The sequence below is a fragment of the Streptomyces sp. NPDC001922 genome, from assembly GCF_042891165.1.
In the GTDB taxonomy this organism is placed as follows: Bacteria; Actinomycetota; Actinomycetes; order Streptomycetales; family Streptomycetaceae; genus Streptomyces.
In genome coordinates, this window is sequence record NZ_JBIASV010000004.1 from 281,343 (window position 1) to 337,265 (window position 55,923).

50 protein-coding genes and 2 pseudogenes (2 of these 52 running past the window's edge) are annotated in these 55,923 nt (G+C 73.2%); 23 read left to right on the forward strand and 29 right to left on the reverse strand.

Features of this window, described 5'->3' with window-relative positions; all coding sequences use genetic code 11:
- The 3 genes from ACFYYR_RS09045 to ACFYYR_RS09055 form a co-directional block, all read left to right on the forward strand.
- Positions 1–317 carry the end of an MFS transporter gene (locus ACFYYR_RS09045; protein ID WP_388848802.1) on the forward strand. 1,141 nt of this gene lie to the left of the window's left edge, so only the last 317 of its 1,458 coding nucleotides appear in the window; the start codon falls outside the window, past its left edge; the stop codon is at positions 315–317.
- 471 nt (positions 318–788) lie between these two features.
- Positions 789–1,184, forward strand: a complete 396-nt coding sequence (locus ACFYYR_RS09050) for a hypothetical protein (RefSeq protein WP_388848804.1) — start codon at positions 789–791, stop codon at positions 1,182–1,184.
- 416 nt (positions 1,185–1,600) lie between these two features.
- On the forward strand, positions 1,601–3,049 hold the full coding sequence (locus tag ACFYYR_RS09055; RefSeq protein ID WP_388848807.1) for a SulP family inorganic anion transporter: 1,449 nt from the start codon (positions 1,601–1,603) through the stop codon (positions 3,047–3,049).
- Between the two features lie 107 nt (positions 3,050–3,156).
- Here ACFYYR_RS09055 and ACFYYR_RS09060 read toward each other — a convergent pair whose 3' ends face one another.
- The 5 genes from ACFYYR_RS09060 to ACFYYR_RS09080 all read right to left on the reverse strand — a co-directional run bounded on the left by ACFYYR_RS09060 (position 3,157) and on the right by ACFYYR_RS09080 (position 9,654).
- On the reverse strand, positions 3,157–4,833 hold the full coding sequence (locus ACFYYR_RS09060; protein WP_388848810.1) for an alpha-amylase family glycosyl hydrolase: 1,677 nt from the start codon (positions 4,831–4,833) through the stop codon (positions 3,157–3,159).
- 38 nt (positions 4,834–4,871) lie between these two features.
- Complete coding sequence (locus ACFYYR_RS09065; protein WP_388848813.1) at positions 4,872–5,780, reverse strand: carbohydrate ABC transporter permease; 909 nt, start codon at positions 5,778–5,780, stop codon at positions 4,872–4,874.
- A complete protein-coding gene (locus ACFYYR_RS09070) occupies positions 5,777–6,808 on the reverse strand; it encodes a carbohydrate ABC transporter permease (RefSeq protein ID WP_388848816.1) in 1,032 nt (343 codons plus the stop codon). The genes ACFYYR_RS09065 and ACFYYR_RS09070 overlap by 4 nt, the downstream gene beginning before the upstream one ends.
- A 94-nt stretch (positions 6,809–6,902) precedes the next feature.
- Positions 6,903–8,201 (reverse strand): ABC transporter substrate-binding protein, encoded by a 1,299-nt coding sequence (locus tag ACFYYR_RS09075; RefSeq protein ID WP_388848819.1) that lies wholly within the window; start codon positions 8,199–8,201, stop codon positions 6,903–6,905.
- A 430-nt stretch (positions 8,202–8,631) separates the two neighbouring features.
- The gene (locus tag ACFYYR_RS09080) at positions 8,632–9,654 is read right to left on the reverse strand and encodes a LacI family DNA-binding transcriptional regulator (RefSeq protein WP_388848822.1); all 1,023 of its coding nucleotides are present in this window, start codon (positions 9,652–9,654) and stop codon (positions 8,632–8,634) included.
- 257 nt (positions 9,655–9,911) lie between these two features.
- Here ACFYYR_RS09080 and ACFYYR_RS09085 point away from each other — a divergent pair, with 257 nt between their 5' ends.
- From ACFYYR_RS09085 to ACFYYR_RS09100, 4 genes are all read left to right on the forward strand, one after another.
- A complete protein-coding gene (locus tag ACFYYR_RS09085) occupies positions 9,912–10,475 on the forward strand; it encodes a gluconokinase (protein WP_388848825.1) in 564 nt (187 codons plus the stop codon).
- Positions 10,476–10,645: 170 nt separating this feature from the next.
- Complete coding sequence (locus tag ACFYYR_RS09090; protein WP_388848828.1) at positions 10,646–11,584, forward strand: MBL fold metallo-hydrolase; 939 nt, start codon at positions 10,646–10,648, stop codon at positions 11,582–11,584.
- Positions 11,585–11,802: 218 nt separating this feature from the next.
- The gene (locus tag ACFYYR_RS09095) at positions 11,803–12,822 is read left to right on the forward strand and encodes a phosphotransferase family protein (protein WP_388848831.1); all 1,020 of its coding nucleotides are present in this window, start codon (positions 11,803–11,805) and stop codon (positions 12,820–12,822) included.
- A gap of 6 nt (positions 12,823–12,828) precedes the next feature.
- A complete protein-coding gene (locus ACFYYR_RS09100; protein ID WP_388848834.1) occupies positions 12,829–14,049 on the forward strand; it encodes an acyl-CoA dehydrogenase family protein in 1,221 nt (406 codons plus the stop codon).
- A 130-nt stretch (positions 14,050–14,179) separates the two neighbouring features.
- Here the strand turns inward: ACFYYR_RS09100 and ACFYYR_RS09105 are convergent, their stop codons facing one another.
- On the reverse strand, positions 14,180–14,905 hold the full coding sequence (locus ACFYYR_RS09105; RefSeq protein ID WP_388848837.1) for a transferase: 726 nt from the start codon (positions 14,903–14,905) through the stop codon (positions 14,180–14,182).
- An 80-nt stretch (positions 14,906–14,985) separates the two neighbouring features.
- On the opposite strand from ACFYYR_RS09105, the gene ACFYYR_RS09110 reads away from it, so the two are divergent.
- The gene (locus ACFYYR_RS09110) at positions 14,986–15,861 is read left to right on the forward strand and encodes a glycosyltransferase family 2 protein (protein WP_388848840.1); all 876 of its coding nucleotides are present in this window, start codon (positions 14,986–14,988) and stop codon (positions 15,859–15,861) included.
- On the opposite strand, the gene ACFYYR_RS09115 is transcribed toward ACFYYR_RS09110, so the two are convergent.
- The 3 genes from ACFYYR_RS09115 to ACFYYR_RS09125 all read right to left on the reverse strand — a co-directional run bounded on the left by ACFYYR_RS09115 (position 15,862) and on the right by ACFYYR_RS09125 (position 17,650).
- Entirely contained in the window at positions 15,862–16,965 is a 1,104-nt protein-coding gene (locus tag ACFYYR_RS09115; RefSeq protein WP_388848843.1) for an NAD-dependent epimerase/dehydratase family protein, read from the reverse strand.
- Between the two features lie 32 nt (positions 16,966–16,997).
- Entirely contained in the window at positions 16,998–17,240 is a 243-nt protein-coding gene (locus tag ACFYYR_RS09120; protein ID WP_388848846.1) for a hypothetical protein, read from the reverse strand.
- Between the two features lie 230 nt (positions 17,241–17,470).
- The gene (locus ACFYYR_RS09125; protein WP_388848849.1) at positions 17,471–17,650 is read right to left on the reverse strand and encodes a hypothetical protein; all 180 of its coding nucleotides are present in this window, start codon (positions 17,648–17,650) and stop codon (positions 17,471–17,473) included.
- Here ACFYYR_RS09125 and ACFYYR_RS09130 point away from each other — a divergent pair.
- Positions 17,624–18,814, forward strand: a complete 1,191-nt coding sequence (locus ACFYYR_RS09130; RefSeq protein ID WP_388848852.1) for an XRE family transcriptional regulator — start codon at positions 17,624–17,626, stop codon at positions 18,812–18,814. The genes ACFYYR_RS09125 and ACFYYR_RS09130 overlap by 27 nt on opposite strands.
- Before the next feature lie 198 nt (positions 18,815–19,012).
- Here the strand turns inward: ACFYYR_RS09130 and ACFYYR_RS09135 are convergent, their stop codons facing one another.
- The 3 genes from ACFYYR_RS09135 to ACFYYR_RS09145 are packed head-to-tail and all read right to left on the reverse strand — an operon-like array spanning position 19,013 to position 22,058.
- Entirely contained in the window at positions 19,013–19,606 is a 594-nt protein-coding gene (locus ACFYYR_RS09135; RefSeq protein WP_388848855.1) for a TetR/AcrR family transcriptional regulator, read from the reverse strand.
- Positions 19,607–19,638: 32 nt separating this feature from the next.
- Complete coding sequence (locus ACFYYR_RS09140; RefSeq protein WP_388848858.1) at positions 19,639–21,294, reverse strand: AMP-binding protein; 1,656 nt, start codon at positions 21,292–21,294, stop codon at positions 19,639–19,641.
- Positions 21,291–22,058, reverse strand: a complete 768-nt coding sequence (locus tag ACFYYR_RS09145; protein ID WP_388849287.1) for an SDR family oxidoreductase — start codon at positions 22,056–22,058, stop codon at positions 21,291–21,293. The genes ACFYYR_RS09140 and ACFYYR_RS09145 overlap by 4 nt, the downstream gene beginning before the upstream one ends.
- Positions 22,059–22,206: 148 nt before the next feature.
- Here ACFYYR_RS09145 and ACFYYR_RS09150 point away from each other — a divergent pair, with 148 nt between their 5' ends.
- The 5 genes from ACFYYR_RS09150 (at position 22,207) to ACFYYR_RS09170 (ending at position 28,064) form a co-directional block, all read left to right on the forward strand.
- The gene (locus ACFYYR_RS09150; protein ID WP_388848861.1) at positions 22,207–23,493 is read left to right on the forward strand and encodes an exo-beta-N-acetylmuramidase NamZ domain-containing protein; all 1,287 of its coding nucleotides are present in this window, start codon (positions 22,207–22,209) and stop codon (positions 23,491–23,493) included.
- A 177-nt stretch (positions 23,494–23,670) separates the two neighbouring features.
- Positions 23,671–24,618, forward strand: coding sequence for an ATP-binding cassette domain-containing protein (locus tag ACFYYR_RS09155; RefSeq protein WP_388848864.1), 948 nt, complete (start codon positions 23,671–23,673; stop codon positions 24,616–24,618).
- Complete coding sequence (locus tag ACFYYR_RS09160) at positions 24,615–25,916, forward strand: FtsX-like permease family protein (RefSeq protein ID WP_388848867.1); 1,302 nt, start codon at positions 24,615–24,617, stop codon at positions 25,914–25,916. Before ACFYYR_RS09155 ends, ACFYYR_RS09160 begins: the two co-directional genes overlap by 4 nt.
- On the forward strand, positions 25,913–27,349 hold the full coding sequence (locus ACFYYR_RS09165; RefSeq protein ID WP_388848870.1) for a sensor histidine kinase: 1,437 nt from the start codon (positions 25,913–25,915) through the stop codon (positions 27,347–27,349). The genes ACFYYR_RS09160 and ACFYYR_RS09165 overlap by 4 nt, the downstream gene beginning before the upstream one ends.
- A gap of 55 nt (positions 27,350–27,404) precedes the next feature.
- Positions 27,405–28,064 (forward strand): LuxR C-terminal-related transcriptional regulator, encoded by a 660-nt coding sequence (locus ACFYYR_RS09170; protein ID WP_388848873.1) that lies wholly within the window; start codon positions 27,405–27,407, stop codon positions 28,062–28,064.
- Between the two features lie 107 nt (positions 28,065–28,171).
- On the opposite strand, the gene ACFYYR_RS09175 is transcribed toward ACFYYR_RS09170, so the two are convergent.
- The 3 genes and pseudogenes from ACFYYR_RS09175 to ACFYYR_RS09185 all read right to left on the reverse strand — a co-directional run bounded on the left by ACFYYR_RS09175 (position 28,172) and on the right by ACFYYR_RS09185 (position 30,552).
- Positions 28,172–29,503, reverse strand: coding sequence for a CAP domain-containing protein (locus tag ACFYYR_RS09175; RefSeq protein WP_388848875.1), 1,332 nt, complete (start codon positions 29,501–29,503; stop codon positions 28,172–28,174).
- A gap of 253 nt (positions 29,504–29,756) precedes the next feature.
- Positions 29,757–30,288: pseudogene (locus tag ACFYYR_RS09180) on the reverse strand (penicillin acylase family protein); the annotation flags it as partial.
- A 109-nt stretch (positions 30,289–30,397) separates the two neighbouring features.
- Positions 30,398–30,552 (reverse strand): annotated as a pseudogene (locus ACFYYR_RS09185) (transposase).
- Positions 30,553–30,627: 75 nt separating this feature from the next.
- Between ACFYYR_RS09185 and ACFYYR_RS09190 the strand changes: the two are divergent.
- Both ACFYYR_RS09190 and ACFYYR_RS09195 read left to right on the forward strand, forming a co-directional pair.
- Positions 30,628–31,959, forward strand: coding sequence for an RNA-guided endonuclease InsQ/TnpB family protein (locus tag ACFYYR_RS09190; protein ID WP_388848878.1), 1,332 nt, complete (start codon positions 30,628–30,630; stop codon positions 31,957–31,959).
- 98 nt (positions 31,960–32,057) lie between these two features.
- Positions 32,058–32,669: a hypothetical protein gene (locus tag ACFYYR_RS09195; RefSeq protein WP_388848881.1), complete on the forward strand. Its 612-nt coding sequence runs from the start codon at positions 32,058–32,060 to the stop codon at positions 32,667–32,669.
- 36 nt (positions 32,670–32,705) lie between these two features.
- On the opposite strand, the gene ACFYYR_RS09200 is transcribed toward ACFYYR_RS09195, so the two are convergent.
- Positions 32,706–33,284 carry a hypothetical protein gene (locus ACFYYR_RS09200; protein ID WP_388848884.1) on the reverse strand — a complete coding sequence of 193 codons (579 nt, stop codon included), beginning with the start codon at positions 33,282–33,284 and terminating at the stop codon, positions 32,706–32,708.
- Positions 33,285–33,506: 222 nt separating this feature from the next.
- On the opposite strand from ACFYYR_RS09200, the gene ACFYYR_RS09205 reads away from it, so the two are divergent.
- The gene (locus ACFYYR_RS09205; protein ID WP_388848887.1) at positions 33,507–34,952 is read left to right on the forward strand and encodes an amidase; all 1,446 of its coding nucleotides are present in this window, start codon (positions 33,507–33,509) and stop codon (positions 34,950–34,952) included.
- Positions 34,953–35,149: 197 nt separating this feature from the next.
- Here the strand turns inward: ACFYYR_RS09205 and soxR are convergent, their stop codons facing one another.
- Positions 35,150–35,611, reverse strand: a complete 462-nt coding sequence (soxR, locus tag ACFYYR_RS09210) for a redox-sensitive transcriptional activator SoxR (protein WP_351507543.1) — start codon at positions 35,609–35,611, stop codon at positions 35,150–35,152.
- A 132-nt stretch (positions 35,612–35,743) separates the two neighbouring features.
- Between soxR and ACFYYR_RS09215 the strand changes: the two genes are divergently transcribed.
- A complete protein-coding gene (locus ACFYYR_RS09215; RefSeq protein WP_388848891.1) occupies positions 35,744–36,205 on the forward strand; it encodes a MaoC family dehydratase in 462 nt (153 codons plus the stop codon).
- Positions 36,206–36,353: 148 nt separating this feature from the next.
- Positions 36,354–36,740 carry a VOC family protein gene (locus ACFYYR_RS09220; protein ID WP_388848894.1) on the forward strand — a complete coding sequence of 129 codons (387 nt, stop codon included), beginning with the start codon at positions 36,354–36,356 and terminating at the stop codon, positions 36,738–36,740.
- Positions 36,741–36,959: 219 nt separating this feature from the next.
- Here ACFYYR_RS09220 and ACFYYR_RS09225 read toward each other — a convergent pair whose 3' ends face one another.
- Together ACFYYR_RS09225 and abc-f are read right to left on the reverse strand one after the other, a co-directional pair.
- Positions 36,960–37,664 carry a CatB-related O-acetyltransferase gene (locus tag ACFYYR_RS09225; RefSeq protein ID WP_388848897.1) on the reverse strand — a complete coding sequence of 235 codons (705 nt, stop codon included), beginning with the start codon at positions 37,662–37,664 and terminating at the stop codon, positions 36,960–36,962.
- A 90-nt stretch (positions 37,665–37,754) separates the two neighbouring features.
- Positions 37,755–39,374 (reverse strand): ribosomal protection-like ABC-F family protein, encoded by a 1,620-nt coding sequence (abc-f, locus tag ACFYYR_RS09230; protein WP_388848899.1) that lies wholly within the window; start codon positions 39,372–39,374, stop codon positions 37,755–37,757.
- Between the two features lie 155 nt (positions 39,375–39,529).
- Between abc-f and ACFYYR_RS09235 the strand changes: the two genes are divergently transcribed.
- Positions 39,530–40,177: a TetR/AcrR family transcriptional regulator gene (locus ACFYYR_RS09235; protein WP_388848902.1), complete on the forward strand. Its 648-nt coding sequence runs from the start codon at positions 39,530–39,532 to the stop codon at positions 40,175–40,177.
- 196 nt (positions 40,178–40,373) lie between these two features.
- On the opposite strand, the gene ACFYYR_RS09240 is transcribed toward ACFYYR_RS09235, so the two are convergent.
- Together ACFYYR_RS09240 and ACFYYR_RS09245 are read right to left on the reverse strand one after the other, a co-directional pair.
- Positions 40,374–40,988 carry a TetR/AcrR family transcriptional regulator gene (locus ACFYYR_RS09240; RefSeq protein WP_388849290.1) on the reverse strand — a complete coding sequence of 205 codons (615 nt, stop codon included), beginning with the start codon at positions 40,986–40,988 and terminating at the stop codon, positions 40,374–40,376.
- Between the two features lie 118 nt (positions 40,989–41,106).
- Complete coding sequence (locus ACFYYR_RS09245; RefSeq protein ID WP_388848905.1) at positions 41,107–42,258, reverse strand: acyl-CoA dehydrogenase family protein; 1,152 nt, start codon at positions 42,256–42,258, stop codon at positions 41,107–41,109.
- 63 nt (positions 42,259–42,321) lie between these two features.
- Between ACFYYR_RS09245 and ACFYYR_RS09250 the strand changes: the two genes are divergently transcribed.
- Positions 42,322–42,969 carry a TetR/AcrR family transcriptional regulator gene (locus tag ACFYYR_RS09250; RefSeq protein WP_388849294.1) on the forward strand — a complete coding sequence of 216 codons (648 nt, stop codon included), beginning with the start codon at positions 42,322–42,324 and terminating at the stop codon, positions 42,967–42,969.
- Positions 42,970–43,216: 247 nt separating this feature from the next.
- The gene (locus tag ACFYYR_RS09255) at positions 43,217–44,095 is read left to right on the forward strand and encodes an alpha/beta fold hydrolase (protein ID WP_388848908.1); all 879 of its coding nucleotides are present in this window, start codon (positions 43,217–43,219) and stop codon (positions 44,093–44,095) included.
- A gap of 14 nt (positions 44,096–44,109) precedes the next feature.
- Here the strand turns inward: ACFYYR_RS09255 and ACFYYR_RS09260 are convergent, their stop codons facing one another.
- The 6 genes from ACFYYR_RS09260 to ACFYYR_RS09285 form a co-directional block, all read right to left on the reverse strand.
- A complete protein-coding gene (locus ACFYYR_RS09260; RefSeq protein WP_388848911.1) occupies positions 44,110–44,769 on the reverse strand; it encodes a hypothetical protein in 660 nt (219 codons plus the stop codon).
- A gap of 22 nt (positions 44,770–44,791) precedes the next feature.
- On the reverse strand, positions 44,792–45,871 hold the full coding sequence (locus tag ACFYYR_RS09265; RefSeq protein WP_388848914.1) for a Zn-dependent alcohol dehydrogenase: 1,080 nt from the start codon (positions 45,869–45,871) through the stop codon (positions 44,792–44,794).
- A gap of 264 nt (positions 45,872–46,135) precedes the next feature.
- The gene (locus ACFYYR_RS09270) at positions 46,136–47,554 is read right to left on the reverse strand and encodes an aldehyde dehydrogenase family protein (protein ID WP_388848917.1); all 1,419 of its coding nucleotides are present in this window, start codon (positions 47,552–47,554) and stop codon (positions 46,136–46,138) included.
- An 87-nt stretch (positions 47,555–47,641) separates the two neighbouring features.
- Positions 47,642–48,970, reverse strand: a complete 1,329-nt coding sequence (locus ACFYYR_RS09275) for an MFS transporter (RefSeq protein ID WP_388848920.1) — start codon at positions 48,968–48,970, stop codon at positions 47,642–47,644.
- Entirely contained in the window at positions 48,970–50,445 is a 1,476-nt protein-coding gene (locus ACFYYR_RS09280; protein ID WP_388848924.1) for a CitMHS family transporter, read from the reverse strand. The genes ACFYYR_RS09275 and ACFYYR_RS09280 overlap by 1 nt, the downstream gene beginning before the upstream one ends.
- A gap of 168 nt (positions 50,446–50,613) precedes the next feature.
- Positions 50,614–52,863 carry a molybdopterin-dependent oxidoreductase gene (locus ACFYYR_RS09285; protein ID WP_388848927.1) on the reverse strand — a complete coding sequence of 750 codons (2,250 nt, stop codon included), beginning with the start codon at positions 52,861–52,863 and terminating at the stop codon, positions 50,614–50,616.
- A 267-nt stretch (positions 52,864–53,130) separates the two neighbouring features.
- Between ACFYYR_RS09285 and ACFYYR_RS09290 the strand changes: the two genes are divergently transcribed.
- Positions 53,131–54,792: an alpha/beta hydrolase gene (locus tag ACFYYR_RS09290; RefSeq protein WP_388848930.1), complete on the forward strand. Its 1,662-nt coding sequence runs from the start codon at positions 53,131–53,133 to the stop codon at positions 54,790–54,792.
- Between the two features lie 217 nt (positions 54,793–55,009).
- Here ACFYYR_RS09290 and ACFYYR_RS09295 read toward each other — a convergent pair whose 3' ends face one another.
- Complete coding sequence (locus ACFYYR_RS09295) at positions 55,010–55,645, reverse strand: TetR family transcriptional regulator (protein WP_388849297.1); 636 nt, start codon at positions 55,643–55,645, stop codon at positions 55,010–55,012.
- A gap of 220 nt (positions 55,646–55,865) precedes the next feature.
- Positions 55,866–55,923: the 3' end of a hypothetical protein gene (locus ACFYYR_RS09300; RefSeq protein ID WP_388849300.1), read on the reverse strand. The gene runs 1,226 nt beyond the window's last position; only the last 58 of its 1,284 coding nucleotides appear in the window; its start codon lies beyond the right edge, outside the window — the gene reads right to left on this strand; its stop codon occupies positions 55,866–55,868.

Consider the following 55,923-nt stretch of genomic DNA (forward strand, 5'->3'; position numbering starts at 1 on the left):
CCCTCGTACTGCTGGGGCTCGGCTGGAACTTCGGGCTCGTCAGCGGCACCGCCCTGGTCACCGACGCCCTGCCGCCGGCGCGCCGCGCCTCGGCCCAGGGCCTGGTGGACGTCGGCATCGCTCTGGCGGGGGCCACCGGCGGGCTGTCCTCGGGCATGGTCGTCGCCGGCGGGAGCTACCCGGCCCTGGCCCTCACCGGAGGGCTCCTCGCCCTGGCGATCGCACCGCTCCTGCTGCCGTACCTGCGGTCCGTACGGGGCAATCAGGCCACGGCGGCCGAGGTCCCCGCCGAGGCGGGGACGGCGGGTCACCGCTGAGGGCCGGACCCGGGAAACGGCCCGTCCTTGCCCGGCCCACCGGCCCTCCGGCCCTGCTGGAGGCCGCCTGTCGAGGCAGCACAGCAGGGGCAGGAGTTGCCGCCCGTGCCGTCAGGGAAGGCCGCGTCCGTACACAAGATGGCGTTATGTCGTCCTATCCCGGGGGAAGCCTGGTGTTGGACCGGATCAGCCCTGGTCACTTCTGCATGCGCGGGATGACCCGGTGACCGGAGACGAGCGCGGAGCGGCAGACGGCTCCGTGTTCCGCGGCGCAGGCGGAGGGCGATGATGCGCAAGGGCAGGGACACACGGCGCGCACCGCGCCGAGTGCCGTTGGCCTTCCCACCGCACCGCGCACGCGGACGATCGGCCGCTCCCCTGTGCCGCCCTTCTCCGGCCTTCCCGCTGCGCGCCCTGCTGTGCCGAGTGCCGCTGAGCCCAGTGCCGCGGCGCCGAATGCCGCTGTGCCGAGTGCCGCTGTGTCCAGTGCCGCTGCGCCGGGTGCCCCCGGTGCTGCTCGCCGTCGTTCTCGTGCTGCTGCTCGGTGGCGCGTCGCCCGCCGCCGGCTTGCTGATCCCTCCACCGGTCGCCTCGGCCGCGCAACTGCCGCTCCCTGCCGGTGCCGGTGGGACCGGGGTGTCCGAGGAGACCGCCGACAGCGCGGAGCGCGACGCCGTGCGGAGCCAGGCGCGCCGCGGGGCACGGGCCTCGGTCCCGGCGCACCGGCGTGCGCTGCAGACGCTCCCCCGTCGTGCCTGCGGGCTGCGTGCTCCCGTCGCTGCCCGCTCCGGGTCCCGTGCCGACGGGTGCCCGATCGCCGGCACACCGCCCGAACGGTGCTCCCTGCTCCGCGTCTTCCGCTGCTGACCCTGCGCGGAAACGGCGCGCCCCGGCCGCCCGGCCTCCGACTTCCCGTGGCGGCACCCCTCATGAGCAGGAGACCTCCTCGTGGAGACCTTCGTTCGGCATGCCCGGACCGGCCATGACGTCGCAGTGCCGCGGGCGGGGCTGCGAGCCCACGCTCCCCCGGCCGTCCTCCGTTCCTCTGCCCGGGCCCGGTCCCGGCCCCGTCCCTGCGCCCGGTGGCGGCGTTCCGGGATCGCCTCACGGCCACATCCTCCGCGCAGGCCGTGCCCCCGCCTTCGGCCGGTCCCTGGCGCCGGCCGACGCCCCGACGTGGTCCCGCACCGGCGGTTCCCGGCGCGGGCCGCAGCCGGCCCCCGCACCGGTCACGATCCGACCACCCGACTGTGCCCCACCACAGGAAAGCAGGGCCGGACACCATGAATCGACTCTCCGTTCTCCGGGCGGACTTCACCGCCTCCCTCGTGGTCTTCCTCGTCGCGGTGCCGCTCTGTGTGGGCGTCGCCGTCGCCTCGGGGGTCCCCGCCGAACTGGGCCTGGTCACCGGCGTCGTCGGCGGACTGGTCACCGGTCTGCTGCCCGGCAGCAGTCTGCAGGTCAGCGGCCCGGCCGCCGGCCTGACCGTACTCGTGTACGAAGCGGTCCAGGAGTACGGCACCGCGGCCCTGGGCGTCCTCGTCCTCACCGCGGGCCTGCTGCAACTGGGCATGGGCGCGCTGGGCCTCGGGCGGTGGTTCCGGGCGATCTCGTTCGCCGTGGTGCACGGCATGCTCGCCGGCATCGGCCTCGTCCTGATCACCGGCCAGCTCTACGTCCTCACCGACGCGAAGCCCCGCGGCACGGGCATCGCCAACCTCGCCGGGATCCCCGGTCTGGTCGCCGACACCGTACGGTCCGGCCCGGCCCTGGCGGCGCTCGGCGTCGGCGCGTCCACCATCGTCGTCCTCGTCCTCTGGTCCCGGTGGCGTCGCGCCGCCCGGGTGCTCCCCGCCCCGCTGGCGGCCGTCATCCTCGCCACAGGGGCCGTGGGGGTGTGGGATCTGCCGGTCGCGCGGGTCGAGGTCAGCGGGCTGCTGGACTCCCTCCAGCCGCCGAGCCCCGGTGACTTCGGCCAGCTCCTCGGCATCGGCATGCTCGGCACCGTACTGGCGTTCACGCTCATCGCCTCCGCCGAGTCCCTGTTCAGCGCGGCCGCGGTCGACCGGCTCCACGACGGGCCCCGCACCGAGTACGACAAGGAGCTCATGGCCCAGGGCGCCGGCAACACCGTGTGCGGTGTGCTGGGCGCCCTGCCGATGACCGCGGTCATCGTCCGCAGCGCCACCAACGTCCAGGCCGGGGCGCGGACCAAGGCGTCCCGCGTCCTGCACGGTGTCTGGCTGCTGGTCTTCGCGGCGGCCTTTCCGGCGGCCCTGGGCGTCATCCCGGTCGCGGCGCTGGCGGGTGTGCTGGTGCACGCCGGCTGGCGGCTGATCCCGGTGCGCGAACTGCGTTCCCTGTGGTGTGAGCACCGGGGCGAGGCCGTCGTCCTGTCGGCCACCGCCGTCGTCATCGTGATGATCAACATGTTCGAGGGGGTGCTCATCGGGCTGCTGCTGGCCATCGCCAAGACCGCCTGGGAGACCTCGCACATCCATCTCGACGTGTCGCAGGGCTCCGCCGACGGGCCGCTGCGCGTCCGGGTCCTGGGGAACGCGACGTTCCTGCGGCTGCCGAAGCTCCTGGACCAGTTGGAGGCACTGCCCGCCGACCGCGAGGTCGAGCTCGAACTGAGCGGGCTGCGCCATCTCGATCACACCTGTTCCGCGGCGCTGACGAACTGGGCCGAGCAGCACCGCCGTTCGCGGCAGTCACAGCTCTCCCCCTGAGGCCTGAGGGCTGCCCGGGGCCCACGGCTCTGCCCCGGTTCCGGAAGGAGAGAGGGGCCGGCGCGGTGGCCCGGCATCGGACCACCGCGCCACCCCGTGGCCCCCCGTCAGACGGCCAGCCACACCGCCGTGTCACGGGGCAGCAGGCCGCCCTCGAGCGGGCCACTGGCCAGGATCACCCCGCTGTGCTCCGGCAGCACCACCAGGTCCGGGGAGAGGTTGACCAGGCAGCGCAGTCCGGGGGTGCGGGTGAAGGACAGCACCTCGGAGCCGGTCGCGGAGTCCCAGGTCATCGCGCCGTCGCCGAGGGCCGGGTGCTCGGCACGGATCCGCAGGGCGGCCCGGTAGAGCTCCAGCATCGACCCGTCGGCGCCGCGCTGTGCCTCCTCCGTCAGCTCACACCACGCCGCGGGCTGCGGCAGCCACGGCTGCGCCCGCGCGCCCGAGGGGCTGTAACCGAAGGGGGCGCTGTCACCGGACCAGGGCAGCGGGACCCGGCAGCCGTCCCGGCCGCGGTCGGTGTGCCCGGACCGCTCCCAGGTGGGGTCCTGGAGCACTGCGTCGGGAAGGTCCTCGACCTCCCACAGCCCCAGCTCCTCGCCCTGGTAGACATAGGCGCCGCCGGGCAGCGCGAGGGTGAGCAGGGCGGCGGCCCGGGCCCGGCGGGTCCCCAGCTCCAGGTCGAACGGCACGTCGGTGGCGAGCTCGGCCAGGGAGCGCACCGGACCGTCCGGCTGCGGCCGGCCGTACCGGGAGACGTGCCGGGCGACGTCGTGGTTGGACAGCACCCAGGTCGCCGTGGCGCCCACCGAGCCGAGGGCGGCGAGGGAGGAGTCGATGGCCTCCCGCAGCCGGTCGCCCCGCCACGGCGCGGTCAGGTAGTCGAAGTTGAAGGCGGTGTGCAGCTCGTCGGGGCGGACATAACGGGCCAGCCGCTCCGGGGCACCCGTCCAGGCCTCGGCGACGAACGCCCGCGGCTCCGGGTAGGAGTCGGCGACGGCGCGCCAGCCGCGGAAGATCTCGTGGACGCCCTCGCGGTCCCAGTGCGGGTGCTCGGCGGTGGCCCCCGAGCCGATGACCTCGATGTCGGAGGGGCCGAGGTCGGGCAGGTCCGGGTCCTTGTCGAGCGCGTGGGCCACGTCGATCCGCACACCGTCGACGCCGCGGTCGAACCAGAACCGCAGGATCGACTCGAACTCCGCCCGGACCTCCTCGTTGTCCCAGTTGAGGTCGGGCTGCTCCGGCGCGAAGAGGTGCAGGTACCACTGGCCCGGTGTGCCGTCGGGTTCGGTGACGCGGGTCCAGGCACCGCCGCCGAAGACGCTGCGCCAGTTGTTGGGCGGCAGTTCGCCGTCGGCGCCCTTGCCGTCGCGGAAGTGGTAGCGCGCCCGGGCGGGCGAACCGGGGCCGTCCGCCACCGCCTGCCGGAACCAGGGGTGCCGGTCGGACGTGTGGTTGGGGACGATGTCGATGACGACCCGCAGGCCGAGGGCGTGCGCCTCCTCGATCATGGCCTGGGCGTCGGCGAGGGTGCCGAAGGCCGGGTCGATGTCCCGGTAGTCGACGACGTCGTAGCCGCCGTCGGCCATGGGCGAGGGGTACCAGGGGTTGAGCCAGACGGCGTCGATCCCCAGCCCGGCGAGGTAGGGCAGCCGCTCGCGCAGCCCGGTGAGGTCCCCGATGCCGTCGCCGTCGCCGTCGGCGAAGCTGCGGATGTACACCTGGTAGATGACCGCGCTGCGCCACCAGTCGGTACCGGCGGTGGGGCGCTGGGCATGGGACACGGACGTCTCCTTCGGGGTTGCGGGGAGGCGCGGCGAGGTCACTTGACGGCTCCTGCGGTCAGGCCGGCGATGATCCGGCGTTGGAAAACGAGGACGAGGACGACGAGGGGCACGGTGACGACGACGCCGGCCGCCATCTTGGTGCCGTAGGGGACCTGGAATCCGGAGGTCCCGTTGAACTGGGCGATGGCGACGGTGGCCGTGCGCATCGAGGACCGGTTGACCATCGACAGCGCGATGATGAATTCGTTCCAGGCACCGATGAAGGTCAGGATCGCGGTGGTGAACACACCGGGCGCGGTGAGCGGGAGGATGACCTTCCGGAACGCCTGGCCGGGGGTGCAGCCGTCCACCATGGCCGCCTGCTCCAGTTCCCTCGGCAGCTGCCGGAAGAAGGCGGTGAGGTTCCAGACGGCGAGCGGCAGCGCGAACGACAGCGACGGCAGGATCATCGCCTGGTAGGTGTTCACCCAGTGCAGGTTGTCGGTGAACAGCTTGAGCAGCGGCACCACCAGGGAGATCCCGGGGAACATCGAGGTGGCGACGACCACCGCGAGGACGAGGTTCTTGCCCCGGAACTCCAGGCGGGCCAGCGCGTACGAGGTGAACGTGGCGATCACCAGGGTCAGGACGGTGGTGGCACCGGCGACGATCAGGCTGTTGAGCAGGGCGCGGCCGAAGCCGTTGCCGGGTTCCAGCACCGCCCGGTAGTTCTCCAGGGACCAGGGCGACGGCAGCAGGGACATGGAGAACAGGTCCGAGGTCCGCCGGAAGCTGGAGACCGTCATCCAGTAGAACGGCGCCAGGCAGTACACGACGATCAGTGCCATGCCGAGCAGGCTCAGCAGGGTCCTGCGGGAGGGGACCGGAGGGCTCCAGGGCCGGGTCCGGGTCCGGGTCCGGGTCCGGGTCCGGGTCCGGGTCCGGGTCCGGGCGGCGAGGCTCATGCGACCGCTCCCTTCGCCGCTGCGTGGCGCCGCAGCACTCCGGTGCGGCGCCGGCCCGGGGTCCGGCCGCCGTCGTCCGAGGAGAAGACGTCCGCGCCGAGGAGGCGGACGAAGACGAACGCGACCGCGGCGACGTAGAGGAAGAGCAGCACCGCGTAGGCGGCGGCCGGCCCGTACCGGGTGTTGGCGGCCTCGTCGAAGGCGAGCATCGACAGGGTCTCCACGGAGTCCTTGCGGGCCCCGATGAGCACATAGGGCAGGTCGAACATCCGCAGCGCGTCGAGCAGCCGGAACAGGACGGCGACGAGCAGGACGGGGCGGAGCAGCGGGAGGGTGATCCGGAGGAAGCCCTGCCAGGCGGTGGCACCGTCGACCCGGGCCGCCTCGTGCACTTCGGCCGGGATGAGCTGGAGCCCGGCGAGCACCAGCAGGCCGACGAAGGGGGCGGTCTTCCAGGTGTCGGCGACGATGACGGCGACCGCCGCCTGGAAGCCGTCGGTGGTCCACAGCACCTGCTCGCCCAGGAGCGCGTTGGCCGCCCCGTCGGCCTGGAATATCCACTGCCACAGCAGTGCGGAGACCACGGTGGGAATCGCCCATGGCACCAGGATGCCCGCCCGCACCAGGGCCCGGCCGCGGACGGCCTGGTGCATCACCAGGGCCATGACGATGCCGAGCACGGTCTCGATGAGCACGGTGGTGACGGTGAAGAACGTGGTGTTGGTGAAGGCGTTCCAGAACCGCTCGCCCGCCTCGCCGCGGAACAGGGCCAGATAGTGCTCCAGGCCGACGAACCGTTCCCCGGTGCGCACGAAACCGGAACGGTCCAGCCCGGAGTTCTTGTCGAACACGGACTCGCGGAGGGCGGCGAGGACCGGGTATCCGGCGACGAGAGCCAGCACGGCGATGGTCGGCGAGATGAGGACCGCGGCGAGCCGGCCGGTGCCGCGGCGGCGCTGCCGTGCCGGGGGCGGTGGTGTTCGGGGTGGGCGGGTGGCCGGGGGCGGCGGGGCCGTCAGAGCAGGCATGGACGTTTCACCTCGAAAATTGCACAGGGAGGGCGGCGTGGGGCCGGGCCGCACGCGGGCGGGGGCAGGGCCGCCGGGGGCCCGGCCGGGCCGGTCAGGGGCTGCCGTTGATCCGCTGGAGCTTCCGCTGCAGCTCGGCCAGCGCCTTCTTCGGCCGGACCTCCCCGCTCAGCGCGCCGTAGGCGGCCTCCTGGATCGCGGCGGTGGCGTCCCCGTAGCGGACCACGCGCGGCCGCGGCTCCGCGCCGAGGATCGACTTCTTGAGGACGGGCAGGTAGGGGTACTTGTCGACGAGCTTCCTGTCGTCGTAAAGCGCGGTGCGGGTGGGGGCGTTGGAGCTCAGCAGCAGGTTCTCCCGCTGCATCCGCTCCCCGGTCATGAAGCGGATGAAGTCGTGGGCGGTGGCCTTGTTCTCTGCGGCCGAGCTGATGGCCAGGTTGTGGCCGCCGAGGCTGGAGACGCCGGGCCCGTCGAGGCCGGGCAGCGGCGCGACGCCGAACGCGCCGGCCACCTTCGAGGAGCCGTCGTCGGCGTTGGCCAGGGTCCACTGGTAGGGCCACTGCCGGTGGAAGACGAGCCGGCCCTGCTGGAACGCCTGCCGGCCCTGCTCCTCCTTGAACGTGATCGCCTTCTGCGGGATCATCCCGTCCCGGATGCCGTCGGCGAAGAACCGCAGGCCCTTCAGCGCCTCCGGGGAGTCGGCGTGCGGGCGCCCGCGCCCGTCGACGAGTGAGCCGCCGGCACTCGCGACCATCTCGGCGAAGTTCACCGTCAGGCCCTCGTACTTCTCGAACTGGCCCGCGTAGCAGGACATGCCCTTCGCCTCGGGGAGCTTCCGCACCGCGGCGCAGGTCTTCTTCATCCCGGCCCAGGTGCGCGGCGGCTTCGCCCCGGCCTTCCGCAGCAGGTCCTTGCGGAAGTAGAGGAGTCCGCCGTCCGAGGTCCAGGGCGCGGCGTACAGCTGCCCCCGGTAGGACGCCCCTTCCAGGGTGGGCTCGAGGAACGCGCCGGTGTCCCTGCGGTTCTCGGGGAGCGGCACCACCCAGCGGTTGGCCGCGAACTCCGCGGTCCACACCACGTCGAGGTTGAGCACGGAGAACTCACCGGACTTCAGCTCGGCGTCCTGGATCATGCGCTGCCGCTGCTCGTCGGGCGAGTCGGAGAGTTCGACGACGCGCACCCGCTCCTCGGGGTGCGCCGCGTTCCAGCGGTCGATGACCTTGGGCAGGACGCCGCTGTTGTCCTTCCCCGTGGCCAGCGTGATCGGCCCGCGGCCGGTCAGCGCGGCCTCGCCCTTGCCCGCGGGGTCGTCCCCGCCGGTCCCGGTTCCACACGCGGCGAGCGCGCACGCGGTCAGTGCCGCGATGCCCGCTCTTGGCAGCCAGTGCCCCATGGTCACTCCCTCACTCGCACGCCCCTGTGGCGGCTCGCCGACGGCGCAGTGACGGAAACACTAGAAACCGCACTGAGAGAAGTCCACGGTTACCGGCAAGTTTCTTCCATGATTCTGCAAGAAGACGTCATCCGCTGAAAGCGGTGGTGGAATCAGGGACGGATCGTCCGCCGCAGGACCCAGGAACGGGGCCCCGGACGGGCGGGGCGGAGGCCGGCGCCACCGACACACCGGCCGGGCGGGCGCAGCGGCGGGGCACACCGGCCCCGGGGTGCGTCGGGGCCGCCAGGCCGCGCCGACGTACGCGAAAGCCCCCGCCGATGTGCGGCGGGGGCTCATCACCGGTAGGGGAGAAGCCGTAGCGGGGCGGGAAAGGGCCCATGCGGCCCCGGGACGCGTGCGGCGGACCCGCGGGCCGGCGCGGCGGGACTCAGCCCCCGCTGCGGGAGGGGCCCACGCCCGTACTGCCCCGCACCACGAGCTCCGGTTCGAAGAGCATCTCCTCCGGACGCGCCTGCGTCCCGGAGATCTGACCGAGCAGCAGGGAGACCACGGCCTGCCCCATGGCGTCGACCGGCTGCCGGACCGTCGTCAGCGGCGGATCCGCGAAGGGCATGAAAGAGGAATCGTCGTAACCCACCACGGAGACGTCGCCGGGCACGTCCAGTTTGGCGCGGCGGGCCGCCCGGACCGCCCCCAGGGCGATCACATCGCTCCCGCAGACCACACCGGTGACACCCCGCTCGAACAGTTGCAACGCGGCGGAGGTGCCGCCCTCCAGGGTGTACATGGTCTGCACGATGTCGGCGTCCGCGTCGGTCACGCCGACGTGCTCCCGGACGGCCGCCCGGAACGAGGCCATCTTGCGTGCCGCCGGGATGTGCCCCTCGCCGCCCACGGCCAGGCCGATCCGGGTGTGCCCGAGCGAGGCGAGGTGCCGGACGGCGAGCTCCACCGCCAGCACGTCGTCGCACGACACGCAGGGGATCTTCAGCTCCTCGATCATGCCGTTGACGGCCACGACCGGGAGCCCGCGGTCGGCCAGCCGGGTGTAGTGCTCGTGGTCGGCGGCCCGCTCGGAGTGCAGACCGCAGACGAAGACGGCCCCGGCGACCTGGTGTTCCAGCAGCATGTCGACGTAGTCGCGCTCGTGCACCCCGCCCAGCGTGCCGGTGCACAGCACGGACGTGAAGCCGCGCTGGGCCAGCGTTCTGCCGATGACCTCCGCGAACGCCGGAAAGATCGGGTTCGTCATCTCGGAGACCACCAGGCCGACGAGACGGTTGGCCCGTCCGCGCAGCTGCGGCGGCCGTTCGTACCCCAGCACGTCGAGCGCGGTCAGCACTGCCGCGCGGGTCGACTGCGAGACACCCGGCTTCCCGTTCAGGACCCGGCTCACCGTCGCCTCGCTGACACCCGCGTATCCCGCGACCTCCACCAATCGGCTCACCATGCGGCAAGCCTATGACAGATTTCTTGCGGTCTTTGCGGTTCCCTTGCATCGGGGCGCGACTCCGGCGCGTGGCGGCTGTCCGCAGCGCGCGGCCCTGCCGCCGCCGGCCGGGTGGGCGACCCGCGGGGCACGGCCGGTCCGACGGCCGGCGGGAGCGGCCCGGGCGGACGGAGCCCGCGACACCGCCGCACGTCCACCGCCCGAACCGCCTAACCTGGGGTCCGCCCCTGCCGGTTCGACGCGAGACCGAGGCCCGTATGACGACGACCGGGACGACCACGACCGGTACGACGGCCTCCGGCCGGGCCGCGGCCGAGCGCCGCCCGCTGGTCGTGGTGACGGGCGTCTCGGGTTCGGGCAAGACCACGGTCGGCCGGATGCTCGCGGAGCGGCTGGGCGTCCCGTACGCCGACGCGGACGACTTCCACCCGCCGGAGAACATCGCCAAGATGTCGGCCGGCACACCACTGGACGACGCGGACCGGCTGCCCTGGCTCGACGCCATCGGCGACTGGCTGGCCCGCCACGCGGAGCACGGCGGGGTGGCCAGTTGCTCGGCCCTCAAACGGTGCTACCGGGACCGGCTGGCCGGCTGCGCCCCCACGGCCTTCTTCGTCCACCTCGACGGTTCGCCGGAGCTGATCGACGCCCGGATGCGGGCCCGCCGGGGGCACTTCATGCCGCCGGCCCTGCTGCGCTCGCAGTTCGCGGACCTGCAGTCGCTGGCGGCGGACGAGACCGGGGCGACGGTGCCCATCGGCGGCACCGCGGAGGACACCGTCCGCCGGGCCCTGGCGGTCCTGCCCGGCGTCGGCGCCTGAGCCGGGGACAGCGGTCACCCCACACAGGCCTCAACAGCGACGCCGGCGCCCCAACGGCGCGGCCCCACCACCGAGTCGGCCGCTCTGCCGCCCTGCCCTCGCGAGCTCTGCCGCCCGGGGCCCTCTGCCATGCTGTGACCGCACACCGGCAGCCGGACCAGGGAGGACCCATGACGGGGAACAGCACCGCCACCGAAGCGACCGGCACCGAGCCGTACACGGTCCCGCTCGCGCCCGGTGTCCACGCGTTCGTGCAGCCCGACGGCGGCTGGTGCCTGAACAACGCCGGTTTCGTCAGCGACGGTTCGCAGACCCTGCTCGTCGACACCGCCGCGACCGAGCGGCGCGCCCTGCTGCTGCGGGACGCCGTGCTCGGCAGCGGTGCGCCGCTCCCCCGGACCGTGGTCAACACCCATCACCACGGGGACCACACCTACGGCAACTGCGTCTTCACCCCCGAGGCCACGGTCGTGGGCCATGTCGCCTGCCGTACCGAGACCCTGGCGGCGGGGCGGCAACTGCACGCCCTCTGGCCCGAGGTGGACTTCGGCGACATCCGCGTGACCGCGCCCACCGTCGGCTACACCGACCGGATGAACTGCCGGGTGGGGGACATCGAGGTGGAGCTCATCCACCCGGGCGTCGCCCACACCCCGGGCGACAGCATCGTCTGGCTGCCGCGGGAGCGTGTGGTCTTCACCGGCGACCTCGTCTTCCACGGCGGCACGCCGTTCTTCGCCATGGGGTCGCTGGACGGTTCGCTGCGGGCCCTGGAGCTCCTGCGGGAGCTGGACGCACGGACCGTGGTGCCCGGCCACGGCGCCGTGACGGACCCGGGGGTGTACGAGGGCATCGAGCGGTATGTGCGGTACGTCGCCGACCTGGCGGAGCGCTCCCGCGCCGCGGGCCGCACGCCGCTGGAGGCCGCGCGCTCGGCGGACCTCGGGGAGTTCGCGGAGCTGCGGGAGAGCGAGCGGCTGGTCGCCAATCTGCACCGGGCCTACGCCGAGCTGGACGGGCTGCCGCCGGGGGCCCCGCTGGACGTGGCGGCGGTCTTCGGCGACATGACCGCGATGAACGGCGGCGTCCCCGTCTCCTGCCACGCCTGACCACCGGCCCCGCGCCGCTCCACCCCGCATCCGCCCGCCTCCCGGCTTCCTCGCCCGCACACCTCCCCGGCATCGGCGGCGCCCGGGGCGAGCAGCTCTGGCGGGCGACGGTCGAAGAAGGCCGTGGCCACGGATCCCACGGGGCGGACCACTGGACTCCATACCGACTGGTCGGCATGATGAGCTCATCCGACTGCCCGATGGAGGAGTGTTCCCCGATGAGTCACGACCACCCGCCCGGTCTCGACCTCGAGCGTCTGCGGGCCCACCTGGACCGCGAGCGCCCCGGCCTGGTCGGCGGACCGCTCGGCGCCGAGCTGATCGAGGGCGGCCGGTCGAACCTCACCTACGCGGTCACCGACGGGACCTCCCGCTGGGTGGTCCGGCGTCCGCCCCTGGGCCACGTCCTGGCGACCGCGCACGACATGCACCGCGAGCACCGGGTGATCAGCGCCCTGCACCCGACCACCGTCCCCGTCCCGGAGCCGCTGCTGCTCTGCGAGGACGAGACGGTCATCGGGTCCCCCTTCTACGTCATGGAGTTCGTCGAGGGGACGCCGTACCGGACCGTCGGCCAGCTCGCCCCGCTCGGCCCGGAGCGCACCCGGGGTGTCGTCCTCGGTCTCGCCGACACCCTGGTCGAGCTGCACTCCGTCGACCCGGCGGCGGCCGGGCTGGCGGACTTCGGGCGGCCCGAGGGCTTCCTGGAGCGCCAGTTGCGCCGGTGGGGCAAGCAGTTGGACGCCTCGCGCAACCGCGACCTGCCCGGCATCGACGCGCTGCACGCCGGTCTGGGGAAGGACCTGCCGCGCTCCCCCGCCCCGGCCGTCGTCCACGGCGACTACCGGCTGGACAACGTCCTCGTCGGCGCGGACGACCGGATCACCGCGATCCTCGACTGGGAGATGTCCACCCTCGGCGACCCGCTGACCGACCTGGGGCTGCTGGCGATGTACAGCAGCCTGGACCTGCCCGGCTCGCCGGTCAGCACCACCGGTGGGGCGCCGGGCCACCCCGAGGCGTCCGAACTGGTCGAGCGGTACGCGGCGGCGTCCGGGCGCGATGTCTCGGCGATCTCCTGGTACACGGCGTTCGCCTGGTTCAAGCTCGCGGTGATCCTCGAGGGCATCCACTACCGCTTCACCCTCGGCCGGACCGTGGGCGCGGACTTCGACCGGATCGGCCCGCTCGTCCCGGTCTTCATCGAGAACGGCCTCACCACCCTTCAGGAGGGCTGAGCACGCATGGATTTCGCTTTCGACTCCCGCACCGAGGAGCTGCGCCGGAAGCTGCTCGCCTTCATGGACGAGCACGTGCACCCGGCCGAGCGCACCGCCGAGGAGCAGCGTGCCGGGCTCTCCTCCCCCTGGCTCACCCCGCCGGTCGTGGCGGAGCTGAAGGCCGAGGCGCGCCGGCAGGGGCTGTGGAATCTGTTCCTGCCGGACAGCGAGTACGGCGCGGGGCTGACCAACCTCCAGTACGCCCCGCTCGCCGAGATCACCGGCCGCAGCCCGCACCTGGCCCCCACCGCGCTGAACTGCGCCGCCCCGGACACCGGGAACATGGAGGTGCTGGCCCAGTTCGGCAGCGAGCAGCAGCGGAAGCAGTGGCTGGAGCCGCTGCTCGCGGGCGAGATCCGGTCCGCGTTCGCGATGACCGAGCCCGAGGTGGCCTCCTCCGACGCCACCAACATCGAGACGCGGATCGAGCGGGACGGTGACGCGTACGTCATCACCGGCCGCAAGTGGTACATCTCGGGGGCGATGAACCCGGACTGCGCGGTCTTCATCGTCATGGGCAAGACCGACCCGGACGGCGAGGACATCCGCCGCCAGCAGTCCATGGTGCTGGTGCCGCGGGACACCCCGGGTGTCGAGGTCCGCCGGGCCATGCGGGTCTACGGCTACGAGGACCACTACCACGGGGGCCACGCCGAGGTGGTCTTCGACGGTGCGCGCGTGCCGGCGGCGAACCTGATCGGCGAGGAGGGCGGCGGTTTCGCCATCGCCCAGGCCCGGCTCGGTCCGGGCCGGATCCACCACTGCATGCGGCTGATCGGCATGGCGGAGCGGGCGATCGAGCTGATGTGCCGGCGGGCGGTCTCCCGTACGGCCTTCGGCAAGCCGCTCGCCGCGCAGGGCCAGGTGCAGGAGTGGATCGCGGACGCCCGGGTCGCGGTGGAGCAGCTACGGCTGCTGGTACTCAAGACCGCCTGGCTGATGGACACCGTCGGCAACAAGGGCGCGCACACCGAGATCCAGGCCATCAAGATCGCCACGCCGCGGACGGTCGTGGACATCCTGGACCGGGCGGTGCAGCTGCACGGCGCGGGCGGGGTCAGCCAGGACCACCCGCTGGCGGAGCTGTGGGCGGCGGCCCGCACGCTGCGGCTCGCGGACGGGCCGGACGAGGTGCACCAGCGGTCGCTGGCCCGCCGGGAGCTGAAGAAGCAATTGCGGCCGTAGCACGGCCGCCCCCGGCGGAACCGGGGCCGGCCGCCGGTGGATCGGGCCCGGTCACGGGACCGCGCGATCCGCCGGCGGCGGGCGCTTTCCCGGGGTATTCGGGGCCGCCCCGGGATCTGTAAGTCGTGCCTCAGCACGCGTCCAGGTCGGGCGCCGAAGCCTTCCGGTGCCGGGCGGGTCGCCGGCGGATGTGGACGCTGGAGGTGTGCGGTGCGGTGACGACACTGTGGTCGGAGACAGTGCGTGCGGCGAGGGTGACGCCGCTGGCAATCCGGCAGTCGCGGCCGACGGCGAGGCCGGGGCCGAGGCTGATGCTGTTGCCGGTCTGGACGCGGTCACCGATCAGAGCGCCGAATTGTGGTGTTCCGCAGCGGTAGAGACAGTCCGGGGTACGCAGGATGATCTCCCGTTCGGGGTTGCTCATGTGGGGGCTCCACATGCTGATGGCGGCGACGGTCAGGTTGGCGGACAGGTGGGCGTCGGCGCCGACGAGGGTGCGGTTGATCCCGACGCGGTGCCCGAGAATGGCCCGTTCGCCGAGGAACGAGCGGGTGACCTCGCAGTTGAAGCCGACCGAGACATCGGCGCACAGTACGGAGCCGGCGCGGACGGTGGAGAACTCCCACACACGTACTCGGGGGCCGATGACCACGTCGTCACCGATGATCGCGGTCGGGTGGATGACCGCGGTGGGGTGGATGCGGTGCGCGAGCCGGGCGAGGGCCTGGCGGTGCCAGTCCTCCCAGTATGCGAGGAAGTCGGCCAGCTCGGACTTGTCCAGGTGCTCGTATGGGGTGCCGTCCAGCATTCCGCTGGCGGGGGCGGTGAGGTAGTCGCCGAGGCAGATGGTGGGCATCGGTGGCCTTCCGGTGTGTGGTCGGTGACCGGCCCCGGGACGGCTAGCATCACCGGAACCGAGGAACGGAGAGTTGATCCGTGCGTCACCCCCGTGTAGGCGTCGCCATCTTGACCATGGGCACGCGGCCCGCAGAGCTGGCCGCCCTCCTGGAGTCGGTCGCGGGGCAGGGCACGCCTGCCGTGCGGGTGGTGGTGGTCGGCAACGGCTCGCCGCTGCCGCCGATGCCGGAGTGGGTGACCGGCGTGGAGCTGCCGGAGAACCTAGGGATCTCCGGCGGCCGGAACACCGCCCTGGCCCGGCTGCGGGAGTTCGGGGATGTCGATGTGGTGGTGGACCTCGACGATGACGGTCTGCTGATCAGCCCGGACGTCTTCAGCCGGCTCACTGAGCTGTACGCGGCCGACCAGCAGCTGGGAATCGTCGGTTTCCGCATCGCCGACGAGCGAGGTCGCACCCAGCGCCGTCACGTCCCGCGCCTGCGCGCGGCGGACCCGATGCGGGGCGGACTGGTGACAACGTTCCTCGGCGGTGGGCACGGGCTGTCCATGCGGATGCTTCAGGAAATCGGTGGATGGCCCGAGCCGTTCTTCTACGCGCACGAGGAGACCGATCTGGCCTGGCGGGCGCTGGACACGGGTTGGAAGGTGCTCTACGACCCGGAGCTGGTGCTTCAGCATCCGTGGACGTCCCCGACCCGGCACGCGGTCTTCTACCGCATGGTCTCTCGCAACCGGGTCTGGCTCGCCAAGAGGCACCTTCCCGCCCTCCTCGTCCCCGTCTACCTGGGTGTCTGGGCTGTGCTCACGGTGGCCCGCACCCAGTCTGCGGCGGGACTTCGGGCCTGGTTCAGCGGATTCGCAGAGGGGCTTCGCACCCCATGCCCGCCCCGTCGGCCGATGCGGTGGTCCACGGTGTGGCGGATGACCCGCCTGGGCCGACCGCCGGTCATCTGATCAGGCGGTCGCAGCCTCGGACTCTGCCCGCAGCCACGCGGGGATCGCCTCGGGTGTCTTCCGAAGCCAGTCCGCGTAGCGGGCCACCCCTTCCGCGACGGTGATTGCCGGACGCCAGCCGAGCACGGCTTCCAAGCGATGGGTGGCCGCGTAGCCGCCGAGCGGGTCAGCGGGCGGCATCGGCGTCTCCTCGAAACGCGTTCCCGAGTACTGCACGGCGACCAGTTCGGCCACGGAGCGGATGCTGGTGGGGGCACCGGTACCGATGTTGATCGTCTCGTTGTGGGCTCGCGGGGCGACCAAAGCCCGCACAGTGGCAGCGGCGACATCTTCGACGTGGACCAGATCGCGGATCTGGTGGCCGCCACCGTTGAGGTGCAGGGGCAGTCCGAGGGCGGCCCGGGTGGCGAACCAGGCCACCACCCACGAGTGGCTGTTCTCCTTGATGACCTGCGGCTCTCCGTAGACGGAAAAGTACCGCACGACCGTGTACGAGGTGCCCACGGCGCCCAGCGTGAGGGCGGTCTGCGTCTCGCCCCACGCCTTGGTGTTGGCGTAGACAGACATCGGACGTAGTGGCGTGTGTTCGTGGAACTGCGGCGGCACCCGGCCGTAGACGGATTCCAGCAGCTTCCGCACGGTCCGGTACTCCTCGCACGGGCGTGCCCAGTCTTCCGGGGTGCCGTTGCCGTAGACGCTGGCGGAGGAGACGAAGACCAGCCGACGGATCCGCTCACAGGCGGCTACGGCGTCGAGCACTACCTGGGTGCCAGTGATGTTGGTGTGGATCGCCGCCATGGGCTTGCGGGTGCAGGCGGCGACGTCCGCGAGGGCAGCGGCGTGGATCACGTAGTCGGACTCGGCCACCACCTTCTTGACCAGGCCCGGGTTCTGGATGTTGCCGACAATGACGTCCGGGCCGGCCGGGGCGACGCCGAACAGGTCGCGGTAGGTGTGTCGAGGGTAGGCATCCAGCAGGCACAGGGAGATCGGCCGTCCCCCGGCCTGGCGCACGCAGTCGGCGATTCGGCTGCCGATCAGCCCGGCCCCGCCGGTGACCAGCACGGTCCGGCCGACGAGTTCCTTCAATTGGGTGTCGTGCACAGTGCCTCCATGCCGTGGCGAGGTATGCGCAGTCACCGGCCCGCCTCGCGGACCTGCTCGCGCTTGGTCATGAGCTGCTCGAACTGGATGGCGTACAGCTCCACCTGGTCCGGAGTCAGGACGAGCACCGACTTGGTGGTCCGGCCGTCGGTGTGGTGGACCTCAATGCCCAAGGCGGCCTGCTGGGCCCGGTGGTCGTACACCGCGTCCTGCTTCAGCGGCGTCGCGTGCGTGACCGACGCCCACACGCCCCGAGATGCCGGGTTCTCCTTCATCGCTCACCCCTTGGGGGTCGTCTGCGGCCCGCTCTGGTACGCGCCGCCCGTGTTCACAAGGACACCGCAGCCCACCCGGTGTGCGGCAGGTGCAGCCCCGCACCGCGCACACGGCTTGCACCGGGTGTAAACGGCTTACAACTACTCGTGCCGCCAGGCGATTTGCCGGGACAATGAAACGTCGACAGGAGGTGAGTTGAGTCGTGAACAGCACCCACCCGATCTGGCACTCAGCGGCCATGCGTGACGCCCTCGCCCGCCGCGACGTCGGCCCGATCGTCCGATGAGCCCGCCGCGCGGCCGACATCACGCTTGCCGAACTCGGGAAGCAGGTCGGCTATACCGCCGCCTCCCTGTCCCGGATGGAACGCGGCAAGCAGCCCATGCGCGACGTGCTCCTGCTCCAGCACCTCGCCATTTGTCTGGACATCCCGCCGCACCTCCTCGGTCTCGCGCCGCAACACCAGCGAGCAACGCCGGTCCGGCTCGACACCACTACGCTGAGCAGACAGGCCCTGTTCGGCGAAGAGGGGGACGACCCGGTGCGACGCCGCGAACTCCTGGCAACCCTGGCCGGAGCCACCACCAGCGCGGTCCTCGGACCTCCAGCCGCCGGACACGCTCCGACAAGGCCGAGCCTGTCCGGGCTGGAAGACCTGCTGCTCCACCGGCAGCACAGCGAAGCCCTCGCCCCGGACCCGACCCCGTCAACCGTCACCGCGGCGGTGAACGCCTCGCGAGGGGACTTCAGCGCCTGCCGATACGACACCCTCGCCCGCGCACTCCCGGCCCGGATCGTGCTCGCCCAAGCCCTCGGCGCCGCCGGTCACCCGGAGCAGGCGGCAACCGCGGTCGCCGAGCTCTACAGCACCGCAACCCGGCTGTGTATCAAGCTCGATGAAGACGGCCTGGCCGCCGTCACTGCCGACCGGGCCCTCACCGCAGCACTTGGCGGCGCGGACGCACTCACCGTGGCCGAGGCCCACCGCATGGTCTCGTCCGTCTGGCGCCGTCAAGGGCACTACGCTCGCGCCACCGACGTTGCCGTCACTGCTGCCCAGCAGCTGACCGGCGACCGTGCCGTCGACGAAACGGAACGGCTCTCCGTCCAGGGCAACCTGTACGCCACCGCCGCCTATACCGCAGCGAAGCAAGGCGACCGGCACACCGCACACGCCCTCATTGCCGAGGCCGAGGCCACCGCTGGGCGGCTCGGCCGCGACGCGCTGCTCCGTGGCACCGTCTTCGGGCCCAGCCAGGTACTCCTTCATCAGGTGTCGATCAGCCACCTGATCGGCGACGCAGGCCAAGCCATCGAGCACGCCCGCCGTATCGATGCTGCTGCCCTTCCCACCACCGAGCGCCAGGCCCGTTACTGGATCGACGTCGCCCGGGCCTTCGACCAGTGGGACAAGCCCGACCGCTGCTACCGAGCCCTCCTGGCTGCCGAACAAGCAGCGCCACAGGAGGTCCGCCGCGACTCGGTCCGGACCATGGCCGCCGGGCTCATGCGGCATGATCGCACCCTCCCCGGCGTACGGAGGCTCACCCAGCGCGTCGGCGCCCTCGCCTGACCGGGGTCGGAGCAACCCGTCGCACCGAAGGAACTCGGGCACCGGAAAGAACATGCCCAACCTGCCTCAACGTCCGATCTGCCGCTGAGCTGCGCGTTCGGCTTGACAAATCTGGATATCGCTGGAGCCGGCAGAGAAGGTGGCCCAGGGCGCGGAGCCTACGGGCCGGGACTTCTCCCGCGCGTGGCGGGCCGGAGCTTACGGCCGCAGCGCCCGCAGCAGCAGATCGGCCAGGTGGTCGGCGACCTGCTGCGGGGTCAGCGGGCCGTCCGGGCGGTACCAGCTGGCGAGGTGGTGCACCGAGCCGAAGTGGTAGTCGACGACCAGGTCGGCCGGGGTGGCGGTGCTGAACACCCCGTCCTGCTGGCCCTCCTCGATGAGGGCGCGGAACCGCTCGTGGTAGCGCCGCCGCTCCGCCCTGACCTGCTTGTTCTTCTCCGGGCTGAGCTGGTGCATCGAGCGGAAGAAGATGGTGGCGTCGTCGAGGTGCTCGATGGTGGTGATGACGACGTCGGCCGCGGCGCCGCGCAGCCGCTCCGCCACCGGGGCGTCGGAGTCGGCGAACGCGTCGAGGCGCTCCTGCTGGAGCCGCAGCACCCGTCCGTAGATCTCGTGCAGCAGGTCGTCCTTGGAACCGAAGTAGTGGTAGAGCGCGCCCTTGGTCACTCCGGCGGCCTCGACGATCTCCTGGACGGAGGTCCGGTCGTAGCCGCGTTCGGCGAAGAGGCGGGTGGCGGCGGCCAGCAGCCGCTGCGGGACGGGTGTCCCGCTGCCCTCCGTCGTTCTGGCCATCACCGCCACCTGCCTCTCTGCTCGCTCGTCGGTCATGCGCGGGAGCGCAGCTCCCGTCGGAGGATCTTCCCACTCGCGGTCTTCGGCAACTCGGGCAGGACCTCGACCTCGCGCGGATACTTGAACGCGGCGAGCCGGTCCTTGCAGTGGGCGGCCAGTTCCTCGGGGGTGGTGTCCTCCCCCGGCCGCAGGCTCACATACGCCTTGACCGATTCGCCCCGGTAGGCGTCGGGCACCCCCACGACCGCGGCCTCGCGGACCGCGGGGTGGGTGTAGAGGACGTCCTCCACCTCGCGCGGCCACACCTTGAAGCCGGAGGCGTTGATCATGTCCTTCTTGCGGTCGACGACGTAGAGCCAGCCGTCGGGGTCCATGAAGCCGATGTCGCCGGTGCGCAGCTCGCCGTCCGGGATCGCGGCGGCGCTGTCCTCGGGGCGGCGCCAGTAGCCGGGGATCACCATCGGTCCGCGGACCGCGATCTCGCCGTGCTCGCCGAGGGGCACGTCCGCACCGTTCTCGTCCACGATCCGGACGACCGTGTCGGGGCCGGGGACGCCGACGGACAGCGTGCCCGACACCGGGTCGACGGGCGCCTCCCGCTGGGGCGGGACGCTGGCGCAGGGCGCGGTGCACTCGGTGAGGCCGTAGCCGTTGCGGATGTACGGGCCGAAGCCCGCGCGGAACTTCTCGACCAGCGCGGGCGGCAGCGGCGCCCCGCCGGAGGAGATCAGCCGGAAGGACTCGAAGTGGCCGGGGGTGCAGCCGGGGTGGGCGGCCAGGGCCATGAAGGCCGTGGACGGGCCGACGGTGTACGCGGGCCGGTGCTCGGCGAAGGCGTCGAGGACGACGCCGGGCTCGAAGCGGTGGGCGAGCGCGAGGGTGCCGGCGCCGACGAGCGAGGCGGAGAGCTGGCACACCAGGCCGGTGATGTGGAACAGCGGGGCGAGCGCGAAGATCGTGCTGCCGTCGGGCAGGGCGTGACCGACGTGCTGGCGCTCGGCGTTGTAGGCGATGTTGCCGTAAGTGTTCATGGCGCCCTTGGGGGTGCCGCTGGTGCCCGAGGTGTAGCTGATCAGGGCGATGCCGGAGGAGTCGGGGTCGCGGCCGGGGGGCGCGGCGAGCCCGGAGCGGGCGGCGGCGAGCAGGTCCTCGGCGCCGTCGGGTACGGGCATCCGCTCGCCCTTCAGCACCCGCTCGTCGTTCCGGGTCTGGAGGTCGAAGTCGCTGGTGGTGAAGGCGATCCGGACCGGTGAGCCGGCCGCGGTGTCCCGCAGGAAGCCCTCCCAGGCGCGGTCGGCGCAGACCAGCGCGGTGACCTCGGCGTCGGCGAGGACGTGGGCGACCTCGCGCTCCTTGTACATCGGGTTGACGGGGACGACGGTGCCGCCCGCCTTCCACGCGCCCAGCAGGGCGACGGCGAACTGCGGGACGTTCTGCAGGACCAGGGCGAGCCGGTCGCCGGGGGCGAAGCCGCGCTCGGCGAGCCGGCCGGCGATCCCGTCGGACAGCTCGTCGGCCTCCCGGTAGGAGATCCGGCCGTCGAAGTAGCCGAAGGCGGTGCGGTCGGGCACCCGGCGCACCGCCTCGCGGAAGGCGTGGAGCACGGTCTCGGGAGGGTCGGCCGGGGCCAGCTGGGCGTCGGACAGCTGGGCGAGCCACGGCTGGGCCGCGTACGGGGAACTGCTCATCGCGTGACCTCCTCCCACTTCTGCTGGAGGTGGTTCATCCGGTTCAGCCAGCGGTCGGGGTCGCCGGTGCGGGCGCTGGAGAATGCGGCCACCTCGGGGTGCGGCAGGATCAGGAAGCGCCCCTCGGCCATGCCGGCGAACAGGGCGTCGGCGACCTGCTCCGGCTCGATGGCGGTGGGCGCCAGGACGAGGTCACCCGCGCTGCCGGTGGTGCTGAGCATGTCGGTGCGCACACCCTGCGGGCAGACCGCGTGCACCTGGATGCCGCGGTGCCGGTAGGTGAGGGAGAGCCACTCGGCGAAGGCCAGGGCACCGTGCTTGGTGACGCTGTACGGCGCCGCCCCGATCATGGTGAGCAGTCCGGCGGCGGAGACCGTGGAGACGAAGCGGCCGCTGCCGCGCTCCAGCCAGTCGGGCAGCAGCTCCCGGGCGGCCCTGACATGGGCCATCACGTTGACGTCCCAGGCGGCGGCCCACACCTCCTCGTCGGCGTCGGCCCCGCCGCCCGAGGCGAGCCCGGCGTTGGCGCAGTAGACGTCGACGGTCCCGTCGAGCGCCTTCCGGGCGGCGGACACCACGGCGGAGGCGTCGCCGGGGAGCGCGGTGCCCCCGATCTCTCCGGCCACGGCCGCGGCCTTGTCCCCGTCGAGGTCGTTGACGACCACCCGGGCGCCTTCGGCGGCGAACCTGCGGGCGAGGGCGGCTCCGATGCCGCCGCCCGCGCCGGTGACGACGACTCCGGCGCCCTGAAGGGTCTGCACGATCGTGGCTCCTTCGACTCGACTGCCCAGCGGAACAGGCAGCAGACTAACCAGTCGGTATGTTGCGGGGAAAGGGGTCGCGGCAAGCCGGTGCGGCAGGCCCGGTCGCGGTCGTTCCGTCCTGCGGCCGACGGCGCTACCGTGCGCGGACATGCGGACATCTGAAGCGAGCCTTTCCCGGCGGAGCCTGCTGGCCGGAACCGGAGCCGCGGGAGCGGCCGTCGCCGGAGCGGCCGCGGCCGGCCCCGCGTACGCCGCGGCGGAGCCCCGGGGCGGCGGTCGGGTACGGACGGGATTCGACCGGCTGGCGGCGGCCGGCTACCGGCTACTGGAGGGGCAGCGGGTCGGTGTGGTCACCAATCCGACGGGGGTGACGCGGGACGTCCGGCACATCGTGGATGTGATGCACGCCGACGAACGGGTGAATCTCACGGCCGTGTTCGGCCCCGAGCACGGCTTCCGCGGCACCGCGCAGGCGGGCGACTCCGAGGGCCGCTCCGTGGACCCGGCGACCGGACTGCCGGTCTTCGACACCTATCTGAAGAGTGGTCAGGCGCTGGCCGCCGTCTTCACCGAGTCCGCCGTGGACACGGTCGTCTTCGACATCCAGGATGTGGGCGCCCGTTTCTACACCTACATCTGGACGCTGTACGACTGCATGGTGGCGGCGGTCCTGGCCGGCAAGCGCTTCGTCGTCCTGGACCGGCCCAATCCGGTCACCGGGCACGGGGCCTACGGGCCGGTGCTGGACAAGGCGTTCGCCACCTTCGTCGGCCGGGAGCCGATCGCCCAGGCGCACGGGATGACGGCCGCGGAGCTGGCGCTGCTGTTCAACGCCGAGTTCGTGCCCGCGGCCGCCGGGCGGGCGGTGGAGCTGGCGACGGTGTCGATGTCGGGCTGGCGGCGCGCGGACTTCTTCGACGCCACCGGCCTGCCCTGGGTGCCGCCGAGCCCCAACATGCCCACGCCGGAGACCGCGCTGGTCTACTCCGGGACGTGTCTGTTCGAGGGCACCAATCTGTCGGAGGGGCGCGGCACCACGCGCCCGTTCGAACTGCTCGGCGCCGAGGGCATCGACCGGCGGTGGGCGGAGGCGGCGAACGCCCTCGGGCTGCCCGGTGTCCGCTTCCGCGAGGCGTACTTCACCCCGACGTTCTCCAAGTTCCAGGGCAAGACCGTCGGTGGGGTCCAGCTGCACGTCCACGACCGGGCGGCGTACGACCCGGTGCGGACCGGGATCGGCTTGCTGGTGACCGCGAAGCGGGTGTGGAGCGGTTTCGCCTGGCGCCCGGACCACTGGATCGACAAGCTCACCGGATCGACCGCGGTGCGCACGATGATCGACGCAGGGGCCGGTACGGACGAGGTGGCCGCCGCGTGGGCGGACCGGCTGGCGGAGTTCCGGGCTGTGCGCAGGCGGTACTTGCGGTACCGGTAACGGGAGCGCGACGCCGGTGGGGCCCGGGACCCGTCAAGGTCCCCGGCGGGGCCCGGGGATTCGGAAACTCCGAACCCCGGACTCGGGTGGCTGCCCCAGTGCCCTGCTGACCTGCTGCTTCGTAGATTCGGAAGCAGCGTCGGCAGTGGGTGCCGGCCACCCGAGAGAGGCCTGCCGATGCCCGGATCCGTACCCGACCGGACCGTCCCCCCGGACGCGCTGCACCTGCGGGAGGTGACGCGCCGTTACGGCCGGGGTTCCCGCGCCGTCCACGCGCTGCGGGGGATCGACCTGCGGCTGCCGTCCGGCAGCTTCACCGCCGTCATGGGCCCGTCCGGATCCGGCAAGAGCACCTTTCTGCACTGTGCCGCGGGGCTCGACCGGCCCTCGTCGGGCTCGGTCCGCCTCGGCGGGCAGGAGCTCTCCCGGATGCGGGAGCGCCGGCTGACCCGGCTGCGCCGGGCCCGGATCGGCTTCGTCTTCCAGTCGTTCAACCTGCTGCCGGCGCTGACGGTCGAGGAGAACGTGCTGCTGCCGCTGCGGCTGGACGGCCGGCGGGCCGGGCGGGACGCGGCGGCCCGCGCGCTGGCGGACGTCGGGCTGGCCGACCGGGCGCACCACCGGCCGGGACAGCTCTCCGGCGGTCAGCAGCAGCGCGTCGCCGTCGCCCGGGCCCTGATCACCCGGCCCGAGGTGGTGTTCGCCGACGAGCCCACCGGCGCGCTGGACACCGTGACCGCCGCCGAAGTCCTCGGTCTGCTGCGGGACTCGGTCGACCGGCTGGGCGCCACCGTGGTGATGGTGACCCACGACCCGGCGGGCGCCGCCTGGGCCGACCGAGTGCTGTTGCTGGATCAGGGGCGCATCGCCGAGGACCTGAGCCCGGAGCCCGGCACGGCCCGCCGTGAGCGGCAGCGCGACGCGGAGGCCCGGCGGATCGCCGCACGGATGCGGGCCCTCGCCGCTCCGGAACGGCCGGCCGGCGGGCTCCGGGCGGCCGGCGAGGTCAGCGTGCTTCGGGAAGCGGCAGAGATCCGCAGGGCCGGCGAGTCCCCGGAAGCCGCAGAGACCCGCCGAGCCACCGAGTCCCGGGAAGCCGCGGAGATCCGGGGGTCCGCCGTATGACCACCGGTCTCGCCCGCACCTCCCTGCGGTCCCGGCCGGCGGCGGCCGCCGGGGTGTTCTCGGCCCTGGTCCTCTCCGCAACGGTGATCACCGCGTGCGCCGCGGTGCTGTTCTCGGCCACCGGGGGGCCGCGCTCCCGCCAGGGTGACGAACTGGCCCTGATGGGAATGGGTTTCACCCTGGTCACCGTCTACCTCTCGGTGTTCGTGACCGGCCAGGTGACGGCGCTGGCCGTGGCGCAGCGGCAGCGCGAGACGGCGCTGCTGCGGACCGTCGGCGCCGGTCCCTGGCAGATCCGGCGGATGGTGGCCGCCGAGGCCCTGCTCACGGCGGTGCCCGCACTGCCCGTCGGCTACGGGCTCGGGGTGCTGCTGGCCCACTGGTGGTTCGGGGCGATGGTGGATCAGGGGCTGGTGCCGGAGGGGGTACGGCTGACCGTCGGTCCGCTGCCCGCCCTGGTCGCGGCCGGGGTGCTCACCGTCACCTCACTGCTCGGCGGACTGCTGGCGGCTCAGCGGGCCGCCCGTTCCCGCCCGTCCGTCGCGCTCGGTGAGGCGGCGGGGCCCGCGGGCGGGGTGACGGTCGTCCGGGTGCTGCTCGCCGTCGGTGCCCTGGCGGGTGCGGTCGCGCTGAGCTCTGCCGTCGTTGCCGGCCCCGCGGACCGGGTGGGAGAACGCATTCCGCTGCTGCTCCTCCTGTATCTGGTGGCCGTCGGCCTGGCCGGTCCGGTGCTCGGCCGGGTCGGGTGCGCGCTGCTCGCCGTCCCCTTCCGGCTGTTCGGCGCTCCGGGCGTGCTGGCGGTGGCCAACAGCCGGGCCCGGGCCCGCCGGCTGTCGGCGGCGATCACCCCGGTTACCCTGGTCGTCGCCTTCACCCTGGCCAAGCTCGGTGCGACGGCCGGCCGCGCCGACCCGTCCTGGACCGACCTCTTCGCCACCGCCCTGTACGCCGGGTTCGCCGGGCTGGCCGCGGCGAACACCCTGGTGATGCTGGTCCTGGAGCGGCGCCGGGAGATCGCCCTGCTGCGGCTGGTGGGGGCCGGGGCGGGCCAACTGCTCCGGATGGTGCTGCTCGAAGGAGTCATCGTGTCGGGAACCTCCCTGGTCCTGGGTGCCGCCGTGGCGACCGCGGCCCTGGCACCGCTCGACGGGACGGGCGGCGCCACCGCCCCGTCGGGCCTGCCCGCGGAGGTCCTGGCCGCGCTCGCCGGTGTGGTGGTGCTGCTGGTGCTGCTCTCCTCGGTGCTGCCGTCGGTACGGTTGCTGACGGTCCGTCCGACGACGGGTGCCACGGCGTGACCGCGCGGGAGGAGGCCGTCGGCACGGAGACCGCGACGGCGGAGGAACCCGCCGGTGCGGCGCGGCCCGCACGGCCGGTCGGTGACGGACCACCGCGGGCGCTCCCCGGGGACGCACGCCACCGGACCGGTTCCGCCGGCCGAACGGGCCGGCTGCTGCGCCTGCTCGGTGTTCCCGTCGGCCGCGGCGACTGGCGGGAACTCGCCTTCGCCCTGCTCCTCGCGCCCCTCGCGGTGCTCGGCACCGCCCTGGCCTACCCGGCGCTGGTGCTGGCACTGCCCCTCTCGGTGACCCATCTGGGGCTGCCCCTGCTGGCCGGCGTCCTCACCCTCGGCCGGGGCCTGGCCGGTGTCCACCGGCTCCTGCTGCGCTCCCTGCTCGGCGAGGACATCCCGGCGCCGCACCCCGTGGAGCGGGGCCGGACGGGCGCCGTCCGCGCCGCGCTCACCGACGGCACCGGCTGGCGGGCCGTCGCCCACCTGCTGGCGGCGCTGCCGCTGGGCCTGCTGCTCCTGGTCGTGACGGTCGGCCTCCGGCTCTACGGGCTGGCCGGCGTCCTCTATCCGCTGTGGTGGCGGAGCGTCAGCGCCGACGGGCACCGGGGGCTGAGCCTGGGCACCCTGGCCCTGGACACCTGGCCGCGGATCCTGGCGGTCGCCCTGGCCGGCCTCCTGGTCACCGCCCTGGCCGGCTGGGCGGGCCGCCGGCTGCTGGTGCTGGTCCGGTACGCGGGGCGGGCACTGCTGGGGCCCAGCCGGCTCTCGGACCGGGTGCGGGACCTGGAGGAGACCCGTGCGCTGGCCGTCCAGGACTCGGCGAGGACCCTGCGGCGGATCGAACGGGACCTGCACGACGGCCCCCAGGCCCAGTTGACCGCGGTGACGATGTCGCTGGCCTCGGCCCGCGGCAGGCTGGCGCCGAGCGGCCCGGACGGTGCGGTCGCGCCGCAGGATCTGGAGCGCGGCCGGGAACTGGTCGAGCAGGCGCTGGACACCGCCCGCACCGCCGTGGCCCAACTGCGGGACCTGGTCCGCGGCATCCATCCGCCCGTGCTGGACACCGGGCTGGACGCGGCGCTGGAGACGCTGGCCGCGCGCACCGGTGTCCCGGTGCGGCTCCGGGCGCACGTCCCCGGTCCGCTGCCCGAAGCGGTGGCCACCATCGCGTACTTCTGCGCGTCGGAGCTGCTCAGCAACGCGGCCCGGCACTCCGGTGCCGCACTGATCGAGCTGACGGCGGAGCACCGGGACGGCGTTCTGACCCTGCGGGTGCACGACCAGGGGCAGGGCGGGGCGGTGATCGTGCCCGGCTCGGCGGGCGGCGGCAGCGGCCTGGCGGGGCTGGCCGAACGGGTCCGCACCGTCGACGGCCGGCTGCTGATCAGCAGCCCCCGGGGCGGGCCGACCACCGTTACTGTGGAGCTTCCGGTATGACCGTGCGCCGGCCGGCCGCCGGGCCGGACCTCCCCGACGACTCCCAGGAACCGCCATGCGCATCGTGATCGCCGAGGACGCCGCGGTGCTGCGGCACGGCATGGTCCAACTGCTCACCGAGCGCGGGCTGGAGGTGGCCGCCGCGGTCGCCGACGCCGACGGGCTGTACGCCGCCGTCGCCGAGCACCGGCCCGACGCGATCGTGGCGGACATCCGGATGCCGCCGGACCACACGGACGAGGGTCTGCGCGCCGCCGTCGCCCTGCGGCTGGAGCACCCGGGGCTCGGGGTGCTGCTGTTCTCCCAGTACGTCGAGACCCGCTACACCGCGCGGCTGCTGGCCGGCGGAACCAGCGGCATCGGCTATCTGCTCAAGGAACGGGTCTCCGACGTCGACGAGTTCGTGGACGCCGTCCACCGGGTCGGGACCGGCGGGACCGCGCTGGACCCCGAGGTCGTGTCGCAGTTGCTGTCGGCCCGCCGGGACAGCGGTGGCCTCGGCTCCCTGAGCCCGCGGGAGGACGAGGTGCTGGCGCTGATGGCGCAGGGCCTGACCAACGCGGCGGTGGCGCGCTCACTGGGCATCACCCAGCGGTCGGTCGAGAAGCATGTGGCGGGGATCTTCGCCAAGCTGGGGCTGCCGCGCACCGACAGCGAGCACCGTCGGGTGCTGGCCGTGCTGCGCTATCTGGGAGCCTCGCCCGCCCGGCCCTGAGCCGACGACGGTGCGACGTGCGGACCCGGTACCCCACCCGCCGATGCCGGGACCGGGCAGCGCACGCCTCCGGCGGGCCGTCCCCGCCGGAGGCGTGCGGGCGTGTGCTACACGCGGGCCCCGAAGTACTGCGCCCACCAGGGCCCTTCCGGGCCCTGGTGAACGCCGACGCCGATCTCCCGGAAGCGGCAGTCCAGGATGTTGGCCCGGTGCTCCGGGCTGCGCATCCAGGCCTGCGTCACCTCGGCGGGCGTCTCGTAACCGCGGGCGATGTTCTCGCCGAGGTCGCTCCACTGGTGGTAGCCCGTCCGCATCGCGCGGGTGCTGGGCCGCGAGCCGTCGGGACCGGTGTGGGACAGTCCGCCCCCGTCGGCCATGACCGCGGCGTACTTCTCGGCGGCCTGGGTCAGCGGGGTGCTCACCTTCAGCGGCTGGCAGCCCGCGGCGGTCCGCTCCTTGTTGACGAGCCGGACGACCTCACCGGCCGCCTCCTGCTCGGAGGCGACGGGCTTCCCGGCGGCCTCGTCCGCCGCCGGCCCGGCCTGCTCCGTCGCGGGCTCCTTCGCGGGCTCCTTGGCGGGTTCTTTCGCCTGTTCCTCGACCTGTTCCTTCGCCGGCTCCTTCGCGGGCTCCTTGACCGGCTCCTTCACCTGCTCCTCGACCTGCTCCTTCGCGGCGGGCTGCGGCGCCGGAGCAGCCGCCGGGGCGGACGGAGCGGCGGAGGCGGACGGCGCCGCGGAGGGCGCGTCCGAAGCGGACGGTGCAGACGGGGCGGACGGAGCGGACTGCTGCGGTGGTTGCTGCGCGGCCGCGGACTGCTGCGCCGGCTGCTGCTGGACCGGGGCGGTGCTCGCGGTGCCGGCCGACGGGTCCACGGACGGGCCTGCTGCCGAGGGCGCCGCGGACTGCGGTTCGGCGGACGGTACGGCGGCCGCGTCCGCGGGCCGGTCGACCGCGGGCAGCGTCACATACGGCCCCTCGGACGGGGCGGACGAGGCGGACGAGGCGGACGAGGCGGAGGCGGAGGGCTCCGGCGCCGGAGTGGAGGCCTGCTCCGGGCTCTGGTTCGCCGCGGCCGACGGCGCGGGCCGGTCGGCGGGCGGCTCGGCGGGCGGGGGGACGGCCGGGCCGGCGTCGGGCGCCGCCGCCGGTGAGCCGGGCTCACCGGGAACCGGGTCGGTGTCGGAACGGTCGCCGGGGGCGGACGCCGCGGCGGGCGCCTGCGGGCCCTGCGGCACCGCCGATTCCTGTCCGAGGCCGGCGCTCCGGCCGGAGGCGGGCTGCGGTACGGGGCGGGCCCAGGCCTCGGCCGGGACCCCCCAGGTGGCTGCCAGGACGACGGCGGCGGGGACGATGAGCCGGAGGGAGGCGGTGCCCTTCCGGTGCGTGTGGCGTCGGGCGGCCCGACCGGACCGCTGACCAGTGCTGTGGATGACCATGGCTCATCCATAACCGGGGCGGCTACCCCCACCATCCACGCGGGTCCAGATGGGTCATCAGATGATTGTCGACACTCCGTCAGATCGGTGACCGATCCGGCCGGACCACCCGCCGGGAGCCGCGGACGGCTCGCCCGGTCCCGCGCGTTCCCGCAGTTCGGAGCGGCCCTGCGGCGGGATGAACTCCGGTGGCCCGGACGGCGTTCCACCGTCCGGGCCACCGGTCGGGAGCATGACCCGATGGAGTGTCAGCTCCGTTGCCGAACAGCCCGCCGACGACCCGAGGCGAGGGCGATCAGGTCGGTGAGCTTGAAGGGTTCGATCTCCCCGGCGTTGGTGATCGCGTCGACATGGCCGGTGAGGACGTACTCGCCGGGGAAGTAGCGGCCGTTCTTGGACTGCTCCCGGTAGGCGCTGATGCCGTCGACGTACGCCTGCCCGCCGGCCATGGCCTGCTTGCCGCGTTCGCCGCCGGTCGCCAGGATCCGGTCGATCTGCTCCTGGAGGTCCCGGTCGGCGGCGTGCGCGGGCCGGGTGCCGAAGACGCGGTGGGCGAGGATCTCGGCCAGGGTGGCGTTGCCGTTCTCGCCGGGCGGCAGGATGTCGGCGCACTGCCCTCTGCAGGCGTCGCTGACGGCGGCCGGTCTCGGCTCGGCGGCCGCGGACTGCGGCAACGGTGCCACCAGCCCGGCTCCGAGCACGAGCGCGGCGAGTGCGACAAGGGGGTGGCGCCGCGCACGTATGGCTGGGCGGATGTCGGCGGGGCGTGGGGTGCGCCGTCGCATTCCTGCTCCTCCCGTGGGACGGTGTGCGGGAGGTTACCGGGGCTCTTGCAGAAAGCCCCGGCGTTCACGCCGGGGATGAATGCTTCTCAAGGCTGCTCTGACGTGCACGTCAGAGCGCGTGTTGTTGCTGCTCGATGTAGTGGCGGATGATCGCCAACGGTGCTGCACCGCAGGATGCGGGGAAGTACGAGGGTGACCACAGATGACCGTGTGTTCGAACACTCCGCGCCGGTACTTGGTCACAAAGACCAAGTGAACGTGCATTGCCGAAACCACATGCCTGCCACGCCTGTAATCATTCTCCTGATCCAGGAGACCAATCGTAGTAGCGTCGCGGTCATGCAGCTTCGCTACAACTACCGGGCCTACCCGGACGCCTCCCAGTGCCGTGCGCTGGCGAAGGCGTTCGGGTGCGCGCGTGTGGTGTGGAACGACTGTCTGCGCGACCGGAAGGAAGCGCATGCGGCGGGGCTTCCGTATGTGACGTCGGGGGAGCTGTCCCGGCGTCGCATCACCCAGGCCAAACGCACCGCCGAGCGCGCCTGGCTCGCCGAGGTGTCGGCGGTCGTCCTGCAACAGTCTCTGCGGGACCTGGATGCCGCGTACCGGAACTTCTTCGATTCGATCAAGGGCAAGCGACGGGGCCGCGGGGTCGGGCCGCCGCGGTACAAGTCGAAGAAGGACACCCGGCAGTCGATCCGTCTCAACACCAATGCCTTCTCCCTCCAGGAAGACGGCACCGTGTACGTGGCCAAGGTCGGCAACCTCAAGGTCAAATGGTCGCGGCGGCTTCCGGCCACGCCCACCTCCCTGACCGTCACCAAGGACAGCTCCGGCCGGTACTTCCTCAGCTTCGTCGTCGACACAGAACCGGCCCCCCTCCCCGAGGCGGGGACCGACACCGGTATCGACCTCGGCCTGTCCGCGTTCGCCGTTCTGTCGGACGGCCGGAAGATCGCTGCCCCGCGTTTCCTGCGTCGGGCGGAGAAGAAGCTCAAGCGGCTTCAGCGGGAGCTGTCCCGCAAGGCCAGGGGGTCGAAGAACCGGGCCAAGGCCCGGATCAAGGTCGCACGCCAGCACGCACGGGTTGCCGACCGGCGCCGGGACTTCCGCCACAAGGCATCCACACAGATCATCCGCGACAACCAAGCGGTGTATGTGGAAGACCTCGCGGTGGCCGCCCTCGGCCGCAGCCGACTGGCCAAGTCCGTACACGACGCAGGATGGGCCGCCTTCGTCGGCATGCTGGAATACAAGGCCGCCAAACACGGCCGCACCTTCGCAAAGGTGGACCGGGCCTTCCCCTCCTCCCAGCTCTGCTCAACGTGCGGATTCCGGGACAGCCCCAAGCCCCTGCACATCCGGAAGTGGACATGCGGCCGGTGTGAGGCCGTGCATGAGCGTGACCACAACGCAGCATCCAACGTCCTGACCGAAGGACGCCGTATCGTCGCCACTGGACGGGTGGAGACACCAAACGCCTGTCGAGCGCCGGTAAGACGGGCACCTGTGCCCGCACAGCGCGGTGAAGCAGGAAGCCCCCGGAAGGGTCAACCGACCCAGGCCGGAATCCCTGGACTTCAGGCCAGGGAGCACGTCAATTGCGGTACGCCACAGCCGGAGGAAGATGAGCAGCCGTCACCTCTTCTGCATCACCACGAATACCGGTGACGACCACGGGTACGCGGGACATCAGTTCGATGGATCCGGATGGGGGTGCCGTACGTCCATTCCTCATCGCCGAAGTACCAGCGACGGAGGTGGCAAGGATGGCCGGATTCAGAAGTCTCGCGGAGCATGTGCGCGACCCCCGGGTCGAGACCCGCCGGCGGCGCACCGCACTGCGCAAGTGCCTGGAGAAATTCGCCCCCTACGGACACCGGGCGACCTGGCACCATCTGTGCGCCCGGGCCGGAGTCGGCACCGAGGACCGACAGGCCGACCCGGGGCGGCTGGTGGCCGCACTGGAGGAGCTGGAGGAGGCCCGGACCGTGTGGCTCGCGTACGAAGTGGAGTTCGCGGCCCGGCGCCGGCGCGAGAAGCACGAGGGCATCAGGAAGCCCGTCGCCCTGGACGACTGGCACCGCTGCACCTGGGGCGGGTGCGGCGTCGCCTGGTGCGACGACCCGCTGGTCCATCCGTCCGCTCCCCTGCCGGACGTGCTGCGCCGCATCATCAGCGCGCTGGAGTCGGAGGCGGGCACCGCGTGCCCGGTGTGCGCCACGGACCGGATCGTGTGGCGCGGCGGCCTGGACCACCACCCGAGTTCGGGCCCGGTCTGCACCGGCTGCGGCATCGTCGTGCCCGAACCGGCGCTGACCGCCGAGGCGCTGGCCGAGGCCAAGAGATGCAGACTGGGCACGCTGGCCACCGCTTCCTGACCCCCGGAACACCCCTGCCCGTCACGCCCCGGACCGTCACGCGGCAGGCGCGGACCCGTCAGCCGTCCCGCCCCCGTACCCGGCGTCGGAGCCGGGCAGCAGGACGTCGGTGTGGATGGCGAGTTTGAACTCGGCCAGCGTGACGGGCACGGCGATCCGCCGGTCGCCGCTGCCCCGCGCGGTCACCTTCAGACCGACCGGCGTGCCGCGCTTGACGGCGAACTGCCACATGTAGGTGCGGAACTGGCTGCCGCCGGTGTGCGCGGAGTCGCAGGTCCCCGTGGAGTCGTACCCGGTGCTCAGGCCGAGCGGGTCCCGGACGAACCGGGCCCGGAACTCGCTCGGCCGGGTGTCGGGCTGCCAGATCACCATCGCCGACAGCACACCCCAGCCGTCGTGGCTGGGGTGGATCAGGCCCGAGCGGGCGTCGGGGTACACCGACGGCTCGCTCCCGCCGTGAGCGGGGTCGTGCATGCCCCAGGGGTCCGTCGACTCGCCGGTCCGGCCGTAGGGGAAGCGCACCAGGTGGTACCCGTCGGAGTCGTAGGTGATCCGCTGGGGCCCCGTCCCGGAGGTCCCCAGGTCCCACTTGAGCGAACAGACGACCAGGCTCATCGGCCACCCCTTCTCCACCGGTCACGGGACCGGTCCGGACGACGTCCCCGCCGGCCCGGCACGCGCGCCGGCCCCGGGCTCCTCCGCCGGCGCGTCCCGGCCGGCTCTGGGACGGTGATGCCCGGCCACAGGTCCGTCAAGCCCCCGGGCACCCCCGACGGTCTGGTCGTTACTCATTGGTAGTGGGAGGATTCCCGTCCACGCGCGAGAGGACGGGACGGCATGGCCGAGCTGCACGATCTGACAGCCCTGGAGCAGGCGGACGCGATCCGGGAGGGAACGCTCTCCCCGGTGGAGCTCACCGAGCACTACCTGAGCCGCATCGACCGGCTCGATCCCTCCCTCGGCGCCTTCATCACGGTCACCCCGGAGATCGCGCGCAAACAGGCCGCCGATGCCGAGAGCGTGGCCGTCGCGGCGCGCCGGGACGGCCACGGCCTGGCGCCGCTGCACGGCGTCCCGGTGCCGGTGAAGGACCTCAGCATGGTGGCGGGGGTGCGCTGCACCTTCGGCTCGGAGGCCTTCCGGAACCACGTCCCGGAGGTCGACGACCATGTGGTGACCAAGCTCCGTGCGGCGGGCACGGTCATGCTCGGCAAGACCAACACCCCCGAGTTCGGGCTCCCCTGCTACACCGAGAACCGGCTCGCTCCCCCGGCGCGCACCCCGTGGGACCTCGACCGGTCGGCGGGCGGGTCGAGCGGTGGCGCCGCCGCGGCGGTGGCGGGCGGCCTGGCGCCCCTCGCCCACGGCAGCGACGGGGCGGGCTCGATCCGTATACCGTCCTCGGTGTGCGGGCTCTACGGCATCAAGCCGAGCCGGGGCAGGGTCAGTTCGGGGCCGACCCTGCACGACATCAGCGGGCTGAGCACCAACGGAGCCATCGCCCGCACGGTGGCGGACGCGGCGGCGCTGCTCGACGCGCTGTCCGGCGCCATGCCCGGCGACCCGTACGGCGCCCCGGGCCTGCCGCCGGGCGAGACCTTCCTCGGCCACGCCCGGCGGCGGCCGGAGGCACGGCTGCGGATCGTCTCGCTGCTCACCCCGCCCGTGCCGGGCGTGGAACTGCACCCGGACTGCCGGGCCGCGGCGGACGGCACGGCGGCGCTGCTGCGGGAACTCGGCCACCGGGTGGACGAGGTGGAGCTCCCGGTCGACGACACGGTCCGGCAGGCGTTCGCCGCCGTCTGGGACGTGATGACCCTGACCCGTCCGGTACCGGCCGACGCGGAGGAGCACTTGATGCCGCTCACCCGCCATCTGCGGGAGCGCGGCGGCCAGGTGTCCGCGAAGTCCTTCGCGGACGCGCTGTACGCGTTCCGGATGCTCGGCCAGATGATCGAGGACATGCTGCTGACGGCCGGAACCGGCTACGACGTGATCCTCACCCCCACCCTGGCCCAGCCGCCCGCTCCGGTCGGCGCCCAGCGCAACGACGCCGATCCCGAAGCCGAGTTCGCGGCCATCACCGCGTTCACCCCGTTCACCCCGCTCTACAACGCGACCGGCCAGCCCGCGGTCAGCCTGCCGCTGCACTGGACGGAGGGCGGGCTGCCGATCGGCGTCATGCTCGGCGGCCGCTACGGCGCCGAGGCGACGCTGCTCTCCCTCTCGGCGGAGCTGGAGGAGGCCCGGCCGTGGTCGGGGCGGCATCCCGCGATGTGGTGAGGGGCGGACGGACGACCGGGGGCGTTCCGCGACGGCAGGCTTCGGCTTGCCGTCGCGGAAGCGCGGGGTGACGTGCGGCGGAATGGCGATGCAGTGGAGTGACAGGGCAGCAGCGGACGCGCGTTCCGAACGCCGCCCGGTCCGCCCCCGGCCGGATCACCGGACCAACGAGCAGCCGGGCCCGACCAGCCCCCTGCTCAGCGCTTGCGCTCGGCCAGCAGGCGTGAGCCGCTGCCCTGCCGGCCGACGGTGTCGTCCGGGTTCGACAGCACACAGGTGTCCAGCGACAGGCACCCGCAGGCGATGCAGTCGGTCAGGTGGTCCCGCAGCCGGTTGAGCTGCTGGATGCGGCGGTCCAGTTCGGAGCGCCACAGCTCGGAGAGCCGGGCCCAGTCCTCCCGGTTCGGCGTGCGTTCCTCGGGCAGTTCGGCCAGTGCGTCCCGGATGGTGGCGAGCGGGATGCCGACGCGCTGCGCGGCCCGGATGAACGCGACCCGGCGCAGCGCGTCCCTGCTGTACCGGCGCTGGTTGCCCGGGGTCCGGCGGCTGCTGATCAGCCCCTTGGACTCGTAGAAGTGCAGCGCGGAGACGGCCGCGCCGCTGCGGGCGGACACCTGGCCGACGCTGAGTTCCTGGACGTCGCGGGGAATCTGGGGCACAGCGCACAAGCGTACGTCGCCACGCCGCGGGCCCCCGTCGGCGGACGTTGACAGCGGATCCCCCTGGCAGCATGCTGAGCAACTGCTTAGTACGGACAGATGTCGGATGCCGGATGTCGGTGGAGGTACGAGATGGCGGACCCCCGGGTCTTCGGGTCGCTGGACGAGCTGCGGGCGGCGGTCGGCGAGCAGTTGGGCACGAGTGACTGGCTGGAGGTCGACCAGAAGCGGATCGACCTGTTCGCGGACGCGACCGGTGACCACCAGTGGATCCATGTGGACCCGGAGAAGGCCGCGGCCGGACCGTTCGGCACCACGATCGCCCACGGCTATCTGACGCTGTCGCTGCTGCCGGCCCTGGTGCCGCAGCTGATGCGGGTGGACGGTGTCCGGATGGGCATCAACTACGGCGCCAACAAGGTACGTTTCCCCTCCCCGGTGCCGGTCGGCTCCCGCCTGCGGGCCACGGGGAAGATCTCCGAGGTGGCCGAGGTGACCGACGGCGTGCAGCTGACCACCGTGGTGACGGTGGAGCGGGAGGGCGGCGACAAGCCGGTCTGCGTGGCGGAGACGGTGAGCCGATTCTATCTTTGACGGCCGCACCGCCGCACCGCTCTGCACCGCCGCACCGCTGTCCGCGCGGCGTGGCCGTCGTTCGGCTGCAAGGGCCCTGCCTCGCCACCGAACCCTACGACTAGCGTGGGCCTGTGGCGAACCCGCCATCCGACCGGAAGGCCCCGACATGGCCAGTAAGTTCACCGAGCTTGCGATCGACTGTGCCGATCCCCGCGGTCTGGCCCGGTTCTGGTGCGCGGTCCTCGGCTACGAGGTCCAGGACGAGGACGACGGCCTGGTCACCATTGGCTCGCCGACGGTGCCCGAAGGCAGGAACCGCCCCGGCCCGGTGCCACCGACGCTGACCTTCGCGCGCGTACCCGAGGGCAAGACCGTCAAGAACCGGGTCCACCTCGACGTCAACCCGACCGACAGGGAGCAGGACGACGAGGTCCGTCGCCTGCTCGGCCTGGGGGCCCGCCGCGCCGACGTCGGCCAGGGTGATGAGAGCTGGGTCGTCCTCACCGACCCGGAGGGGAACGAGTTCTGCGTCCTGGCGAGCCGCCACCCCTGATCACAGACCGCGGACCGCACATCGCGCCGGCGCCCCTCCGTCCTGTCGCCCCCACGCGCAGACGCAGACCACGAGGAGCGCCTCCACAGAGGTTCACCGCACGCGAGGCGGCCACCGGAGCGGGGTGGCCCGGCGGTGAAGCCTTTCGGCCTCACCGGACGGAGCAATTCCCCAGCAGGGGGCCGGCCTTCGCAGGGCCGTTCGTCCTCTGCCGGGCGTTCAATGGCTCGGCGGCGGGTCTTGACGCGTCTCTGCCGCCGCCTGTCCGGCCGCCGCCGTCTCCAGATCGTCGACGCTCCCGGACATGATCGTGCGGAGGTGCTCGGTGATCCGCTGGAGCGGCCAGTCCCACCAGGCCAGGGCGAGGAGGCGGTCGACGTCCGCATCGCCGTAGCGGCGGCGGATGAGACGGGCCGGATTGCCGCCGACGATGCCGTAGTCCGGGACGTCGTCGACGACGACGGCCCCGGAGGCGATGATCGCTCCGTGGCCGATGCGAACACCGGGCATCACCGTGGCCCGGTAGCCGAACCAGACGTCGTTGCCCACCACGCTGTCGCCCCGTCCGGGGAGCCCGGCGATGAGATCCATGTGCGCGGACCAGGAGCCGCCCATGATGGGGAACGGGAACGTCGAGGGGCCGTCCATGCGGTGGTTGGCGCCGTTCATGATGAAGCGCACGCCCTCCCCCAGCGCGCAGAACTTCCCGATGACCAGCTTCTCCGGCCCGTAGTGGTACAGCACGTTGCGGGTCTCGAAGGCGGTCGGATCGTCGGGGTCGTCGTAGTAGGAGAACTCTCCGACCTCGATCAGCGGCGAGGTGACCAGCGGCTTCAACAGCACCACCCGCGGCTGTCCGGGCATCGGATGCACCACGGTCGGGTCGGCGGGAACGGGTGGCATGTCGGCGGGGACGGGTGGCATTGCGTGTGGCTTCCTTCTCGACGAGGACGGGATGACTGCGGGGCCGGGGCTCCCCCGGCAGGGCGGCTGCGGACCTCAAGGCCGTGCCCCTCAAGCCGTGGCGGCGGACGTCGCGTTCGCCGGCAGGTCCAGGTGCGTGCCCTGCCAGCGCCGGCGCAGCCGGCGGTCGTGGCTGACGACGACGAGGGCGCCGTTGTAGTCGGCCAGAGCGGTTTCCAGCTCCTCGATGAGGGCGGGCGAGAGGTGGTTGGTGGGTTCGTCGAGCAGCAGGACGTCCGACGGCTCGCTGAGCAGTCGGGCCAGGGCGAGTCGCTGCAGCTGCCCGGTGGACAGCCGGCCGACCGGCACCGTGAGCTGGTCGCGGGTGAACAGGCCGAGGGACAGCAGCCGTTCGGCGTGCTCCGCGGCCTCCCCCGCCCGTCCACGGGCGAAGGCGGCCAGCACGGTCTCGTCCGGTTCCCCGGGGCGCGGCTCCTGGGTGAGGTGGCCGATCCTGCCGCGGCGGGTGACGCCCCCGCTGTCGGGGGCGACGTCCCCGGCCAGGACGCCGAGCAGGGTGCTCTTGCCCGCTCCGTTCGCCCCCGTGATCAGCAGGTGTTCGCCCGCCGTGACGGTGAGGTCCGTGCGGTCGAGCCGGTCGGTGACGGCGACGCCGGCCGCGTCGAGTACGGCGCCCTGCAGACGGCGGGCCCGCAGGACCGGGGTGAAGCGCAGCGGCTCCGGCGGGGGCGGAACCGGGTCGGCGAGGAGGCGGCGCAGCCGTTCCTCGGCGTTGCGCACCCGGCCGGCCAGCGACTGCTGCACGCGGCCGCCCGCCCGGTCGTAGGCCATCTTGTTGCCGTCCTTCATCGGACGGCCGGGGGCCACCTGACGGGCGGTGGTCGCGGCGGTCTCGCGGAGCCGGTCGATGTCGGCCCGCCACTGGTCGTGCGCCTGGACCCAGCGCTGCCGGGCAGCCGCCTTCTCGGCGAGGTAGCCGGTGTAGCCGTTGCCGTACCGGACGACGCGGCGCCGGTCGGCGTCCACCTCCAGCAGGCCGGTGGCGACCCGTTCGAGGAAGAGGCGGTCGTGGGAGACCGTCACCGTGGTGCCCCGCCGGGTGCGCAGGTGTTCCTCCAGCCAGTGCAGGGCGCCCTCGTCGAGGTGGTTGGTCGGCTCGTCCAGGAGCAGCACCTCCGGCGCTGCCGCCAGGACGGCCGCCAGCCGGAGCCGGACCTGTTCTCCGCCGGACAGGCTGCCCGCGGTCCGGTCGCGGCCCACCAGCCCCAGGCCGAGGCCGTGCAGGGCACGTTCCACCCGGGCGTCGGCGTCGTAGCCGCCGCGCAGCTCGAAGACCGTCATCAGTTCGCCGTATTCGGCCAGGCCCGACTCGTCGCCGTCGGCCATCGCGGCCTCCAGACGGCGCATGCGCTGCTCGACGGCGCGCAGGTCGCTCAGGGCCCGGTCGATGATCTGCTGGACCGTCACCCGGGGGTCCAGGCGCTCGTCCTGGGCGAGGTAGCCGACGCCGCCGGCCGCCTGGACGACGATCTCGCCCTGGTCGGGCCGTTCGCGCCCGGCGAGCAGGCGCAGCAGGGTGGTCTTGCCGGATCCGTTCTCACCGATGATCCCGGTGCGCTCGCCCGCGGCGAGCGAGCAGGTCACCGAGTCAAGAATGAGCCTGTCGTTGAAGGACTTGCTGACCGCGAGCGCGGTGATCTGAGTAGGCATGCAGAGACTCCGAAGCATTCGGGGACGAGGCGGCCGTCGAGGGCCGGATGGTCGGGCGAACGCTTCGAATGAGCATCGATCACTCCACTAGTGCGACAACTGATGCGTTAAGATGCTGCCACAACGCCGTCCCCTGAGCAATCGGATTTCCAGCGATGACTCCCGAAGCCCCGGAACCGGAAGGCACCCGGCCGCCGCCGGCCCGACGCCGGCCCGGCGGCCGCACCGCCCGCATCCGCACGCAGGTACTCGACGCGGTCCTCGCGGAGCTCGGCGAACACGGCTTCGACGGGCTCACCGTGGAAGCCGTGGCCGCCCGCGCGGGTGTGCACCGGACCACGGTGTACCGGCGCTGGAGGGACGTCGGCGGCCTGCTCGCCGACGTTCTCGACGCGGCGAGCGACGACGACTGGCAGCCGCCGGACACCGGCTCGCTGGAGGGCGACCTGACAGCGCTCAACCAGGAGATCCACACAGCCCTGACCGCGCAGCCGCCGATCGTCGCCGCGCTGATCGCCGCCTCGTTCCGCTCCGAGGAAGCCGCCCAGGCCCAACAGCGGCTCTGGGAGGACCGGTACACCCGCTGCGAGGTCACCGTCGACCGCGCCGTAGAGCGCGGCGAACTCCCGCCGCACACCGACGCCCGGCGCCTGCTCATCGCCGCCACCGCGCCGCTGTACCACCAGCTGGTGCTCCTCCGGACGCCGCCCGACCCGCACTTGCCGGGCCAGGCGGCCCGGACCGCCGCCCTCGCCGCGGGCGCCGGCGCCTTCGCCGAGCCTTCGCCGGCAGGCGGCGTCTGACGGCCCTGTCCGCACGGCCGTCGCACCGCGCGCCGCCCGGGTACGTACCGGCAGCCGAGACGGTCCCGTCCGCGGGTGAGCCGATGTCGGCGGCTACGGGGCGGGGGGGCCGGGGTGCGAGTGGGCCCGGGCCACGGGTGGGCCCGGGCCACGGGTGGGTCCGGGCCGCGAGTGGTCCGAGCTACAGGTGAGCCTGCTACCCGCTCGCCCCCACCATGCGCAGCACCAGCGCCGCGTACAGGTCGCCGACCTCGTCGGGGGTGCGGCGGCCCTCGGTGTTGAACCAGCGGGCCACGTCGATGCAGAGCGACAGGACGGCGAGGGTGGTGCCCGGCACGTCGGGGACGTCGAAGTCGCCGCTGTCCACCCCGGCCTCGATGATGGAGCGCACCGCGCCGTCGGTGCGCCGCCGCAGGGCGACGACCTCGGTGTAGTGCTCCTCGGAGAGCGCGCCCAGCTCGTACTGCACCACGCGGGCCGTCGTGTGGTGCTCGGCGTGCCAGCGGACGAAGGCGCGGACGGCCCGGGCCAGCCGGTCGGCCGGGGCGCCCGCGCTCTCCGCCGCGTCCCGGAGGATGCGCAGCGAGAGCTGGTGGCCGACCCGGCTGATCTGGAAGAGCAGCTCTTCCTTGGTCTTGTAGTGGATGTAGAGGGCGGCGGGGCTCATCCCGGCGCGGCCCGCGATGTCGCGGGTGGTGGTGGCGTGGTAGCCGCGTTCGGCGAAGGCCTCGACGGCGGCGATCACCAGCCGCCTGGCCGCGTCGGGGCTGATGTCCGCCCAGGCCCCGGTCTGCTGCTCCTCGCCGCCCATGGCACCCACGCCCCGTTTCTCCCGTCCTTCGGCGGTCCGTCCGCTGACAGGACGTACACCATACCCCGAAGGTGAGCAAGCGCTTAGGGTGTGGCCGGTGCCGGCGCCCCGCCCCCGGTCAGAAGGCCCCGACGCCGGTGAGGGCGCGGCCGATGAGGAGCTTCTGGATCTGGCTGGTGCCCTCGTAGAGGGTCATCACCCGGGCGTCGCGCAGCAGCTTGCCGACCGGGTACTCGTCGATGTAGCCGTAGCCGCCGAAGACCTGGAGCGCGTTGTTGGCGCAGCGCACCGCCGCCTCGCTCGCGTACAGCTTGGCGACGGAGGACTCGGTGGCGAACGGCAGCCCCCGGTCGATGTGGTCCGCGACCCGCCAGGTCAGCAGGCGGGCCGCGTCGACGTCCACCGCGATGTCGGAGATGAGCTCCTGGACGAGCTGGTGGCCCGCGATCGGGGTGCCGAACTGTTCGCGCTCGCCCGCGTATCCCACGGCGGCGTCCAGGCACGCCTGGGCGAGTCCGACGCAGCCCGCCGCGACCGACATCCGGCCCTTGGCCAGCGCCGACATGGCGACCGCGAAGCCCTTGCCCGCGGGGCCGATCATGGCCGAGGCGGGCACCCGGACCCCGTCGAGGACCAGCTCCGCGGTGGCCTGGCCGCGCAGTCCGAGCTTGCCGTGGATCTCCCGGCGGGTGAGCCCGGGGGTGCCGGCCGGGACGAGGAACGCGCTGATCCCCCGGTGCCCGGGGTCCTCGCCGGTGCGGGCGAAGAGCAGCACGACGTCCGCCCAGGTGCCGTTGGTGATGAACGTCTTGCCGCCGTCGATCACATAGCCGTCGCCGTCGCGGACCGCGCGGGTGGTGAGGGCGGCGGCGTCGGAGCCGGTCCCCGGCTCGGTCAGGCCGAAGCAGCCGAGGGCCGCACCGGAGCAGAGCCGGGGCAGCCACTCCCGCTTCTGCTCCTCGCTCCCCCAGGCCGCGACCGACTTCGCCACCAGGCCGAGTGAGACGGAGAGGATGCCGCGGACCGCGGAGTCGCCCCGGCCCAGCTCCTCGGTGACCAGGGCGTACGCCAGGTGGTCACCGCCCGAGCCGCCGTACTCCTCGGGGATCGTGAGCCCGAGGAAACCCAGCCGGCCGAGCTGCCGCACGATGCCGCGGTCGACGCTCTCCGCCCGGTCCCAGGCGGCGGCGTTCGGGATGATCTCGCGGTCGACGAAGTCCCGGGCGAGCCGGCGGACGGCGGCCTGCTCCTCGGACAGCTCCAGGTTCACGCGGGACCCTCCCGTTGATGAGCAGCTCTTAATTAGCAGTGCTAGTTTATGGCCGCCTCTACTATGTGCCGCATGGCACGTCCCCGCAAGCCCCTGCTCAGCCGCGACCGCATCGTCACCACCGCGCTCGCGCTGGTCGACGCGGAGGGGCTGCAGGCGGTGTCGACGCGGCGGCTGGCGGCGGAACTCGGGGTCAGCGGCCCGTCCTTGTACAACCACTTCGCGGTCAAGGACGAGATCCTGGACGCGGTCGCGGACCGGGTCGTCGGGCAGGTCGACCTGTCGATGTTCGACGACGGCACGGACTGGCGGAGCGCGCTGCTGGCCTGGGGGCGCTCCTACCGGTCCGCACTCACCGCGCACCCCAATATCGTGCCGTTCCTCGCGCGGGGCCCCGGCCGCCGGCCGGCCGGACTGCGCATGGCGGACGCGGTGTTCGGCGCGATGGTCGGCGCGGGCTGGCCGCCCGCCCAGGCGACCCGGATCGGGGCGCTGATGCGGTACTTCGTGGCGGGCTCGGCGCTCGGTTCGTTCGCCCGCGGCTTCGTGGACGACGCCGCGGCCTACGATCCTGCCGACTATCCGCACCTCGGTCAGGCCCATCTGCTGGCGGAGCATCAGCAGCAGGTGGACGAGGGAGCCTTCGACGCGGGGCTGACAGCGCTGGTGGACGGGCTGGCGCTGCAGTTCGAGCAGGTGCGGCCGGCCTGAGGGCGGCGGTCTGAGGCCGGACGGGCCGAGGGCGAGTTGGCCTGAGGCCGGACCGGTCCGAGGCCGGGCGATCCGAGGCCGGGCACGGGAAGCGGCAGCCGTACGGGCACCGCGGCTGCCCCGTCTCCGCAGAGCACCGGTGGCGGATCGCGGTCGCGCCATGGCGAACTCACCGCTACGCGACGGTGATCGGAGCCGGGCGATATTCCGGTGCGCAGCCGCCCCGGATCCGGCCATGCTGGCGATCATGACTGCGTACGCCGATGATCCCGCCCGACTCGGTCGGAGCCGGCTGCCCGACGGACGGATGCTCGGCTGGGCCGAGTGGGGGCCGGAGGACGGGACGCCCGTGGTGCTGTGTCCGGGGGCGGCGACGAGCCGGTGGCTCGGGCTCGGCGCGGGCGCCGCCGAGTCGCCGGGCGCGCGTCTGGTCTCGGTGGACCGCCCGGGGCTCGGCGCGTCGACCCCCGCGCCCGGCCGGACCTTCGCCGACTTCGCCGCCGACCTGCGGCAACTCTCCGTGCTGCGGGGGCTGGGGCGTCCGGCAGTCGTCGGGAACTCGCAGGGCGCGCCGTTCGCTCTCGCCTGTGCCGCGGCTGGCGTCGTGTCCGCGCTGGCCGTCGTCTCCGGCGCGGACGAGGTCGCCGCACCGGAGTTCGCCCCGGTGCTGCCGGCGGAACTGCGGGGCCTCGTGGAGCGGGTCGCGTGCGACCCGGCCGGCGCCGAGGCGTTCTTCACGGGGTTCGGCGCGGAGACGATGTGGGACATGGTCATGGCCGGGAGTCCGGAGTGCGACCTCGCCGTGTACCGGGATCCCGGCTTCGCCGTGACCTACCGCCGGGCCCTGGACGAGGGCTTCGCACAGGGTGGGGCGGGCTACGCCCGGGACACGGTCCTGGCCATGGGGCGCTGGCCGTTCGCCCTCGACGGGATCTCCGTCCCGGTCGACATCTGGTACGGCGAGCGGGACACCGGCCACTCCCCCGACGCCGGGGCACGGCTGGCCGCCCGTATCCCCGGCGCCCGTCGCCGGGTCGTTCCCGGGGCGGGCGGCGCGCTGCTGTGGACACACGCCGAGCCGGTCCTCGCCGCGCTGCTCGACGAGGCCGCCGGCGGCGCCCGGTAGCGAGCGCCCCGGCGTCAGCTCAGCGGGTCGGACAGCTCCGCTCGCACCGCCTCCAGGCGCGAGCTGCCGGTCAACTCCTCGATCAGCGGAGCCGGTCCGCCGATATAGGTGGAGTCGAGGTCGACGTCGGTGGCGACGCACCACGCCCGGTCGCGCGGCCACCACAGGTTCGGCGACTGCGGCAGGAAGCAGCCCGCCCCGCGGTCCCCCAGATCCGTCGCGGCCTCGACCGGGCCCTCGTACAGCAGGTAGGCGCGCCCGCTGAGGTGCACCCGGGGGCCGTCGGCGGTGAGCCAGCCCCAGCCGTCCCAGAGCCCCAGGTAGCAGGATTCCGGTGTGGTGGTGTGGGCGGCCAGCACCTCGCACAGGTCGGGCAGGAGTTCGGCCTCGAACGACCCCTGCCACGGCTCCGCGTCCCCGGCGCCGGGGGCGATGTCCGTGAACCGGACGCGGGAGTGCAGGGGACGGCCGGCCCGTTCGGCGACCTCGGCCCACCGCAGGAACGTGCCGCCGGACGCCTCGACGGGATGCAACACCCGTGCGTACGCGGCGAATCCGGACGGCAGCAGCGCATGGACTCCGGTGTGGAAGTCGCCGGTCCGCGACTCGATCCAGCGAGCCGGAGCGAGGTCGGTGACCGCGCGCAGCCGCGGCCCCTGGTCCGCCGATGTCATGGGTTCGCCTCTTCCTGTCGGGTCAGAAGACCACCAGTGTGCGCCCGCCGCGGCCGGCGAGCATGGTGTCGAAGGCGGCGGGGATGCCGTCGAGGGCGATCCGGTCGGTGACCATGGTGCTCAGATCGAGGCGGCCCGCCCGGATGTGCTCGGCGAGTACGGGGAGGTCGCGGGCCGGGTCGCAGTTGCCGTAGACGCAGCCCGAGAGGGTGCGGCCGAAGTGGAAGATCTCCAGGGCGGAGAAGGAGACCAGCTGGTCCTTGCCGCCGATGCCGACCACCGTGGTCCTGCCCCCGCGCCGGGTCGAGTCCCAGGCGGTGCGGATCGTCTCGGCCCGGCCCACGCACTCGACGGCGACGTCGGCGCCGTGCCGTCCGGTGAGTCCGCGGATCCGTTTGGCCGTGTCGGGTGCCGACACCAGGAAGTCGGTGGCGCCTGCCTGCCGGGCGAGCTCCTCCTTCTCCGGGGAGACGTCCACGGCGATGACGGCTCCCGCCCCCGCGATCCGGGCCGCCTGGATGACGGACAGGCCCACTCCCCCGACGCCGAGGACCACGACCGACTCGCCCTCGCGGACCACCGCCGCATGGTGAACGGCGCCGTAGCCGGTGAGGACGGCGCAGCCGAGCAGCGCCGCCTCGGTGAGCGGGACGCCGTCCGGCAGCGGCAGCACGGCGGAGGCCGGGACGACCGTCTCCTCGGCGAAGGCGGCGGTGCCCAGGCCCGGGTGGAGTGCTCGGCCGTCGGCGGTGCGGGCGTACGGCTCCCCGGCGCCGGCCAGGGCGTTGGCGCACAGCCAGGGCTCGTCGAGGCCGCAGTAGTGGCAGTCGCCGCAGGAGGGCGCCCAGTTGAGGACCACCCGGTCACCGGGGGCGACGGTGGTGACGCCCTCGCCGACGGCGACGACCGTGCCCGCGCCCTCGTGGCCGAGGACGGCGGGGACGGGCTGGCGCAGCGTGCCGTTGGAGAGCGACAGGTCGGAGTGGCACACTCCGGCCGCCGCGAGCCGCACCCGTACGCGGCAAGGGCCGGGCGGGGGCAGCTCGATCTCCTCGACGACGAGCGGTGCGTCGACGGCGGGCAGGATGGCGGCGCGGACCACGGGTTCTCCTTCGGGCGGCGGGTGAGGGCGGGAGACGGGGCGCGGGACAGGGGCGGGAGGCTGCTCCCCCGGGCGGGGCGTGGACGGCTCCCGGGGGCGAAGGGCCCGTCACGGCGCCCCGGTCCCGGGCCCCCTCAACGGGAACGGGGGCGGGCCGGGGCGGCGCAACGGGCCGGAGCGGGCCGGGCCGCATCAGGTCGATTCGGGTCGGGCGGGGTCGGGCCGAGCCGGTTCCGGTCAGGCCGGTCCGGGGCCGGTCCCGCGTCAGAACTGCAGTGACTTGGTGTGCAGGTACTCCGCGAGGCCGTGCACGCCCAGCTCCCGGCCCACTCCGGACTGCTTGTAGCCGCCGAACGGCGCCAGCGGGTTGAAGCGGCCGCCGTTGATGTCGACCTGTCCGGTGTCGAGCCGGCGGGCGAACGCGACGGCCGCCTCCTCGTCGTCCGACCAGACCGCGCCCGCGAGCCCGTACACCGTGCCGTTGGCGATCCGCAGGGCGTCGTCCTCGTCCCGGTACTTCAGGACCGCCACGACCGGGCCGAAGATCTCCTCCTGCGCGATGGTCATCTCGGGGGTGACGTCCGCGAAGACGGTCGGCCGGACGTAGTAGCCGGTCTCCCTGCCCTCGGGGGCGTCCGGGCCGCCGGCGACGATGCGCGCCCCCTCCGCCACGCCCCGCTCGATGTACCCGCGGACGCGGTCGCGCTGCCGGGCGTTGACGACCGGGCCGAGCCGGGAGGTCTCGTCCCGCGGGTCGCCGGGGACGTACTTCGCGGCGGCGGCCGCGGCGAGCTCGACCGCCTCGTCGTAGCGCTCGGCGTCCACCAGGATCCGGGTCCACGCGCTGCACGTCTGGCCGGAGTTGGCGAAGACGTTGGCCACGCCGACCTTGACGGCCCGGGTGAGGTCGGCGCCGGGCAGGATGACGTTGGCGGACTTGCCGCCGAGTTCCAGGGCGACCCGCTTGACGGCGCCGCCGGCCGCCGCGCCGATCCTCCGGCCGACGGCGGTGGAGCCGGTGAAGGAGACCAGGTCGACGTCCTCGTGCGCGGCCAGGGCCTGCCCCGCGACCGGGCCGGCCCCGGTGACCAGGTTGAACACCCCGGCGGGCAGGCCCGCTTCGTGCACGGCCGCGGCGAAGAGCCGGGCGACCAGCGGGGTGTCCTCGGCGGGCTTGAGCACCACGGTGCAGCCCGCGGCGAGGGCCGGGGCGACCTTGGCGACGATCTGGTGCAGCGGGTAGTTCCACGGGGTGATCGCGCCGACGACGCCCACCGGCTCGTGCAGCACGGTGGAGTTGCCCACCTTCTCCTCGAAGGCGTACGAGGCGGCGAGCTCGGCGTAGCTGCCGGCGACCGCGATGGGCAGGTCGGCGTGGACGGCGCGGGAGAAGCCCAGCGGTGCGCCCAGTTCGGCGGTGACGGTGTCGGCGATCTCGTCCCGGCGGGCGGCGAGGGCGTCGCGCAGGGCGGTGAGCCGGGCCGCCCGCTCGGCGGGCGGGGTGGCGGCCCAGCCGGGGAACGCGGCACGGGCGGCGCGTACGGCGGCGTCGACGTCGGCGGGGGTCCCGGCCGGGACCGCCCCGATGACCTGCTCGTCGGCCGGGTTCACCACCTCGATCGTCCCGGTGCCGGCGGAGGGCCGCCAGTCGCCGTCGAGGTACATCCCGTCATGGGCCTTCATACTGCGTCCTTCCGGGGCGGGACATGTGCGTACGGACCAAACTAGCGGCGGTAGTTTTCTTGCGCCAGGGTGATCCGGGCGCGGCCCTCACACCGTCCGGTCGGACCCCGCGGACCCCGGCCGGGGCTCGCCCCGGGACGCGGCCTCCCGCCCGGGGCCGGGCGCGGTCCGGCCGGCCGGTTCCCGCTGCGGGCCCGGGTCCGCGTCCGGCGCGGGAGGCGGCGGTGCCGGGCCGCCCGGGCGCGCCGCGGCCGCCGCCGAGACGAGGAGCAGCAGGCCGAGGGTGACGAACGGGGCGGCCGTACCGGCGATTCCGGCCAGCAGTCCCGCCCCGGCGGGCGCGGCGACCTGCCCCAGCCGGTTGCCGGTCAGCCGGAGCGCGAGCGCGGTGGAGCGGGATCCGGCGGGAGCGGCCTGGACCACCGTGGTCATCGACAGCGGCTGCCCGACGCCGAGACAGAAGCCGAGGGCGGCCAGCACCCCCGCCAGGACCGGTACGGGCAGCGGCACGGCGATGCTGCCGCAGAGCAGCGCGGCCAGCAGGCAGCTCCCGGCGAGCAGGGCGGTCCGGCCGACGAGCCGGATCATCGGGGTCATGACGAGGCGGCAGGCGATCGTCGCCGCGGCGCGCAGGCTGAGCAGCACTCCGATGGTGGCCGGTGCGATGCCCCGGTGTTCGCCGATGACGGGGAGGTAGGCGGTGAGGATGTCGGTCGCGGAGAGCACGGCGAGGCTGGTGAAGATCCCGGCGGGGACACCGCGGGTGCGCAGGATGCGGTGGACGGGCACCCGGGCGGCGGCGGCTTCGCCGGGCGTCCGGCCCCGGCGCCCGGTGCGGTGTTCGATCCGCCAGAGCGAGGTGACGGAGACCCCGGCGACCGCGGCGGCGACCAGCAGGGCCGTGGCACTGGTGGGTCCCATCCGCCCGCTCTGCTCGGAGACCAGGAAGCCCGCCGCGACCGGGCCGACGAGCTGGCCGAACGAGGCGCCGATGGTGAAGTGCCCGAAGTTCCGGTCCTGTTCGGCCGGCCCGCTCTGCCGGGCCACGATGCTCTGGGCGCCGATGACGAAGCAGAGGTGGCCCAGCCCCATCACCCCGCTCCAGGCGGCCACGGCGGCCAGCGACCCGGCGGTGCCGCTGAGCGCGCAGCCCGCCGCGATGAGCGCGACGCCGGCGGGCAGCAGCGGGGCGCAGCGGCCGTGGTCGGTCCTGCGCCCCAGCGGGACCGCGGCGAACAGCGGCAGCAGGGCGTAGACCCCGGCGATGACGCCGACGGCGCGGGCGTCGGCGCCCAGTGCGAGGGCCCGGTAGGAGACGGCGGGCCGCGCCATGGACACCGCCCCCTGCGCGAAGGAGAAGGCGATGACCAGGCGCAGCAGCCAGCCCCTGCCGGGCCCCGTATCCGGGAGTGCCATCAGATGATGCCGAAGAGCAGTCCGGCGGCCAGGACCACCAGCGAGGTGAGCGCCGCCCACTTCACGGTGAACCGGGTGTGGTCGCCGAACTCCACCTTGGCCATGCCGACCAGGACGTAGACGGCCGGGACGAGCGGGCTGGACATGTGGAGGGCCTGGCCGACGAGCGAGGCGCGGGCGATCTCGACGGGGGCCACGCCGTGGGCGGCGCCGGCCTCGGCGAGGATCGGCACGATGCCGAAGTAGAAGCCGTCGTTGGACATGAAGTAGGTGAACGGGATGCTCAACAGGCCGGTGACCAGACCCATGTGCGGCCCCATGCCGTCGGGGACGGCGTCGACGACGTACCGGGCCATGTGCTCGACCATGCCGGTGCCGGTGAGGACGCCGGTGAACACGGCGGCGGCGAAGACCATGCCGGAGACGTTGAGGACGTTCTCCGCGTGGGCGGCGACCCGGGCCTTCTGGTCGGGCATGTGGGGGAAGTTGACGGTCAGCGCGATGGCCGCGCCCAGCAGGAAGAGCACCGGGATGGGCAGCGTCTGCAGGATGAGCAGGGCCAGCAGGGCGACCGTCAGGGCGGCGTTGAACCAGTAGAGCTTGGGGCGGAGCGTGGCGCGGTGCGGGTCGAGGACGGCGTCCGTGGGGGCGTCGTCGCGGTCGGCGCCGGTGCCGCCGGCCGTCCCGGCTCCGCCGGTTCCGTGCTGCGCGGGCACCCCGGCGCCGTCCCCTCCTGCGGCGGCACCGGTACCGGCTCCGGCTCCGACGAGCACGGGCTCGCCCCGCTCCTCCGTCTCCTGCTCGGCGGCCTGCTCGGTCACCCGGCCGGGCGCGTCCTCGGCCGGCCCGTCGAGGGTGAGCAGGCCGAGGCGCTTCCGCTCGCGCAGGCCGAGGACGTAGGCGAGCACGAACACGCAGACCAGCCCCACGCCGAGGGCGGGGATCATCGGGACGAAGATGTCGCCGGCGTCCAGCTTGAGCGCGGTGGCGGCGCGGGCGGTGGGGCCGCCCCACGGCACGGTGTTCATGACGCCGTTCGCGGTCGCGGCGACGCCGGTCATCACGACGAGGCTCATCTTCAGCCGCCGGTAGAGCGGCAGCATCGCCGACACCGTGATCATGAAGGTGGTGGAGCCGTCGCCGTCCAGCGAGACGACCGCGGCGAGCACGGCGGTGCCGACGACGATCCGCATCGGATCGGCCTTGCAGAACCGCAGGATGACCCGGACGACGGGGTCGAACAGCCCGACGTCGATCATCACGCCGAAGTAGACGATGGCGAACATCAGCATCGCGGCCGTGGGCGCGAGGTCGCCGATGCCCTTGAGCACGTAGTCCCCGAGATGGGCGCCCTGCCCGACGAGGACGCAGAACAGCGCCGGAATGAGGACCAGCGCTGCCATCGGGGACATCTTCTTGGTCATGATCAGCGTGAGGAACGCCGCGATCATGACGAATCCGAGGAGGGTCAGCATGGGGTGGACACCAATCGTTCGCCCTTGAACTCCGCCGGGGGCGAGCAAGTCCCGGCAGCCGCCGGTGGCGGTCCGGACGACCGTAGGGGGCCGAACTCCGCGTGAACAAGACCTTGACGCGTGAGCAATAAGCGCAAAAGACCAGGTCAACGCGGTGCCCGTGGAGGTTCAGCGCACAGGGGCCACCTGCACCGGGAAGCCGTTGAGGACGGCGGTGCCGGAGAGCGGGTCGAGCAGGCTGCCGTCGAGGAGCTGGTTCACATTGGCTCCGGCGTCGGCCGAGGCGACGCGGAGCCGGGTGCCGGGACGGTGGTGGCCCCAGCCGTGCGGCAGGCTGACGACTCCGGCACGGACGGCGTCGGTCACCTCGACGGGCACCCGGAGCCCGCCGCCGTCCGCCGTCACGTCGGCCTCCGCGCCGTGGGTCAGACCGAGCCGGGCGGCGTCCTCCGGGTGCACCTGGAGGGTGCAGCGGTTGCTGCCGCCGGCGAGCGCGGGCAGGTTGTGCATCCAGCTGTTGTTGGACCGCAGATGGCGGCGGCCGACGAGGACGAGTCCGGCGGGGCGGCCGGTCAGGGCGCGGCGGAGCCGGGGCAGGTCGGCGGCGACCTGCTCCGGGCACAGCTCGACCTTCCCGCTGCGGGTCCGCAGGAGTCCCGGGAGGCGCGGCGCGAGCGGGCCGAGGTCGATGCCGTGCGGATGGGCGAGGAGCACCTCCAGGCCGAGGCCGCCGGGCGCCTGCTCCGGCCCGGCGGCGCCCGGCGCACCGAACCCGTCGCCGTACGGGCCGAGACGGAGCATCAGGTCCAGCCGCCGTTCGGCGCCGGTGCGGCCGTGGAGCTGCCCGGCCAGGTCGGCCGGGTCGCGGCCGTGGACGGGTGAGTGCGGGTCGGCGACGGCCTTGGCGAGGGCGGTGTCGATGGCCAGGGCGTCGACGGCCGCCGGGTCGGCCCCGTGCGTCCCGCTGACGCACAGCACCAGCCGGGCGAGGATCTCGCACTCGTCGGGGCGGCCGTCGGGGAGCGGCAGCGCCTCGCGGGTGTAGCGGACCTGGTTGCGGACGGCGAACCCGTTCAACGCGAAGTCGTGGTGGGCGCTGTGCGCGGGCCTCGGCGGGGGCAGCACCACCCGGGCGTGCCGGGCGGTCTCGTTCAGGTACGGGTCGACGGCGACCATGAAGTCCAGGCCGGCCAGGGCCCGGTCGAGGCGGTCGCCGTCGGGCGCGGACAGCACGGGGTTGGCGGCGACGCCGAGCACGGCGCGGACCCGCCCGTCCCCGGGGGTGTCGATCTCCTCGGCCAGGGCGGCGAGCGGGAATTCGCCCTTGACCTCCGGATGGCCGCTGACCCGGCTGTGCCGGCGCCCGAGGTCGAAGCCCTTGCCGGGGCCGGCGGGCCGGGGCGCGCGGGCCGTGGCGGCGAGCGGGAACATCGCGCCGCCGGGCCGGTCGAGGTTCCCGGTCAGGGTGTTGAGCACGTCGACCAGCCAGTTGGCGAGGGTGCCGAACTCCACGGTCGAGCTGCCGACCCGCCCGTAGACGGCCGCGGTGGGGGCGGCGGCCAGCTCCCGGGCGATGGCCCGGATCTCCGCGGCGGGGACGTCGCACGCCCCCGCGACCGCCTCCGGCGTGAAGTCGGCGGTCCGGGAGCGGACTTCGGCCACTCCCTCGACGTGGTCCGCGAGCGCGCCGAGGTCGGTCAGGTCCTCGGCGAACAGCACCTGGACGAGCGCGGCGAGGAGCAGCGCGTCGGCGCCGGGGCGGATGGCCACATGCCGGTCGGCGAGCCTGGCGGTGCGGGTGCGGCGCGGGTCGATGACGGTGAGCGTGCCGCCGCGGCGGCGCAGCGCCTTGAGCCGGCCGGGGAAGTCGGGGGCGGTGCACAGACTGCCGTTGGAATCGAGGGGGTTGGCCCCGATGAGCAGCAGGTGGGCGGTGCGGTCGAGGTCCGGTACGGGTATGGCGAACGGGTCGCCGAAGAGCAGCCCGGAGGAGACGTGCTTGGGCATCTGGTCGACGGTGCCGGCGGTGTAGAGGTTGCGGGTGCGCAGGGCGCCGAGCAGCAGGGGCGGGTAGAGCGCACCGGCCATGGTGTGGACGTTCGGGTTGCCGAGGACGACGGCGACGGCGTCGGGGCCGTGTTCCTCGATCACCGGCCGCAGCCCCTCCGCGACCGCGTCGAACGCCTCCTCCCAACTCGTCTCCCGGAGCTCGCCGTCACGCCGTACGAGCGGCCGGGCCAGGCGGTCCGGGTCGCCGTCGAGCTCGCCGAAGGCGGCTCCCTTGGGGCAGATGAAGCCGGAGCTGAACACGTCGTCGCGGTCACCGCGGGCCCCGGTGACCCTGTCCCCTTCGAGGGTGAGGGTGAGGCCGCAGGTGGCCTCGCACAGCGGGCAGATACGCAGGGCGGTACGGCTCATTGGTCCCTCCCGGGCACGGCTGGGGCGGCGCGGCACGACGCCTCGACCATACCGACCGGTACGCATGCGAGGGGAGCCCCGGACGTCGATTCGTCCGTCGTGACAGGTGGCTGAGAGTGGCCCGCCCTCTACAACTCGGGTACTACCCACACCTGTTGTGTCATTCCCGGGGTGGAGGGAGGTACAGCCCCGGCGAGGGATCCGCATGCGGGGCAGTCCCTGAAAGATCTCTCCTGTCCGAAATTTACGACCGGAAGGATCGATATCGTGCGCAGACGACGTCTCGCGCCCCTGGTGGCCGTGAGTGTCACGGCGACACTGGCTCCCGCGCTCGCCACCGCCACGGCCACCGCCGCTCCGGCCGCCACCCCGTCGACCGCCTCCTCCGCCGCCGCCTCCTCGTCCGCCGCCAAGGGCGCGCTGGACCGGTACGTGCAGCAGAAGCCTCGGTGGAAGCGGTGCAGTGCCGACTCTCCGGCGACCTTCCAGTGCGCCACGATCAAGGTCCCGCTGGACTACCGGGCTCCTGATGGCAAGCGGATGGACCTGGCCATATCCCGGATCAAGAGCACCGCGCCCGGCAAGCGGCACGGTGTCCTGTTCTCCAACCCCGGCGGCCCGGGGGGACCGGGGCTCTTCATGCCGCTGAGCATGCAGGAGGAACTCCCCCGGTCCGCACGGCAGAAGTACGACCTCATCGGCTTCGACCCGCGCGGTGTGGGACGCAGCAGCCCGGTCTCCTGCGGTCTGAAGCCGAAGGAGGAGAACTGGCTGCGGCCGTACAAGGAGAAGACGTTCGACAAGGACGTCGCCTGGGCACGCGGCGCAGCGAAAAAGTGCAAGAAGAAGGCGGGCGGCACACTCCGGCACATCACCACGCGCAACACCGCGCGCGACATGGATCTCCTCCGGGCGGTCCTCGGCGAGAAGAAGATCTCGTACGTGGGCTACTCGTACGGCACCTACCTGGGCACCGTCTACACCCAGCTCTTCCCGGGCCGGGCCGACCGGTTCGTGCTGGACAGCGCGGTCGACCCGGCGCGCGCCTGGCGGGGGATGATCCAGTGGTGGGCGGAGGGCGCCGAGCCCGCGTTCGACCGGTGGACCGAGTGGGCCGCCGAGCGTTCCCGGAAGTACGGCCTCGGTGACACCCCGAAGAAGGTCGAGCGGACCTTCTGGGACCTGGTCGCGCAGGCCGACGAGAAGCCCATCGAGGTGGACGGGCAGCCGACCACCGGTGACGACATCCGGAGCGGTTTCCGCGGGGCGGTCTTCAGCCCGAAGGAGGCCACCGAGGGGCTCGTGGAGCTGAAGAAGGCCGCGGACGGCAAGCCCGCCTCCGCGAAGAAGCTCGCGGTGTTCGCCGGGTCCGAAGGAACCGGGACGGCGGGTGCCGCCGCCGATGCCGCCGAGGGGCCGTCCGACAACATGACGGCGAGCCTCTGGGCCGTGGTGTGCGGCGACAACTCGGCCGCGTGGTCCCGCGATCCCGAGAGCTACCGGCGGGACGCCATCGAGGACAAGGGCCGCTACCCGCTCTACGGTGACTTCGCGTCCAGCATCAAGCCCTGTGCGTTCTGGGGCAAGTCCGTGGAACCGGCGACCGAGGTGAACAACAGGGTCGGCTCCCTGATCGTCCAGAACGAGTGGGACAGCCAGACCCCGCTGCCCAGCGCTCAGGCCCTGCACGCCGACCTGAAGGGCTCGAAAATGCTCACCGTCCTCGGCGGCGAGGGCCACGGCGTCTACCCGAACGGCAACGCGTGCACGGACGGCACGGTCAACCGCTACCTGCTCACCGGCAAGCTCCCGGCGAAGGACGTGACCTGCCAGGCGACGGCCGACTCGAACGCGGAGGCACGGAAGAACCGGAAGCGGGACGCGCTCCCCGGCTCTCCGCTCCCGGGGCGTGCCCCGGACCGCTTCTGAGCCCGGCCGCACGGCGCCTTGCCGCAAGGTTCGCTTGCGGTATGACCTCTTGACGATGGGGCGGGACCTCCTGGCGGGGTCCCGCCCCATCGTGCGTCGTCTCGTCCGTCGTCGTCGTGCGCCGTCTCGTCCGTCGTCGGCTCGTGCGTCGTCGGCTCGTGCGTCGTCGGCGCCGAGCCGGAGGAACACGCCCGGGTGCGGGCGGGCCCGGCCCTCCTCAGTCGAGAAGGCGCGCCAGATAGGCCCGCACCAGCTCCTTGGTCTCGGCGATGATCGCCCGGTCACCGGACGGATCGGTGCGGAAGGCGAGTTGCAGCAGCGCGTCGGCGGCTTCGACCGCGACCAGGAACGTGCGGCGCAGCTCGGCATCGGGCTCTTGGCCCAGCCGGCCCGCGAGCAGGTCGCACAGCCGGTCGGCGACGAGGTGGTTGGCGGGGTCGGGAATTCCGGCGGCCGGCACCGGCACCCCGAAGTCGATGTGCGAGAAACCCGCTACGTCCCGCCTCATCTCGATATAGACATCGATGACCACATCGAGAGCACGGCGCCAGTCGAGCGGGTCGGCCGCGCCGAGCCCCTCGTTGACCCGCGCGACGTAGACCTCGAGGTTGCGGTGGGCGAGGGCGTCGGCCAGTGCGCGCTTGTTGCTGAAGAAGCGGTAGACGGAGCCGATCGGGACCCCGGCGCGGAGCGCCACGACGCGGGTGGTCAGCTCCTCGTAGCCGACCTCGTCCAGGACCTCGGCACACGCGTCGAGGATCCGTGCGAGGCGTTCGGCGCTGCGCTGCTGCACGGGCATGCAGCGCAGGGTGGGGCGGGACTGCTGGTCGCTGGACGTGGGCACGGGGTCCATCATGCCTTCCCCTCTCCGGCGCTCGGGACCGGGTGTGGTCCGACGAGGGTGGGACCGGCCGAGGGCCGCGGTACGCAGGCCCTTCGTCTGCGGCGGGCCGGCGGCCACCGCAGCCGGTGCCGGGCACCGGGCCGACCGGGCCGGGGACGGTCGGGCGTCAGGTATCGGATGGTCGGGCGGCGGCGCCCGGCGGTCGAGCGGCCCCGGCGGTCGCATGCGGTCAGGCGATGAGCAGCCCGATCCCCCCGAGGGTGAACACGATCATCAGCACGAGGATC

Coding starts and splice junctions, on each gene's coding strand:
- ACFYYR_RS09055 (WP_388848807.1), top strand. CDS start 1,601: ATGAATCGACTCTCCGTTCTCCGGGCGGACTTCACCGCCTCCCTCGTG.
- ACFYYR_RS09130 (WP_388848852.1), top strand. CDS start 17,624: ATGCGCGACGTGCTCCTGCTCCAGCACCTCGCCATTTGTCTGGACATC.
- ACFYYR_RS09195 (WP_388848881.1), top strand. CDS start 32,058: ATGGCCGGATTCAGAAGTCTCGCGGAGCATGTGCGCGACCCCCGGGTC.
- ACFYYR_RS09170 (WP_388848873.1), top strand. CDS start 27,405: ATGCGCATCGTGATCGCCGAGGACGCCGCGGTGCTGCGGCACGGCATG.
- ACFYYR_RS09155 (WP_388848864.1), top strand. CDS start 23,671: ATGCCCGGATCCGTACCCGACCGGACCGTCCCCCCGGACGCGCTGCAC.
- ACFYYR_RS09235 (WP_388848902.1), top strand. CDS start 39,530: ATGACTCCCGAAGCCCCGGAACCGGAAGGCACCCGGCCGCCGCCGGCC.
- ACFYYR_RS09100 (WP_388848834.1), top strand. CDS start 12,829: ATGGATTTCGCTTTCGACTCCCGCACCGAGGAGCTGCGCCGGAAGCTG.
- ACFYYR_RS09070 (WP_388848816.1), bottom strand. CDS start 6,808: ATGCCTGCTCTGACGGCCCCGCCGCCCCCGGCCACCCGCCCACCCCGA.
- ACFYYR_RS09120 (WP_388848846.1), bottom strand. CDS start 17,240: ATGAAGGAGAACCCGGCATCTCGGGGCGTGTGGGCGTCGGTCACGCAC.
- ACFYYR_RS09085 (WP_388848825.1), top strand. CDS start 9,912: ATGACGACGACCGGGACGACCACGACCGGTACGACGGCCTCCGGCCGG.
- ACFYYR_RS09135 (WP_388848855.1), bottom strand. CDS start 19,606: ATGGCCAGAACGACGGAGGGCAGCGGGACACCCGTCCCGCAGCGGCTG.
- ACFYYR_RS09220 (WP_388848894.1), top strand. CDS start 36,354: ATGGCCAGTAAGTTCACCGAGCTTGCGATCGACTGTGCCGATCCCCGC.
- ACFYYR_RS09260 (WP_388848911.1), bottom strand. CDS start 44,769: ATGACATCGGCGGACCAGGGGCCGCGGCTGCGCGCGGTCACCGACCTC.
- ACFYYR_RS09250 (WP_388849294.1), top strand. CDS start 42,322: ATGTGCCGCATGGCACGTCCCCGCAAGCCCCTGCTCAGCCGCGACCGC.
- ACFYYR_RS09255 (WP_388848908.1), top strand. CDS start 43,217: ATGACTGCGTACGCCGATGATCCCGCCCGACTCGGTCGGAGCCGGCTG.
- ACFYYR_RS09105 (WP_388848837.1), bottom strand. CDS start 14,905: ATGCCCACCATCTGCCTCGGCGACTACCTCACCGCCCCCGCCAGCGGA.
- ACFYYR_RS09080 (WP_388848822.1), bottom strand. CDS start 9,654: ATGGTGAGCCGATTGGTGGAGGTCGCGGGATACGCGGGTGTCAGCGAG.
- ACFYYR_RS09285 (WP_388848927.1), bottom strand. CDS start 52,863: ATGAGCCGTACCGCCCTGCGTATCTGCCCGCTGTGCGAGGCCACCTGC.
- ACFYYR_RS09090 (WP_388848828.1), top strand. CDS start 10,646: ATGACGGGGAACAGCACCGCCACCGAAGCGACCGGCACCGAGCCGTAC.
- ACFYYR_RS09200 (WP_388848884.1), bottom strand. CDS start 33,284: ATGAGCCTGGTCGTCTGTTCGCTCAAGTGGGACCTGGGGACCTCCGGG.
- ACFYYR_RS09150 (WP_388848861.1), top strand. CDS start 22,207: ATGCGGACATCTGAAGCGAGCCTTTCCCGGCGGAGCCTGCTGGCCGGA.
- ACFYYR_RS09240 (WP_388849290.1), bottom strand. CDS start 40,988: ATGGGCGGCGAGGAGCAGCAGACCGGGGCCTGGGCGGACATCAGCCCC.
- ACFYYR_RS09065 (WP_388848813.1), bottom strand. CDS start 5,780: ATGAGCCTCGCCGCCCGGACCCGGACCCGGACCCGGACCCGGACCCGG.
- ACFYYR_RS09215 (WP_388848891.1), top strand. CDS start 35,744: ATGGCGGACCCCCGGGTCTTCGGGTCGCTGGACGAGCTGCGGGCGGCG.
- ACFYYR_RS09295 (WP_388849297.1), bottom strand. CDS start 55,645: ATGGACCCCGTGCCCACGTCCAGCGACCAGCAGTCCCGCCCCACCCTG.
- ACFYYR_RS09160 (WP_388848867.1), top strand. CDS start 24,615: ATGACCACCGGTCTCGCCCGCACCTCCCTGCGGTCCCGGCCGGCGGCG.
- ACFYYR_RS09190 (WP_388848878.1), top strand. CDS start 30,628: ATGCAGCTTCGCTACAACTACCGGGCCTACCCGGACGCCTCCCAGTGC.
- ACFYYR_RS09140 (WP_388848858.1), bottom strand. CDS start 21,294: ATGAGCAGTTCCCCGTACGCGGCCCAGCCGTGGCTCGCCCAGCTGTCC.
- abc-f (WP_388848899.1), bottom strand. CDS start 39,374: ATGCCTACTCAGATCACCGCGCTCGCGGTCAGCAAGTCCTTCAACGAC.
- ACFYYR_RS09270 (WP_388848917.1), bottom strand. CDS start 47,554: ATGAAGGCCCATGACGGGATGTACCTCGACGGCGACTGGCGGCCCTCC.
- ACFYYR_RS09205 (WP_388848887.1), top strand. CDS start 33,507: ATGGCCGAGCTGCACGATCTGACAGCCCTGGAGCAGGCGGACGCGATC.
- ACFYYR_RS09275 (WP_388848920.1), bottom strand. CDS start 48,970: ATGGCACTCCCGGATACGGGGCCCGGCAGGGGCTGGCTGCTGCGCCTG.
- ACFYYR_RS09175 (WP_388848875.1), bottom strand. CDS start 29,503: ATGGTCATCCACAGCACTGGTCAGCGGTCCGGTCGGGCCGCCCGACGC.
- ACFYYR_RS09280 (WP_388848924.1), bottom strand. CDS start 50,445: ATGCTGACCCTCCTCGGATTCGTCATGATCGCGGCGTTCCTCACGCTG.
- ACFYYR_RS09225 (WP_388848897.1), bottom strand. CDS start 37,664: ATGCCACCCGTCCCCGCCGACATGCCACCCGTTCCCGCCGACCCGACC.
- ACFYYR_RS09095 (WP_388848831.1), top strand. CDS start 11,803: ATGAGTCACGACCACCCGCCCGGTCTCGACCTCGAGCGTCTGCGGGCC.
- ACFYYR_RS09075 (WP_388848819.1), bottom strand. CDS start 8,201: ATGGGGCACTGGCTGCCAAGAGCGGGCATCGCGGCACTGACCGCGTGC.